The sequence below is a fragment of the Chryseobacterium sp. YR221 genome (assembly GCF_900176315.1).
Classification (GTDB): domain Bacteria; phylum Bacteroidota; class Bacteroidia; order Flavobacteriales; family Weeksellaceae; genus Chryseobacterium; species Chryseobacterium rhizosphaerae.
On the sequence record NZ_FWXM01000003.1, the window covers coordinates 346,029 to 403,699 of the forward strand.

Annotated in this window: 40 protein-coding genes (2 of these 40 cut by a window edge); 13 read left to right on the plus strand and 27 right to left on the minus strand. The window is 37.1% G+C overall.

What is annotated here, in order from left to right:
- Positions 1-621 carry the 5' end (the start) of a 30S ribosomal protein S1 gene (gene rpsA, locus B8967_RS10745; RefSeq protein WP_047485638.1) on the minus strand. Its footprint begins 1,167 nt before the window's first position, so 621 of the gene's 1,788 nt are visible here — the first part of the coding sequence; its start codon is at positions 619-621; its stop codon lies off the left edge, out of view.
- A gap of 358 nt (positions 622-979) precedes the next feature.
- Here rpsA and B8967_RS10750 point away from each other — a divergent pair, with 358 nt between their 5' ends.
- Positions 980-2,287: a DEAD/DEAH box helicase gene (locus tag B8967_RS10750; RefSeq protein ID WP_084086095.1), complete on the plus strand. Its 1,308-nt coding sequence runs from the start codon at positions 980-982 to the stop codon at positions 2,285-2,287.
- Between the two features lie 122 nt (positions 2,288-2,409).
- On the opposite strand, the gene B8967_RS10755 is transcribed toward B8967_RS10750, so the two are convergent.
- Positions 2,410-3,303 carry an SMP-30/gluconolactonase/LRE family protein gene (locus B8967_RS10755; RefSeq protein WP_084086096.1) on the minus strand — a complete coding sequence of 298 codons (894 nt, stop codon included), beginning with the start codon at positions 3,301-3,303 and terminating at the stop codon, positions 2,410-2,412.
- 256 nt (positions 3,304-3,559) lie between these two features.
- On the opposite strand from B8967_RS10755, the gene ccoG reads away from it, so the two are divergent.
- Positions 3,560-5,002 carry a cytochrome c oxidase accessory protein CcoG gene (ccoG, locus tag B8967_RS10760; RefSeq protein WP_052188495.1) on the plus strand — a complete coding sequence of 481 codons (1,443 nt, stop codon included), beginning with the start codon at positions 3,560-3,562 and terminating at the stop codon, positions 5,000-5,002.
- A gap of 69 nt (positions 5,003-5,071) precedes the next feature.
- Here the strand turns inward: ccoG and B8967_RS10765 are convergent, their stop codons facing one another.
- From B8967_RS10765 to B8967_RS10775, 3 genes are all read right to left on the minus strand, one after another.
- Complete coding sequence (locus tag B8967_RS10765) at positions 5,072-5,953, minus strand: AraC family transcriptional regulator (RefSeq protein ID WP_084086097.1); 882 nt, start codon at positions 5,951-5,953, stop codon at positions 5,072-5,074.
- A 129-nt stretch (positions 5,954-6,082) separates the two neighbouring features.
- Positions 6,083-8,755, minus strand: coding sequence for a reprolysin-like metallopeptidase (locus B8967_RS10770; protein ID WP_084086098.1), 2,673 nt, complete (start codon positions 8,753-8,755; stop codon positions 6,083-6,085).
- Between the two features lie 291 nt (positions 8,756-9,046).
- Complete coding sequence (locus B8967_RS10775; RefSeq protein WP_084086099.1) at positions 9,047-9,835, minus strand: hypothetical protein; 789 nt, start codon at positions 9,833-9,835, stop codon at positions 9,047-9,049.
- Between the two features lie 423 nt (positions 9,836-10,258).
- Between B8967_RS10775 and B8967_RS10780 the strand changes: the two genes are divergently transcribed.
- Together B8967_RS10780 and B8967_RS10785 are read left to right on the plus strand one after the other, a co-directional pair.
- A complete protein-coding gene (locus B8967_RS10780) occupies positions 10,259-10,603 on the plus strand; it encodes a MerR family transcriptional regulator (RefSeq protein WP_047485652.1) in 345 nt (114 codons plus the stop codon).
- Positions 10,604-10,791: 188 nt separating this feature from the next.
- The gene (locus B8967_RS10785; RefSeq protein ID WP_084086100.1) at positions 10,792-12,060 is read left to right on the plus strand and encodes a helix-hairpin-helix domain-containing protein; all 1,269 of its coding nucleotides are present in this window, start codon (positions 10,792-10,794) and stop codon (positions 12,058-12,060) included.
- Positions 12,061-12,185: 125 nt separating this feature from the next.
- Here the strand turns inward: B8967_RS10785 and B8967_RS10790 are convergent, their stop codons facing one another.
- From B8967_RS10790 to B8967_RS10815, 6 genes are all read right to left on the minus strand, one after another.
- A complete protein-coding gene (locus B8967_RS10790) occupies positions 12,186-13,409 on the minus strand; it encodes a YncE family protein (protein WP_123863285.1) in 1,224 nt (407 codons plus the stop codon).
- A 325-nt stretch (positions 13,410-13,734) separates the two neighbouring features.
- Entirely contained in the window at positions 13,735-14,457 is a 723-nt protein-coding gene (rluF, locus tag B8967_RS10795; protein ID WP_084086101.1) for a 23S rRNA pseudouridine(2604) synthase RluF, read from the minus strand.
- Positions 14,458-14,525: 68 nt separating this feature from the next.
- On the minus strand, positions 14,526-15,224 hold the full coding sequence (gene truB / locus B8967_RS10800; RefSeq protein ID WP_084086102.1) for a tRNA pseudouridine(55) synthase TruB: 699 nt from the start codon (positions 15,222-15,224) through the stop codon (positions 14,526-14,528).
- 43 nt (positions 15,225-15,267) lie between these two features.
- The gene (locus tag B8967_RS10805) at positions 15,268-16,086 is read right to left on the minus strand and encodes an undecaprenyl-diphosphate phosphatase (protein ID WP_047485661.1); all 819 of its coding nucleotides are present in this window, start codon (positions 16,084-16,086) and stop codon (positions 15,268-15,270) included.
- A gap of 95 nt (positions 16,087-16,181) precedes the next feature.
- Entirely contained in the window at positions 16,182-16,478 is a 297-nt protein-coding gene (locus B8967_RS10810) for a DUF3098 domain-containing protein (RefSeq protein WP_047485663.1), read from the minus strand.
- 2 nt (positions 16,479-16,480) lie between these two features.
- Positions 16,481-17,380 carry a cell division protein FtsX gene (locus B8967_RS10815; protein ID WP_084086103.1) on the minus strand — a complete coding sequence of 300 codons (900 nt, stop codon included), beginning with the start codon at positions 17,378-17,380 and terminating at the stop codon, positions 16,481-16,483.
- Between the two features lie 91 nt (positions 17,381-17,471).
- Between B8967_RS10815 and rsmA the strand changes: the two genes are divergently transcribed.
- Entirely contained in the window at positions 17,472-18,242 is a 771-nt protein-coding gene (gene rsmA / locus B8967_RS10820) for a 16S rRNA (adenine(1518)-N(6)/adenine(1519)-N(6))-dimethyltransferase RsmA (RefSeq protein WP_047485667.1), read from the plus strand.
- Positions 18,243-18,381: 139 nt separating this feature from the next.
- Here rsmA and B8967_RS10825 read toward each other — a convergent pair whose 3' ends face one another.
- The 8 genes from B8967_RS10825 to B8967_RS10860 all read right to left on the minus strand — a co-directional run bounded on the left by B8967_RS10825 (position 18,382) and on the right by B8967_RS10860 (position 31,332).
- On the minus strand, positions 18,382-20,757 hold the full coding sequence (locus B8967_RS10825) for a T9SS C-terminal target domain-containing protein (protein ID WP_047485669.1): 2,376 nt from the start codon (positions 20,755-20,757) through the stop codon (positions 18,382-18,384).
- 379 nt (positions 20,758-21,136) lie between these two features.
- Positions 21,137-24,715 (minus strand): choice-of-anchor L domain-containing protein, encoded by a 3,579-nt coding sequence (locus tag B8967_RS10830; RefSeq protein WP_084086104.1) that lies wholly within the window; start codon positions 24,713-24,715, stop codon positions 21,137-21,139.
- 170 nt (positions 24,716-24,885) lie between these two features.
- Positions 24,886-27,243: a choice-of-anchor L domain-containing protein gene (locus tag B8967_RS10835; protein WP_084086105.1), complete on the minus strand. Its 2,358-nt coding sequence runs from the start codon at positions 27,241-27,243 to the stop codon at positions 24,886-24,888.
- 260 nt (positions 27,244-27,503) lie between these two features.
- Positions 27,504-28,034, minus strand: a complete 531-nt coding sequence (locus tag B8967_RS10840; protein WP_084086106.1) for a DUF1003 domain-containing protein — start codon at positions 28,032-28,034, stop codon at positions 27,504-27,506.
- Positions 28,035-28,044: 10 nt separating this feature from the next.
- Positions 28,045-28,815, minus strand: coding sequence for a TIGR02757 family protein (locus B8967_RS10845; RefSeq protein WP_047485760.1), 771 nt, complete (start codon positions 28,813-28,815; stop codon positions 28,045-28,047).
- A 7-nt stretch (positions 28,816-28,822) separates the two neighbouring features.
- The gene (locus B8967_RS10850; RefSeq protein ID WP_084086107.1) at positions 28,823-29,737 is read right to left on the minus strand and encodes a ribonuclease Z; all 915 of its coding nucleotides are present in this window, start codon (positions 29,735-29,737) and stop codon (positions 28,823-28,825) included.
- Positions 29,738-29,885: 148 nt separating this feature from the next.
- Entirely contained in the window at positions 29,886-30,461 is a 576-nt protein-coding gene (rdgB, locus tag B8967_RS10855; protein WP_228406124.1) for an RdgB/HAM1 family non-canonical purine NTP pyrophosphatase, read from the minus strand.
- A 40-nt stretch (positions 30,462-30,501) separates the two neighbouring features.
- On the minus strand, positions 30,502-31,332 hold the full coding sequence (locus B8967_RS10860) for a CPBP family intramembrane glutamic endopeptidase (protein WP_084086108.1): 831 nt from the start codon (positions 31,330-31,332) through the stop codon (positions 30,502-30,504).
- Positions 31,333-31,620: 288 nt separating this feature from the next.
- Between B8967_RS10860 and B8967_RS10865 the strand changes: the two genes are divergently transcribed.
- Both B8967_RS10865 and B8967_RS10870 read left to right on the plus strand, forming a co-directional pair.
- Entirely contained in the window at positions 31,621-33,216 is a 1,596-nt protein-coding gene (locus tag B8967_RS10865) for a peptide chain release factor 3 (RefSeq protein ID WP_047485685.1), read from the plus strand.
- Positions 33,217-33,610: 394 nt separating this feature from the next.
- Complete coding sequence (locus tag B8967_RS10870; protein WP_084086109.1) at positions 33,611-34,555, plus strand: DUF4349 domain-containing protein; 945 nt, start codon at positions 33,611-33,613, stop codon at positions 34,553-34,555.
- A gap of 351 nt (positions 34,556-34,906) precedes the next feature.
- Here B8967_RS10870 and B8967_RS10875 read toward each other — a convergent pair whose 3' ends face one another.
- Entirely contained in the window at positions 34,907-35,272 is a 366-nt protein-coding gene (locus B8967_RS10875; RefSeq protein WP_047485689.1) for a hypothetical protein, read from the minus strand.
- 21 nt (positions 35,273-35,293) lie between these two features.
- On the minus strand, positions 35,294-36,433 hold the full coding sequence (locus B8967_RS10880) for an acyl-CoA dehydrogenase (protein WP_047485691.1): 1,140 nt from the start codon (positions 36,431-36,433) through the stop codon (positions 35,294-35,296).
- A 242-nt stretch (positions 36,434-36,675) separates the two neighbouring features.
- Here B8967_RS10880 and B8967_RS10885 point away from each other — a divergent pair, with 242 nt between their 5' ends.
- Positions 36,676-38,454, plus strand: coding sequence for an AMP-dependent synthetase/ligase (locus B8967_RS10885; RefSeq protein ID WP_084086110.1), 1,779 nt, complete (start codon positions 36,676-36,678; stop codon positions 38,452-38,454).
- 584 nt (positions 38,455-39,038) lie between these two features.
- Here the strand turns inward: B8967_RS10885 and B8967_RS10890 are convergent.
- Both B8967_RS10890 and B8967_RS10895 read right to left on the minus strand, forming a co-directional pair.
- A complete protein-coding gene (locus B8967_RS10890; protein ID WP_047494193.1) occupies positions 39,039-39,815 on the minus strand; it encodes a zinc ribbon domain-containing protein in 777 nt (258 codons plus the stop codon).
- 3 nt (positions 39,816-39,818) lie between these two features.
- Positions 39,819-40,916, minus strand: coding sequence for a Nif3-like dinuclear metal center hexameric protein (locus B8967_RS10895; protein WP_084086111.1), 1,098 nt, complete (start codon positions 40,914-40,916; stop codon positions 39,819-39,821).
- A 190-nt stretch (positions 40,917-41,106) separates the two neighbouring features.
- Here B8967_RS10895 and B8967_RS10900 point away from each other — a divergent pair, with 190 nt between their 5' ends.
- Positions 41,107-41,934, plus strand: a complete 828-nt coding sequence (locus tag B8967_RS10900; protein WP_047494200.1) for an ion transporter — start codon at positions 41,107-41,109, stop codon at positions 41,932-41,934.
- 43 nt (positions 41,935-41,977) lie between these two features.
- Complete coding sequence (locus tag B8967_RS22465; RefSeq protein ID WP_156126115.1) at positions 41,978-42,136, plus strand: hypothetical protein; 159 nt, start codon at positions 41,978-41,980, stop codon at positions 42,134-42,136.
- Positions 42,137-42,234: 98 nt separating this feature from the next.
- On the opposite strand, the gene B8967_RS10905 is transcribed toward B8967_RS22465, so the two are convergent.
- From B8967_RS10905 to dnaE, 3 genes are all read right to left on the minus strand, one after another.
- Positions 42,235-44,196, minus strand: coding sequence for a T9SS type A sorting domain-containing protein (locus tag B8967_RS10905; protein ID WP_084086112.1), 1,962 nt, complete (start codon positions 44,194-44,196; stop codon positions 42,235-42,237).
- Between the two features lie 136 nt (positions 44,197-44,332).
- Complete coding sequence (locus tag B8967_RS10910; protein ID WP_084086113.1) at positions 44,333-48,019, minus strand: fibronectin type III domain-containing protein; 3,687 nt, start codon at positions 48,017-48,019, stop codon at positions 44,333-44,335.
- Between the two features lie 332 nt (positions 48,020-48,351).
- The gene (gene dnaE / locus B8967_RS10915; protein WP_084086114.1) at positions 48,352-53,019 is read right to left on the minus strand and encodes a DNA polymerase III subunit alpha; all 4,668 of its coding nucleotides are present in this window, start codon (positions 53,017-53,019) and stop codon (positions 48,352-48,354) included.
- Between the two features lie 344 nt (positions 53,020-53,363).
- Here dnaE and B8967_RS10920 point away from each other — a divergent pair, with 344 nt between their 5' ends.
- Together B8967_RS10920 and B8967_RS10925 are read left to right on the plus strand one after the other, a co-directional pair.
- Positions 53,364-55,436 (plus strand): alpha-ketoacid dehydrogenase subunit alpha/beta, encoded by a 2,073-nt coding sequence (locus B8967_RS10920; RefSeq protein ID WP_084086115.1) that lies wholly within the window; start codon positions 53,364-53,366, stop codon positions 55,434-55,436.
- Positions 55,437-55,642: 206 nt separating this feature from the next.
- Positions 55,643-56,671, plus strand: a complete 1,029-nt coding sequence (locus tag B8967_RS10925) for a bestrophin family protein (RefSeq protein ID WP_084086116.1) — start codon at positions 55,643-55,645, stop codon at positions 56,669-56,671.
- A gap of 52 nt (positions 56,672-56,723) precedes the next feature.
- Here B8967_RS10925 and B8967_RS10930 read toward each other — a convergent pair whose 3' ends face one another.
- Positions 56,724-57,182, minus strand: a complete 459-nt coding sequence (locus B8967_RS10930) for an Lrp/AsnC family transcriptional regulator (RefSeq protein ID WP_047494219.1) — start codon at positions 57,180-57,182, stop codon at positions 56,724-56,726.
- Between the two features lie 157 nt (positions 57,183-57,339).
- On the opposite strand from B8967_RS10930, the gene B8967_RS10935 reads away from it, so the two are divergent.
- Positions 57,340-57,671, plus strand: the 5' end (the start) of a protein-coding gene (locus tag B8967_RS10935) for an aminotransferase class I/II-fold pyridoxal phosphate-dependent enzyme (RefSeq protein WP_084086117.1). 895 nt of this gene lie beyond the right edge of the window; 332 of the gene's 1,227 nt are visible here — the first part of the coding sequence; it begins with the start codon at positions 57,340-57,342; its stop codon lies off the right edge, out of view.

Genomic DNA, 57,671 nt, shown 5'->3' on the forward strand with positions numbered 1-57,671 from the left:
TGCTTCGATCAATGCTTTGTGAGATACAACTACGTTTTTGAACTCAGGGTTGATTTTCACAACTTTGAACTCCATAGTTTTACCTACGAACTGATCGTAATCTTTAATTGGCTTAACGTCAATTTGAGAACCTGGTAAGAATGCTTCGATTCCGTGAACGTCAACGATCATACCTCCTTTAGTTCTAGACTTAACAAAACCGTTAACGATTTCTCCAGTTTCGTGAAGTTCGTTTACTTTATCCCAAGCTTTAAGCGTTCTAGCTTTTCTGTGAGATAACTGTAACTGACCAGTTTTGTCTTCTCTCTTGTCAACCATTACTTCTACCTCATCACCTACACTTAGGCCTTGGTTGTAACGGAATTCGTTAAGAGAAATAACACCTTCTGATTTGAAGTTGATGTCTACGATAGCTTCTTTGTCAGTTAATCTTACTACTCTACCTACTAAAACGTCATTGTCGTTTAGGCTGTTTAGAGATCCGTTGTAGATTTCTTCTAAGTCGCTTTTTTCTTTTCTCGCATCTGCATCAAGACCTGATTCGAATGAATCCCAATCAAATTGTTCTGGTGCTACGTTTTGGTTTAAAATAACCTCTGCTGAATTTGTCTCTTTTGACATTTTCTAATAAAATTTGTATTCCTTCTTTTTTAATGGTTTGAATAAATGTGGATTTAAAAAATACGGAAGTAATTAATTTTTAATATTTTACCCTATCAAACCTCTCCCACAAAAAGTGGATGCAAAGATAAGATTTTTTTTTAAAACAAACAAGAGGTTTTCTTTTACAAGATTATCGTTTAAACAATTGATTTCCAATGGATATTTATTAAGAGAATCAAGAATCAATAGTTAAGATGACAGACCTAAGATTATAAATATTACAATAAAAGACAGAATATCTATCATTAAAACTTATAGCTCTGATCCCGAATACTGAACTTTAACATCTGCCACCTAAATTTCTTACCTTTGCACCATGGAATTAGAATCAATTTATCAAAAACTGCAGATTCAGGAAATGAATCAAATGCAGAAATCTACATACACTGCCTCTGAAAACAATACCGATATCATCCTGCTCTCTCCTACCGGTTCAGGAAAAACCCTTGCTTTTTTATTTCCGGTTCTTAGAAATCTGAAAAAAGATGTGCAGGGTGTTCAGGCTTTACTATTAGTTCCTGCAAGAGAACTGGCATTACAGATCGAACAGGTTTTCAAAGCAATGGGAACAGATTTCAAAGTTTCTGTGTGTTATGGTGGACATGATAAAAAAATTGAGGTCAATAATTTAATTGAAGCACCTGCTGTTTTAATCGGAACTCCGGGAAGGGTTGCTTACCATATAAGAAATAACAATTTCGATCCGAGAACGATTCAGACTTTAGTACTGGATGAATTTGATAAAGCCTTAGAATTAGGATTTCATGAGGATATGGAATTTATTTCCGGTTCATTAAAAGGTCTTTCACAAAGAATTCTGACTTCAGCTACAGCAATGGATGAAATTCCCAAGTTTACAGGCTTAAAGAATGAAAAGACCATTGATTTTTTAAAATTAAGTGAAGTAAAGCCGGATATCCAATTACGAAAAGTGATGACTATTTCTGAGGAAAAGCTAGATACTTTATTCAATTTAATTTGCAAGATCGGAAATAAAAGAACGTTGATCTTCTGTAATCACCGTGAAGCTGTTGACAGAATTTCTGAGCTTTTAAGAGAAAAAGGTATCGACAGGGAAACCTTCCACGGCGGCATGGAACAGGATGAAAGAGAGCGTGCTTTACTGAAATTCAGAAATGACTCTGCAAGAATTCTTATTACGACTGATCTGGCTTCCCGCGGACTTGATGTTCCTGAAGTGGAATCTATTGTACATTACCAGCTGCCTCCAAAAGAGGATGCATTTATTCACAGAAACGGACGTACCGCCAGAATGAATGCCAAAGGTTTTGCTTACCTTATCATGACTGAAGATGAGAATTTCCCATTCATCAAAAATAACACACCTGAAGAAAGTGTAGCAGGCTTTACTAAAGTTCCGGCGAAAACACCATTTCAAACCATTTATATCAGTGCCGGAAAAAAAGATAAAGTCAATAAAGTAGATGTAGTGGGTTATCTTATAAAAAAGGGGGAACTCCAAAAAGAAGACATCGGATTGATTGAGGTAAAAGATACCACATCCTATGTTGCTGTTTCCAGAAATAAAGTAGGTGCAACCCTGAAAAAACTTCAGAATGAAAAACTGAAAGGGAAAAAAGTGAAAATGGAGGTTGCTTATTAAGATTCGGTATCCTGTTATTAAGAACCGTATCTTTTTAATTAATTTTCAAACCATAAAAGTCACTGAAGTGTTTAGAAATAAATACTTCAGTGACTTTTGTGGTAAAAACAGTATGGGTAAAACTACTTTATTCCTCTCACTCTCATCGGGAAAGTATAAACAGCAGTTGAAGCAGTAATAAATAAAACATCATTATTTTTTCCTCCAAATGTTACATTGGATGTCCATTTTTCAGGAATGGAAATATGATAGATTTTCTTACCGTCCCGGTTAAAAATATGTACTCCATCTCCTGTTAAATAAAGATTTCCGTGTTTGTCCAAAGTCATTCCATCTGAACCCATTTCACAAAAAAGCTTTCTTTCTGACAGCTTTCCTTCTCCAAGAATATCATAAACATAGGTTTTTCCGGCATCAATATCTGAGAGGTATAATTTCTTTAACTTCTCACTTCCTACAATACCATTGGGCTGTGTAAAGGTTTCCAGCTTGGCTGTTTTACCTTCTTTATTTCTGTAGTAGAGACTTTTATGTGCTGTTTCCTGCTTAAAATCAGTCCAGTAATCCCTTTCATACAAAGGGTCTGTAAAATACATTCCCCCTAAAGCATCATTCCATACATCATTGGGTCCGTTCAGTCTTTTTCCTTCAAATCCTTTCAGAATAACCTCTACCTTTTTATCTTTTGATATTTTCCAGATCTCTCCGTGATCATCAGAACAGGTAATCAGATAACCGTCTTTATCAAAATGGGTTCCGTTTGCTCTTCCGGTTTTATCCAGAAACTCTATAACCTGATTACTTTTCCAGTCCCAATAGTAAATTTTATCATTAGGCTGATCTGTAAAATAAACATTTCCTTTATGATCTGCCGACGGTCCTTCCGTAAAACTAAACTTATCTGAAACCTTTTCAGGTTTTACTCCTTCATAAAACATTTTACTATAATTTACTGATTGACAATTTATCAATGCGAAAACCAAACCAATCATTCCTATTTTACAGATATTCTTCATACTTCATTTTTAAAACTGCAATTTACAATTTGAATAATAGGATTCAAAGTTATTTTATCATTTTGATCTAATATAATACTCAAATAAAAATGTCCCAATTGTCCTATTTTTGAAGTAGATCATATTAGTAGTGGGAAGATATAATTCGGAGCTTTGCAGTAGTAGGATCAATAACTTTTTTCACAAAAAAAATGTCCTGAAAACAAAATTGATTTTACGATACAATATTACCTTAATACTTTTATAGCATACGATAATGAGTGCAGAGTCCAACAATATCAAGTCTTTAGAAATCGAAAATGAAGATTTTAGAAATTCAGTAGGAACAATGGATGAAACGGGAAAAAGAAAATGGATCTTCCCGAGAAAGCCCAAAGGAAAATATACCAATTACCGGAATTACACCAGCTACGTTTTGCTTGCTTTGTTTTTTGGGTTGCCTTTTGTAAAAATCAATAACAATCCTTTTCTGCTTATTAATGTTATTGACGGGAGATTCTTCATTTTCGGACAGTCTTTTTATCTTCAGGACTTTTTTATTCTTGCTTTAGGAGCTGTAACGTCGGTTATTTTTGTCATGCTCTTCACGGTGGTTTTCGGAAGAATATTCTGTGGCTGGCTGTGTCCCCAAACTCTTTTTATGGAAATGATTTTCCGTAAAATTGAATACTGGATTGAAGGTGACCGAAATAAGCAGATGAAGCTCGACAGACAGGAGTGGGACACTGAAAAAATAAGAAAAAGGCTGACAAAATGGTCGGTATTTCTTTTCATATCGCTGGCTATTTCTCACTTTATGTTCATGTATATCGTAGGGTATGAAGAGGTTTTCCGTATTATGAGTGAAGGTCCGGCTGAAAACTCACTCAAATTTACGGCTATGATCTTTTTCACGATGACCTTTTATTTTGTTTTTGCATGGCTTCGTGAGCAGGTTTGCACACTGGTTTGTCCGTACGGAAGACTCCAGGGGGTTTTGATTGATAAGCAGACTATTAATGTATATTATGATTTTAAAAGAGGAGAAGGCCGCTCAAAATGGAGAAATAATGAAGACCGAAAAGCTGCCGGAAAGGGAGACTGTATTGATTGTAACCAATGTGTAGTGGTTTGCCCTACAGGAATTGACATCAGAAATGGCCAGCAACTTGAATGTGTCAACTGTACAGCATGTATTGATGCCTGTGATGAAGTGATGGACAAAGTAGGTATGCCTAGAGGACTGGTTCGTTATGCTACAGAAGCAGAGATTGAGAACAGGGAAAAGTTTACATTCACTTCAAGAATGAAAGCGACCACCGTTTTTCTGGCTTTACTCATTGGATTCCTTGGATTTTTAATGTACGACAGAGGATCCATGGAAGCCAAGTTCATCAAACCGGCGGGATCTACGTTCTTTATTAAAGACGGTAAAATTACCAATACTTTTATTTATACCCTTCTGAATAAGTCTAATGATAAAAAAGTATTGACAATTAAAGTCATAACGCCTGCTCATGCAGAAATCACTTATTTCGGATCTGAAAAAATCATTTTAAAAGGAGATCAAATCCTTAAAGGAAACATCAATATCACCTTCCCTGAAGAAGATATTAAGTTTTCAAAACAAAATATGGTCATTGGAGTTTTTGATGAAAAAGGAAAAATGGTAGATTCATTTGAGACTACTTTTGAAGGACCATTTAAGCTGGTGTTATAGGTTGCAGGTGACTGATGAGAGGTAGTTATGAGAAGATGGAGCGTCACCGGCAACTTTATATGATACAATTTACACCTTGTATTCCTTAATAAACTGAGTAGGGGTCATTCCGGAATTTTTCCGGAATACTCTTACAAAGTAGGAATATTCTTCATATCCCAATCTGAAAGCAACTTCAACAAGGCTTTCATCAAGATACATCAGCATTCTTTTGGCTTCCAATACTACTCTTTCTGTGATGACGTCTGTAGCTGTTTTCTGAACAACAGTCTGGGCAATTCTATTGAGGTGCTTGGGTGAAATACCTAATAAAGAAGCGTAATAAGCAATCGATTTTTCATCGGGAAAGTGTTCTTCAATTAAATTTTCGAAATCCTGATAATGCTTAAAATAGGAAAGCCCCGCCGAGGAATCCACTCTGTCAAAATCTTTTGAAAATAATCGTGTGGCATTGATAAAGATCTGAGACATCAATGAAAGCATCAATCCTTCTTTCATAATATTCTTCTCCCGGTATTCTTTTTCAAGCTCCTGGAATAAGTGTATATTTTGTTTGAGTTCCAGGGTATCCAGCTGAAGTTTTCTTGGAAAAGAGACTGATCCGAAAAATGGAAAATTTCTCAGCTTCTGATTCACATAGTGCATTTCATAAAACTCCTGGGAACAAAAGAAAATATATCCTTCAATATCTGCAGAAAGCTCCCAGCTATGAATCTGCCCGGGAGATAGAAAAAAGAGACTGCCTTCAGAAACTTCATATCTTTGAAAATCAATTTCATGAAACCCTGTTCCTCCGGTAAAAAGAACCGCTGCATAAAAATCATGCCTGTGTGGTTTTTCGATATGCCGATGCCCTACAACCAGATGATTTTTCATGGTATTAAAATAAAAGTCTGAAGCATTTCTGCCAGCTTGAAAAAGATCAATATGAAGAACTGAAATCGAATTCATCACCTGCTATTTATAAAAGAAAACGGATTGAATATTGATAAAAGTAGTATAAATAAAGATAAGCCGCAAATTTCAAATAAAAAAGGACCGGTATAACCGATCCTTCTTCTCTTTACATTCAATAGTCTTTTATTTTATGACCAGTTTGCTATTGTATGTCCCTTTTAAAGAATTGATGCTTATAACATACACTCCTTTAGGCACATTCACATTAAACTCTTTAGTTTGATCTCCTCCACTCTGATAAGCTGAAGAATAAATCAATCTTCCGCTTGAATCAAACATATTTACTTTCACTTCTCCTTTTAAGTTTCTGGACTTCACAAAGAAATGCCCATCACTAGGATTAGGATAAATTTTAATATCATCACCTAAAGAAGTCGTTAGTTCTTTGGTTCCTAAATTTTGGGTTTCCTGAGTACATACCTGAAGAGACCAGCCCGTGATGGTTCCAATAATCCCTTTGGTATTATCTGATGCATACAGTTTCCATTGTCCCTGAGCTTTATGCCCTTTGAAAACACCTAAAGATTCTTTTGATTTTACTTCTCCCTGGATAGGTGAACTACAAGTTACAGCACTTCCCGTATCACTGAATGTACCTGTGATTCCTGAACTATTGTTGCAGGCACGGTTCCAGATAAGAGCAGAAGTTCCTACCGGACTTTCAATTCCAACAGCTATATGTCTTACGTTGGCATGTGTAATGGCAGGGATCACTTTAATTTTGGTAATCGTTCCATTATTGTTGACCATTAATGGCGCTGTCACTTTAGGTGCTGAAATAGCTGATCCTCCAGGACCATCAGTAATCACAACGGGAACACCAGTATACGTATATGTTGCACAGGTTTCTCCGGTCACGGTATAATCAATTACAAAACTAGGGCTTACGGTATAATAAATATTTCCTACCGCTTCAACCATGATAAAAGCGTTTGCAGATGTAGATCCAGCGGGAATAGTAATTTCTTGTGTACCATCATTAGGTGTATTAGCTGCGACAACACTAAATGTCTGTCCGCCGTCAGTGGACAGTTTTATATTAACATTAGCTGTATTAACCGGAGCCTGATTGGTATTGGCAACATCCCATGTTACAATCATTGTATTTCCTGAAGTGGATGATTGCCCAAATGTAGGGGCTGTTATCTGGAAAGGACCTGCTCCGGCATTCACGGTTACCATCATTTCGTCTTTGCTGGTTTGTGGTGCAAGAGGATTATTACTTCTTGCAGTAAAGGTGAAATTCATACTTCTTGCTACGCTGGAAACAGATTCCCAGCGTGTTGTCAGTACTCCTGCCAATACTGTATTAAAATCAGGGAAATATCTTACCGGAGAACTTGCCGGAGAGACGGATCTGAAATTAGGTCCTGCCGGTTTGGTCGGATATGCAATAGAGTTTACATCTGTTTCTGGATCTCCGGCAGGGTCCATTTGTTCCCATGTATACGTATACGAAGAAGTATTGGCATCTGTAGTAGTTCCTTTTAGCACATAAGGAGTTGATTTTGGAATAATATAGTCTGCTCCGGCGCTGATAGTAGGAGCAGGATTTGAAAAGGGAGTTGTAGTACCACAACTTATACTGTTGATCGTATTTTTAATTTCCGTTACATTAAAAGTATGGAAATAGTCATTTGAATTATACTGGATATCATCGTCTCCTCCCATAATGCCTGTATAGGCCATAATAGTACTCCCTCCTCCCGGTTCCACTTCTGATGTACCGGATCCGTCAAGGTAGAGAGAAAATGTGTGGTTTGCTCCCATTTGATGCCCCATTTCGTGGGCAACATAATCGATATCAAATTTATCTCCTTCCGGAAAATTATGGGCTGTCCATCCTCTTCCCGCCTGAGCTCCACATAATGCATCCAGATAGGCAGCACCATTGGCATTTTTTTTATCCAACAGGTGTCCCATGTCAAAATCTGATGCATTAATTTGAGTTTTTATTCCGGGATCAGCTTCATCCGGTCCGGCACTCGGTGAATAAGGGTCTGTTGCCTTGTTTAGAAATATAATGGCCTCGTTATTGGCAATTAAATTAAAATGCAATGATAAATCCTTTTCAAAAACACTGTTAAGTCTGGTTAAAGTAGCATTCATTGCTGCCAGGATTACAGCTTTTTTCTGCACATCAGTTGCTGTAGCCGGAGTTCCTGCTGCCGTTAAGTGATATTCAGCATATTCTCCTGTACAGGATAATGCCATTCTGAATATATTAAAACCGGCAGTTCTTTTATTCGCAACACCGTTTTTTTTTTCAACAGAATTCCTCTTCATATCATCTACGGTAGAACATTCGAAAGGTTCTTTATCCTGCCCTCTTCTTGCGTTAGAATCAAATACAGCATATACTGTTCTGTCTTCCGTATAAGGTTCAATAAATTCTGATATTCCGGATCGTGTAATCATGGATGAGAATCCTACGGGAGAAAGACTGAATCTCAGATATACGGAAGGGTCTTCTATTCCTGTTCCTACATATGATTTAATATCCGGAAACTTTGCCTGTAATTCCGGAGCCATATTGGAAAATTCCCAAACCTGAAATCTTTCTAATTTTCCATTAGCGGCAGGAAGTGAAATAACAATTCCTTTTTCATTTGAAAAACGGTCAGGTGCTTTTTGTAAAGATTGTCTAAGCTGAGCAGTATCTAACAGATACAGAGCGGCAAACTCCAGTTTTTCCTGAGATTTTTTTACTTTCTGAGTTCTCAACTCAGTTCTTGTCCACTGTGAAAATCCTGAAAAAGGGATCAACAGTATAAAAATAAAGAAATAATGTTTCATTTAATTGTAATTTTTTGTGTATCACTAAATTACATAAAAAATTAATTGATTGAAGTTTTTTCACGATATTATGAATAAATCGCGTCTTAATTGAAGTAATCAAGAGGATAATTTTTAATCAATATCTATTTTTACAATAATTTTTCTGGATTTAGTGACAGAATTATTTTAGAAACAATCCTCTTTACAATGATACAGTATGGTATTCAAGGTTTCTATTTTCAAAAGATGCCTGGGTAGAGTCATAATATTCAGCTAAATATCAATGAATAATAGACGCATATTGATTCTTTATTCTCCTACCAAACGTTCAACAAATATAGTAGCCTGTCGGGGTAATGCAGCAATATTATTTCCCGCATCTGCCGGTAAATTGCCATTAAACACGATAGATATTCTATATACGTCTCCTACCGAATTCAGTGATAAAACAGTACTACCGGAGTCTCTTGTTTCCGGGTTATACTCTAAATTAAGGACAGTATATGGAGAAGTTGTATCATCAAAAGGAACTCCCTTTATTGTTCCTGAATAAAACCTCGTTCTAAACTCCCCACTTTGATCTCCTGGCTGTGTGGTATCATCACTACTCAAAAAATTAGATCTCCTTACCAGCATAGAATTGCCTGTCCAAACACTGCCTATACCTGACGTATTAAAAAATTTGAATTCCAGTTTTCCACCGACTCTCCTTTCGCAATTGATTCCAAAAATAATTCCACAAGATGAATTATTTCTATACCTGATTGATATATTTCCTATATCCACCGCTTCTGTAAGATAATTAAAGGTGCCGGGAATTTCAACTTTTTTTGCTACAAATTTTATTGTCTTAATTGTTGGCGTTTCAACATCAAATTTTGCTATAGGAACATAGTCTACATCTCCCTGGCTATTACCCACTAAAACCCGGTCATATACATTTGTACTGTCCTTTTTATCAGCAAGTGAACGTATTCTAAGATTTCCGTTCACATCCAGACTCCTGGTAGGAGTTACTGTATTAATACCAACTTTACCAATTTGCCCAAAAAAATGAGTATATGCTAATAGGCATAATAATAAAAAATTTATTTTCATAACATTATTTTTGTGTTTATTCAAAAAATTATAACAGCGTGTTTGCCTTAAAATTTTTAATTAAGATTTTTTTATAAATTTAATTAAGAATATTAATTATTAGAAAAAAAGCAGATACTACACAGGTACTTCACTATTCACAAATAACTAATAACCAACAACATACACCACATCCATAATACATAACGGATCCATCCGAATAACCCAAATGCTCCAATCCAACTATCTATATTTTTATGAATAGTGCTAAAACCTGTATTTTTTACTATTCAAACTCATAGCAACATGAATAAAGTAATCCATTTTTTCCTTTACAGCTTTATTCACATGGCCTTATATAAGGTAAAAGTCTTCCAACACTTTAAAGATATATTTGGTTACAACTTTAAAAAATTTTTATCTTTGAGGTTTAGGAGTTGTAAAATGAAAATAAATTTACCTGACAAACTGTATTATTCTATAGGAGAAGTTGCAAAAGCATTCGATGTAAACACTTCATTAATACGTTATTGGGAACAGGAATTCCCAATTATCAAACCTAAAAAGAATAGAAAAGGTAACCGCTATTTCACTCCTGAAGATATCAAGAACCTCCAGATGATCTACCATTTGGTAAAAGAAAAAGGCTATACGCTTGACGGCGCACGTGTTGCTTTGACTACCAACAGCAAAATTTCCGAAACCATTACGCTTATTGACAGGCTTGAATTTGTAAAAGCTGAACTTATCAAGCTGAAAGAATCTTTGGGAGAAAGAGATTCTGAATAATCCTTATCCTCATAAAAGTATAGCTACAGATTTTTTTCGTTGTTATACTTCTTATGAACCTTTAAATAATTCTAATTTTAAGGCTTTTATATGCATTTTAAAAGCTATTAAAAGGAATTTGTATGGTAAAATAGTTCATTTAATAGCCAGCCATTGCCTGGTCTTATTTTTATCAATAGGTTTACCTTATGATGAGAAAAAGCTATTATCGGAAACTGGCGTTTATGGTTTTGCTGTTGACCATCCTATTCGCCTACCAGAAATACACCAGCAGGGAAAAGAAATCTTTTCCCGAAGTGAAATTTATGATGGAGTCTTCTGCTCCCGTCAGTTTATCTGATTTTGATCCCAATACATTAAGTAAAGAACAGTGGCAACAGCTGGGATTCACAGAAAAACAGGTATCCACCATTCTTAAATACAAAGATATAGTGGGAGGCCAATTTGTTTCGAAAGATCAGTTGGAAAAATGCTATGCTATTTCTGAAGAGAAATTCAGTGAACTAAAATCCTTCATATTACTTCCCGAAACAAACGAAAAAAGCAACCCTCAAAATAGTAATCGTTTTGGAAAGAAAGCAATGGTTATTTCCGGAAAATTGAACCCTGATAAGCTTTCTGCCAATGATTGGGTAAAAATAGGATTCAGTGAAAAACAGGCTGAAGCTATTTTAAAATATAAAAATTATCTGGGAGGCAGCTTTATCAGCAAAGAGAAGTTTAAAGAATGTTTTATCATTTCTGCCGAAAACTATACTCAACTGGATCCCTATCTCTTATTACCGGCAAAAACTCCTGAAAACCTTAAGAATCTACATAGAAATACCGTTCTAAAATCTAAAATATCGTATCATCCCTTTGATCCCAACACCCTGGATGCAGAAGGTTGGATGACAATGGGATTTTCTGAGAAACAGGCCAATGTTATTGTTAATTATCGAAAACGGAATCTGGAAGAAGGTTTTAAAACAGCAGAAGATCTGCAAAAGTGTTTTGTAATTTCTCCCGAAAAATTTCAAGAATTAAAGCCTTATATCCAGATAAAAGAGAGGATAAAGCAACAGGAACAGACGGATTTCACAAAAACGAACCTCAACGCGATAACCTTTAAACAGCTTTTGGAATTTGGACTGGATGAAAGAAGTGCAGGATCCATCATTGGATTTAGAAAAAAGCTGGGCGGTTTCGTGAATAAGCAACAGATTCTGGATACCTACAATATTGATAAGGAACTGGTTCAGAAGCTGATTTCCATATGTCCGTTGGATACCTCTGCTGTTCCCAAATATTCTTTAGCAGAAGCTCCCGAAGACTGGCTTAAGAATCACCCGTACTTTAAATATTCAGCAGACAAAATCATCTTCTACCGCATTACCTATCCTGATGATAAAAAAATATGGAAGTTTCTGAAATTAAAGCCTGAATATGAGGAAAGAATGAAATTATACGTAAAATAACATAAGTCTGGAAAATTGAATTTCAACTACTTATGGCTTTGGAAGATCAATTAATCTCCGATAAAACTATCCCAAAAAGATCTATATTTTGGGATAATTTTTACTGTAAAACACTATTCTCAATTTTAATGATGCATATAATTGCTTGGGCCATTGGTTCCCTCAATGGATTCCGGTAATATGCCGTATCGGGTACGTAAGTTGACAGTCCCTAAGTTTTTTCCGGTATTGATATCAATTATACTAATGGTGCCGGAATTTAAGTTGGGAATATTTAGTAAATTATTCTGTACGGCTACCACTTCTTTTCCTGATTTGGTTTTGAAGAAAGCCATATGATGTGCTCCTTTATCCGCAGTAAAAGTTTTCAGCAGTTTTAGCTGAGGAAGATTGCTTAAGTCGAAGACAAGGACTTTTCCGGGATCTGCAAAACTTACATATAGTTTGTTTGTATCATCAATATACATTTCGAGCGCCCAGCCTAATCCTTGGGTACTTCCTTCAAACACTTTAGTAAAAGCATCATATTTTTTGGTTACAGTATTATATGGAGCGATCCAGATATCACCTCCAAGCATGGTGGTCGCAAGAGCATATTGTGGAAATTTTCCGCGTAGTAATAAAACCTCAACAGGACTGGACATATCTGTTGGAGAGTCTGCAACCTGATAGGTCTCCTTTAATTCATAGGTATTAAGGTCTAGTAACGTACAGGTATTCCCCATTCCGGTACTAAGATCCGGGTGAATGGTTGACGTTACCATCATTAATCCTTTTTCTTCATTAATGGAGATCCCATGGGGATACATTATAAATTGATTCGGATTGTCTTGAATGGGTGCTTTAATAGTTTTGATCAGCTTATTGTTATCAGCGTTAAAAACGCCTATGCTACCATCTTTTGGACCTCCTGCCCCTCCCATAAAGGTCATAAAATATCTTCCGTCATTGGTGAAAAACAAATTTTCACCTACTGTATTTTCACCTGTATCAATAGGTGTCGCATTAATTAATTGGGGCTGCCCCTTTTGATCTCTTTCGGTTTTTATCTGATAAAGATAGCTGCCTCCCAAAGCAGTGGTAAACATTTTTTGTTCAGTATGATTATAATAAATGTGGTGAGGCAGTACACCCACGCCCAATTCAAGCTTACTACTGATGTTTCCAAAATTGGGCGCTTCAGGATCCAGCTCTATGACAGCAAGCCCATCAGGCAATCCCTGTAAACTTCTGTAGTCAATATAAAACAAAGAATCATGGGGAAGATCCGGGCTGTGATTATCATTGTGACAATTAGTAAGTGTTATCAAAATAACAAATAAAAGAGCTACATTAAATTGTAATTTCATGATTTTCAGGTTATAGTTGTTGTTATTATAAATATAACACATTTTCAATGAAAAGTAAAATATATTACACCACTAAGTGAAAAACAATTAAATAACCTGAGATTCCGGAATAAAAAATAATCTTATAACTTACAACCTTATAGGTTTAGAAATCTATAAGACTTAACCAAGCTACTCTTTGAAAATCATTAAACAACAAGAGTTCACCTATAAACTCAGGTGTTTTTGTATACAATAAAATATATGTATGCTACAAAACTTTGTAAGTAATGTAGGAAAAAGATCAAAAAAAGAAATTGGAACTGCTAAGATAGACGTATAGATCTTAGTCGATCGTTTTATTAGAATCTATCAATAAAGTGTTTAGAGTATTAAGTTCTTCATCAGTCAAATCTCTCCATTTTCCGATAGGGAGATCCAGTTTAATGTTCATGATACGGATCCTTTTCAGCTTTTTCACCTCATAACCGAGATATTCACACATTCTTCGGATCTGTCTGTTCAGCCCTTGTGTAAGAACAATCCTAAAGTTCATATCATCAATTTTCTCCACTTCACATTTTTTGGTCACTGTATCTAAAATAGGGACCCCATTTCTCATTTTCTCCAGAAACCTTGGGTTGATAGGCTTATCTACCCGAACAATGTATTCTTTTTCGTGGTTGTTTCTCGCTCTGAGGATTTTATTGACGATATCACCATCGCTGGTTAAAAGAATAAGCCCTTCACTGGGTTTATCCAATCTTCCGATAGGGAAAATCCTTTTAGGATAATTGATATAATCTACAATATTATTTTTTTCACGTTTGGTGTCTGTCGTGCAGACAATGCCTACCGGCTTGTTGAAAGCAATATATACCGGCTTATCCTCCTGTTCTCTGATAGGCTTTCCATCTACTTCTACTACATCTTCATCTGAAACCTTCGTTCCCAGTTCAGGAATTTTACCATTGATGGTTATTCTTCCTTCTTCCAAAAGTTTATCCGCGGCTCTTCTCGAACAGAACCCAACTTCTGATAAATATTTATTAATACGTGTTTTTTCCATTAATCTATCCCGTAACCGTTATCATTTTTATTGCCCACTGAAATAAGTATACCTTATCTATTCTTTCTTTACATTCCTTCAAATCGAAAGTCGTTGTTCAAAAACTGATCTGTAGCATCTTCAATTTTATAATCACCGATCTTAGTACGTCTCAACTGAGTCAGGTAGGCTCCTACTCCAAGCTCCTGTCCTATATCATGAGCCAGGCTTCTGATATAGGTGCCTTTTGAACAACCTACCATAAAACTAACCAAAGGAAACTCAATCTTGATATCTTTGATGTAATGAATGGTTGTTTTTCTGGATTTCATTTCAACTTCCTCTCCTGCTCTGGCAAGATTATAAGCTCTTTGACCATCAATCTTTATGGCAGAATAAACGGGTGGCTTCTGCTCAATTTCTCCTACAAATTTTTCCAGTGCTTCTTTTACCAGTTCTTCTGATACAGCTGAAATATCCTGCTGAAGAATCTCCGGCTTTTCGGTATCATAAGATTCTGTCTGTACCCCAATTTTAATTTCTGTCCAGTATTCTTTTGGGGCATCCTGGATTTCGGGAATATTCTTTGTGAATTTCCCACAGCATACGATAAGAAGTCCTGTTGCTCTGGGATCTAATGTTCCGGCATGCCCAATTTTAAATTTCTTGGGAAGGTCAAACTCACGTTTAAGTTTATATTTCATTTTATTGACAGCCTGGAAAGACGTCCAGTCCAAGGGTTTGTCTAATAAAAAGGTATATCCTGATTTCAGTTCTTCAGCAGTCATGAATGGTAGCGACTAAGCAATTAATAATGAATGAATGTTTTGTTTATTTAAAGAAATAAAAATAAATCAACAAGGCTACACCTACAAAAATACGGTACCAACCCCAAGGTTTGAAACCATATTTGTTCAGCACTCCAATGAATGCCTTAATTGCAATAAGAGCTACAATAAATGCCACTACATTCCCTACAATAAAGATCATGATGTGATCCTGTGAAGCCATAATCATTTCGTATCCTTTCTGTGGATTTCCGGTTTCTTTTCCCCATGTTTTCACAAACACAGAATATACTGTTACTGCCAGCATCGTAGGAACCGCAAGGAAGAAAGAAAATTCAGCCGCTGCTTTTCTTGTAAGCCCCTGAGCCATTCCTCCAATAATAGAAGCTGCACTACGGCTTGTTCCCGGCATCATCGCAAGACATTGCCAGAATCCAATGGTCACTGCATTTCTTATGGTAATTCCTTTTTCATCATCAATTTTAGGATTCTTAAACCATTTATCCGCAAACAGTAAGATAACACCTCCCAGCACCAATACTGAAGAGATAGCAATCTGATTCCCAAGAATGGCCTCAATTTTATCATCAAATAAATACCCTAAAACCAATGCAGGGACTACGGCAAAACCCAGCTTAAAGTAAAACTGAATATTTTTTAAATCAAAAAACTTTTTCCAGTAAGCCACTACTACAGATAAAATAGCTCCAAACTGAATAGATACCTGAAACATCTTCAAAAATTCATCTTCAGGAAGCCCCATCAGGTTTGCAGTGAATCCCATGTGTGCGGTAGAAGAAATAGGAAGATATTCCGTAAGCCCTTCTACAATAGCAATAATAATTGCGTTAATTAAATCCATATTCTTTCAAAAAATTAAAAGATTAAGAGATTCTGAAGCTTAGAATACGTGATTCTAAATTCCTAAATCTCTTAATCTCTAAATATAAATTATTTCTATTTTCTTTTTAAAATAGCATATACTTCTATTGCAAAACCAATGACAACAAACAAAGGTGCTATCCTGATCCTTCTAATAGAAAAAATGCCATCGTTCCATGAGTTGGGGTCAAGTTTACCGTCTACTGTATTAGCATCCGGGCCCATCATCAGTAGAAAACCACCTACGATAAATGCAAGACCTATCAACATCCATTTGAAGTTCTGCTGTCCGAAATAAAAGGAGTTTTCCTGTGGTGCTTCCACTTCTCGGCCGAACTCCGTAGCGGAAAATTTATTTGTTTTTTTGCTCATTGTTAAGAGTAATATAAGTCGTCAACGTTTGATCTTAAGAATCTCCAGGTTGCAATAATGGTACTTAGGACGGTAATAAAAATTCCTACTCCGAATACCAGTAGCACAAGCCATACATACTGTTGATTATCCTGTACAAATGCTGATCCAATCTGGTTGGTAAAGTAATACCAAACTCCAAATAAAGCTAAAAGACCAATCAGAGCACCAATAGCTCCCAAGACAATAGCCTCAATAATGAATGGCTTAAGAATAAATCTTCTTTTGGCCCCCACCAGCTGCATAGTCTTAATGATAAATCTCTTGGAAAATATTTTCAGACGGATAGAATTGTTGATCAATACAACAGCTAACACCAGGAACAGAACTGAAAATCCTAAGATCCACTTTAAGATTCTGCTCAGGTTATTGTAAACATCCACCATCAATGTACTATCATTTTTAACATCTACAATACCAGGCACAGATTTGATTGCCTTAATGGCTTCATCAATTTTTGCAGGATCTACATATTCAGGTTTTAACGCAATTTCGATAGATGAAGGGAAAATGTTTTCTTCAAACAATGCGTCACTATCGATACCCATACTTTTCTTGGCTTCTTTTGCAGCCATACTTCTTGAGATATAGGTAGCTTTCTTTACAGGAGCTAAGGTCTGTACCTTTTTTAAAGTTTCTTCCTCCAGTTTCGCAATCTTTACAGAATCTTTAGCGTCATAGTTTTCATCAAAATAGGCATTCACTACCAATTGTTCTTTGATATAGTCAGAATACTTCTGGGCATTAATCAGAATAAGCCCCATTAAGCCTAACAAAAATAACACTAAGGCAATACTTATCACTACTGTAATATTGCTGGACCGAAGCCTTTTCTTATTAAAATCATCTACAGATTTAGCCATTAATATTAAAATTTTTGGCTAAAATAGAAAAAATCTTCCGAAATTTGGGACGAAAAAGAGAAAATCACTGTTAATAAAATCATAAAAAACTTTGAGTGTAAAAGCAAAAAAACATCTTGGTCAGCACTTTCTGACAGATGAAAACATCGCAAGAAAAATAGTAGAAGGTCTTAGTTTTGAGAACTATACCAACATTATGGAAGTAGGTCCCGGAATGGGAGTTCTTACCAAGTATCTTCTAGAAAAAGATCAAAATATTTATCTCGCAGAAATAGACACGGAATCTATTGAATACCTGAAAAAGAACTATTCCAGTATTACAGAAAATACTTTTGTAGGAGATTTTCTGAAACAGGACTTCAATTTTATCAAAGATGAGCAGATTGCTATCATTGGAAATTTCCCTTATAATATTTCTTCACAGATATTATTCAAGATCGTAGATTATTATGGACTGGTCCCTGAAATGGTAGGGATGTTCCAAAAAGAAGTTGCCGAAAGAACAGCGGCTGTACCCAGAACTAAAGATTACGGTATTCTTTCCGTTCTGATTCAGGCCTATTATGATGTAACGTATCTGTTTACAGTTCATGAAAATGTTTTCAACCCACCACCGAAAGTAAAATCCGGGGTAATCAGGCTTACGAGAAATCCGAAGGAAGGTTTAAGCGGTAATGAGATCTTATTTAAACAGATTGTAAAAGCAGGATTCAACCAGAGGAGGAAAAAGCTTTCGAATGCATTAAAAGTTTTGAATATACCTGAAGCATTGAAAACCCACGAATTCTTAGACAAAAGAGCGGAAGAGCTTAGTGTCTCAGACTTTATAAGCTTCACCAAGCTTTGGAAAGAAAATCAATAGCATATACTCACTGTTTTATATTCCATTAATTTTTTAGTTCAGGTATAAAACAACAAAGTCTGTCTAAATCTATTTTGATTACAGTAAAAAAGCCTTTCAGATGTACTGAAAGGCTTTTTTGTTGTTTATCTTTTATTTTTTATTCCCTGTTTTTCAGCATAATCCATCCTGATGAATTCATCTGAGCTTTTGACTTAGGGTATTCAAAATTAAACTTATACCAATAGGTAGCGGTTGGAAGTCTCTTTCCTACAACAGTTCCATCCCATACAGGGTTTTCTTTTGAGAACCTGAATACTTCCACACCATATCTGTCATAAATAGAACCTGTAAAGTTTTTAAATTCTCCAAGCGCTTTAAGATCCAGTACATCATTGATCCCATCCTGATTCGGAGTAATAATATTATTGATCTTTAAGGTAAAGAAATCTAAAGTACCCACACAATGAGTTCCTACTCTTCTTACCAGAATAGTATAGGTAGTATTATCTAAAAGCCCGGTAAAGGTATTAGATTCCTGCCATGTAATTCCGTTATCTATAGAATATTCCAGCTTGCTTGGTGTATTGTTCATTGGAGGATTTTCTGCTGTTACCACCATGGTTTTTTTGGCCCCATCATAGTTGATTGCTGTAACATAAGGCGTAGCAGCTCCCATCACTTTAACAGAGAATACCTTTTTACAGATTCCGTTATCAATTTCTACAGTATAAATCCCCCACTGGTCTACTTCAATCTTCCGTGTCGTAGCACCTGTGCTCCAAAGGTATTTATAATTAGGGCCTGCTCCTGCATCCAGGGTCACTTTGTCACCCACACACATTTCAACATCATGTAAAGGAGTCGTAATTTCCGGAGTAACCTCTATTCTTATGGTGGCAGGATTCAGTGATCTACATCCTTTTGGCCCTATTGCATATACTGTAAAAACAGTAGTCTGGTGCAACGTAACCGTCTGTGTACTTCCGGTACCCGGGAAATTATCCCAGAAATAAGTTGTTCCTCCTTCAGCAGAAAGCGTCACAGATTCTCCCGGACATATTTTTATCTTGGATGATTTTAATTTTGCCGTAGGGGTTACTTCTTTTAGCAATTTCAATTCTATCATTTTACTACAGAAACCTCCGTTTGAAACCACTACATATAAAATCTGACCATCTGTACCATTATAATTCAATATATTCTGGATATTATTGCCGTTTTGGGCAATAGCATCTGCCTGATCAACATAAAATTTGAATACAGCACCCGGTGTTGGACTGATTGAAGGCATGATGGTACTTAAATCAAAGGTGGTAATATCCGGGGTAGTACAAAGGAGCAATGTTGCATCCTGAGCCTGTGGGGTAGTTCCACCGTGAATTTGAATAGATGCCTTTCCGGGACATGGATTTCCTGGAACACTTACCTCAATAGTATAACTTCCCGGTTGTGTGGCAGTAATGGTATTGCTGGTCGCATTAGGAATTGCTACTCCATTCAGATACCACTGATATAGTAAATTAGGATCACTTACAGAAGCTGTAATCACCTGTGGTACATTATCGCAGACATTGATATCAGAAGGCAATGTAGCCCCACTTGGATCCAACAGCTCTACTCCAATATTAAAAGAACCTCCTTCAAGGAATACAGCAGAATCATATGAGTGGTCAGCTCCATAAGGCCCGTAATCGGCAATTACCATTTTAAAGTGATATTCCTGCCCTGGGGTTACCGTAGCGGTAGCTGTAAGGGGAATTGTTCTTCCATTAAAGTTTGTTTCAATATGGGCTGTGTTATATCCTGCAAAATACTGTTCATTGACAGCAGCACAACCTCCTCCACCGGGAATTGCCGGACGAATATTGGTAATACTTACAGGACCTGCTCCATTGGGAAGGACAGCCATATTGGTATAAGGACCTCCGGATGTAGGTCTAAGCAATATAGCAAAAGCATCCGCATAGTTACATGGAAAAGTAGAAGTATATTCCTGAGATGCCAGAATATAATTAAACTTTATTTGAGAAGTAGTAGGTACGAAATCAAATTCCAAAAGTACAGCATCAGTTAATGTTCCTGTTGCACCCGTAGCCTGAGCTAAGTCGGAATCAGTACCACCTCCATTGGTATCACTAAGATAATCCTGGAAGTTATTCCCTGCTTTATTGGCATATCCTGTAGAAAGAATAATACCATCTTTAAACGGGAAATTGGTCGTGGCTTTGTTAAAATATCCCCATGATCTGTTGGCATCTCCTACAGCATGATTAGGGGTAATCTTTACGTTGGTCACATTGGGAGTTACACAAGTATTGGTTCCTGATGAAATCAGGACATCTTTCACCAGTTTTTCTATGGTATAGCTGGTTTCAGTATAACTTGGAGCATTTACATCAATAAAAACACCCGCCCTTCTGGATTGTTCAGTTCTTACACTTTTAATGATCTTTCTGGGTTCGTGTATTTGTGAGTATAAAAAATTGGAAACAATTAAAAAAAATAAATAAAACGGTAGATATCTTCTTCTCATAATACTTTGTTTCAACAAATTTAATTTTTTTTTAAATATACCACATACATATTTATTTTTTTTTATAAAAAAACTACAAAAACACCTATAAAAGCTTATCACAAGCTATTTCAAACAATACCTATTATTTCAGAATAAAATAACCCAACAGCTATTAACTCTCTTTAAAGACACTAGCATATGAAATCAAAAATTAATTCCCTGAAAAATAAGATTGTTCCCAGACTCTGCCTTATTATTTTTTTCATGAATTCTTGTAGACCTATTATCCCGATAATGATTTCAGAAACATTCAGTTTGATTCCAATATCTATTGTAAAAACAAACAAAATCTTCCATTTCCGGAAGATTTTGTTATGTCGTCTATTTTATAATCGTATTAATTTCTATTTTTCAGTAAGATCCAACCTGAACGCTGCTCCAGCTTTTTACTGGCCGGATTTTCCCATTGTACCCTATACCAATACGTACCGGTAGGAAGATTTAACCCTTTCATAGAACCTACCCACACCGCATTATCTTTTGTTGCTTTAAATACCTCAGCTCCATACCTGTCAAAGATAGAGGCTGCAAAGTCTTTATAACCACTGATTCCTGTAAAGTCTATTGTATCATTGAAGCCATCCATATTAGGAGTAATGGCATTACTGATAACCAGTGTAAAATAATCCAATGAGGTACCACATTTTGCACCTACTACACGCACCATTAAGTGGTAGTTCGTATTATTTAAAGTACCATAAAATATATTAGAAGATTGCCACGTTGCCCCTCCGTCTATAGAGTACTCTAAAATACCTCCTGTCGGATTACTCGCCGTAAGGGTAAGAACATGATTTTCATAAGTTATATTCGTAAACTGAGGTAAATCAGGATTAATCAGCTGAGCTGAAAAGACTTTGGAACATGTCCCGTTACTTATGGTAACACTATACGTTCCAGGAAGATTAACAGAGATGGTCTGAGTAGTTGCACCTGTACTCCACAGATAAGTATAATTAGTTCCTGCCCCGGCATCTAAAATACCGCTATCTCCAGCACAAACATACACATCTTTTAAGGTAGACTTAATAGCAGGTACTACTTCTATTTTTACGGTAGCAGGGTTTACTGAGCTACATCCATTTCCTCCCAGCGCATAAACAGAATACTCAGTAGTACCTACTGGAGGAGTAACTACCTGGGTATTTCCATTTCCGGGAAGACCTACCCAATTATAAGTAATTCCTCCCGTAGCTGTTAATGTAACAGATTCGCCTTCACAGATTTTTGACTTTGAAGCTGATATTCCCGCAATAGGAGGACCCACCTCAACGGTAACTGTAGCAGGAGTTGCAGAAACACATCCATTAGCTCCTACTGCATAAACCGTGTATACGGTTGTTGTTCCCGGAGAAACTACTTGCGTACTTCCGTTTCCGGGAAGACCTGTCCAGTTATACGTAGCACCACCGGTAGCCGTCAGTGTTACAGATTCTCCCAAACATATACGGGGTTGAGAGGAAGTAAGGCCTGCGGTTGGCAATGTGGTGTCCTGAGATACTGTCACATTTGAAGTGTACGTACAGCTTAAATTTCCAGGCTGAGATACGTTCGTAACAGTTAATGTATAGGTACCGCCTGCACTTACTACAGGGGTAAGAGTATTAGCTCCCGATACTATAGTTCCTCCTGCTGTTGTCCATGCTATGGTAGAGCCTGGAGGTACTACTGAAGCCGAAGCATTTAAAGTAACCTGAGGAGTTGTACAGGTAACCGTTTGTGGCTGTGCTATAGTAAGAGTTGTCACTGCCGTTCTTAATAATTGCAGGGAAACTACATAGCTACATCCTCCGTTACTTACCAAAACGTATATCGTTTGATTTCCCGGTGGTGAATATGCCGTTGGAGTTGCAATAAAATTAGCATTCCCCGCATTGGCATCAGCCTGATTGACATAATAAACAAACGTAACTCCCGCCGCCGTGGTAATCTGAGTCTGTGCTTGTGTAAGATCATAGGTTAATCCGGGTTCATAACATTTATGGAGTGTTGCATTTTGTGCTGTAAACGGCTGAGAGACCACTATGGTTATGGTTGCAGGATTCTGAGATACACAACCATTCGCTCCTACCGCCGTTACCGAATATGTGGTAGTGGTGGTAGGTGATACTGTTTGTGTATTTCCTGTTCCGGGAAGACCTACCCAGTTATAGGTAGCACCTCCGGAGGCAGTCAATACTACAGAATCTCCGTTACAGATATTCAGTTTAGTTGCTGTAAGCCCTGTTGCCGGCGGAGCACTGTCTCCTGTCACGGTAACTGTAGCCGTAGCCGTACAAATAACATTTCCAGGCTGAAAGGTATTAGATATTGTTAAAGTATAAGTACCTGCTGCATTGACAACAGGAGTCAGTGTATTACCTCCGGAAACAATATTACCTCCCGTTGTAGTCCAGTTAAATGTTGCTCCTGCAGGATAAACAGATGCAGATGCATCCAGTGTGGTCTGTGAGTTAACACAGGTTAATACCACCGGAGGAGCGATAGTCCCTGTCATCTGCGGTGCTTTTATCAACTGCAGCTGAGCCACTTTGGAACAGAAACCGTTTTTAACCAGAACATAAACTGTTTGACCTCCAGCACTTGGATAGGTTGTAGGATTAGGAATTGTATTTGCATTTCCTGCATTGGCATCAGCCAGAGTAGTATAATATTGGAAAGTAGCGCCCGGAGTCGTACTTATTGATGTTTGTGCAGACGGTAAATTAAAAATAGCATTTCCAGCAGTGTAACAAGCTGTTAAACTGGCATTCTGCACTGTAGGAGATGTCCCTCCTACTACAGTAATACTGGCTTCTCCCGGACATGTATTTCCCTGGATATAAACCTTCACAGAATATACTCCAGGTTGAGTAGCTGTATAACTGGCTCCGGTAGCTCCTGCAATAGCATTAGGACCTAGAAACCATTGATACGTAACATTAGCTCCCTGAACAGAGGCCGTAAAAGTCTGTGGAGAATTATCACACATATTCACAGAGGCAGGAAGCTGTACTCCTGCAGGATCCAGGATCTTTACTCCAATATCAAATGATCCTGCTTCCAGAAAAACAGCGGTATCAAAGTTACGGTCCTGAAAATCGGCAAGCACCATTTTAAAATGATAAGTCTGCCCCGGAACAACAGTTGCTTTTGCCGTTAAAGGAATGGTACGTCCGTTAAAATTAGTTTCGATCTGAGCAGTATTCGTTCCACCATAATAAGCTTCGTTGATAGGCCCGCAATTGGGATAAGCAGGGTGGATATTTTTTACACTTACCGGTCCTGCACCAGCTGGAAGCACAGCCAGATTGGTATAAGTAGGATCACCCACTTTTTTTAATAAAAGGGCAAATCCATCGGTAATGGTACAGGGAAAATTTTGTTGATATTCTTTGGATGCAAATAAATACCTGAATGAAATTTCGGTGGAGGAAGCCACAAAATCAAATTCTATAGAGGTAGCATCAAACAATTGATTATTAGGAATATTCAATACAGTAGCCAGATCATTATCTCCACCCGAAGGCAGTGCATCACTCAGTGTTGACTGAAAATCATTTCCTGCCTTGTTTGCATACCCTGTTGAAAGAATAATCCCTTTACTAAAAGGAAAATTGGTAGTTGCTTTATTAAAATATCCCCAGCTTCGTTCCGAATTCCCCGGAGCCAGATTAGGAGATACCGTTACATTATTTACGGTAGAGGTAGTACATCCGCCTCCGGATATCAAAACATCCTTCACCAGCTGTGTAATATTATAGCCTGATTCAGGATAGTTTGGTGTATTTACGTTAATAAAAGCTCCCGCTCTCATTGAAGCAGAGCTTCGTTTTACGGCCATCTCTGTTCTATCTCTGTTTTGAGAAGAGACAAAGGTTCCCATAAAAATAAAAAATAACGCAAAAAATAAACTTCCTTTCCTCCTATTTAACATTTTATATTATTTTAAACAAAAATACTATTTTTTTTGATTTAAATTCAGTTTAATGCAATTTACATTATTACTAACGCAAGTTTATTTATTATAGGATATCAACTTTATTTATTTCAAAATAATAAAAAAAAGACTGACAAAATAGTCAGTCTTTCAATGATAATTCAAAATTACTCTATATTTTTAAGCAATATCCAGCCTGTTTTTACAGTAGGCTGTTTACTGGCGGGATCTTCGTAGGTTATCTGATACCAATAAGTACCTGTAGATAATTTTTTACCCTGGAAATAACCATCCCAGTAAGGTCTTATTTTTTCAGCTTTATAGACTTCTCTTCCATAGCGGTCAAAAACAAAACCACTAAATCCATTATAACTGCTCACTCCTCTGAAGTCGATCACATCATTTATATTATCTCCGTTGGGAGTAATTACATTTTTCATAACAAAGGTGAAGTATTCCAGGAATCCTACACAACTTGTATATTTAACTCTCACCCGAATAGAAATCAGCTTATTCTTTGGTACATTTCCAAATACATTGGAAGACTGCCAGCTTACTCCGTTATCTATTGAATATTCCAGAGTTCCATTACTCGGATTGCTTGCAGTAAGGATTAAAGTACCGTTCTCATTAAAATCCACTTTTGTTATTGCTGGAATTACTGCACGGATCACCTGAGTCTTAAATACTTTAGAACATACTCCATTACTGATTGTCACTGTATATTCACCCGGCGTATCCACGGTAATAGCCTGAGTTGTTTCTCCTGTACTCCATTCGTAGGTATAAGAAGGTCCGGAACCCGCATCTAAAAGGATCCGATCTCCCTGACAGATATGTCCTCCTTTCAGTGATGAAACAATAGCAGGTACCACCTCTACGGTCACCGTAGCCGCTTGCAGAGATTTACATCCCTGAGCTCCTATCGCATACACTGTATAAGTGGTGGTTTGAGTAGGGCTTACTGTTCTGATCGCTCCTGCTCCGGAATTATCATTCCATTGATAGGTTACCCCGCCTTCCGCTGTAAGCAGTAAAGATTCTCCTACACAGATTTTTAACCGTGAAGCTTTAAGCGAAGCAACAGGAGTCTCTTCTTTTCTTAAAGTAAGGGTGGCTATTTTACTACAGAATGCTCCGTTGGAAACATTTACATATAAAATCTGGCCATCCGTTCCGTTATAATTTGTAAGATTTGTAATGAAGCTATTATTCTGAGCCTGAGCATCAGCCTGAGTGGTATAAAAACGGAATACAGCTCCCGGTGTAGTACTGATCATAGGTTTGGCATTTTCCAAATTGAAAGTACTCAGCGTAGGTGTTGAACAGAGTTTCATTTCTGCATTCTGTACCGTTGGGCTGGTTCCTCCTATAATAGTAATAGTAGCTTCTCCCGGACACTGATTTCCAGGAATCATTACTTTTACAAGATAAACACCCGGCTGGGTTGCAGTATAAATCGCATTGGTTGCTCCGGGAATTAAAACCCCATCTTTATACCATTGGAAAGTCATTCCGGGAATGGTAGCCACCTGTGCTTTAAGCTGTTGTGGCGTATTATCACACATATTAATGGTACCAGGTAAGGCAGTTCCTGTACCATCTACAATTTTAATTCCAATATCAAAAGACCCTCCTTCTAAAAAAACCGCCGAATCATACCCCGGATCCCTGGCATCTGCCAGTACCATTTTAAAATGATAGGTCTGTCCTGGAATTACATCCGCAACAGCTGTTAAAGGAGTGGTTCTACCGTTATAGTTAATGCCCACATGCGGAGTATTCATGGCTCCAAAGTATGTGGCATTGATAGGACCGCAAGAGAACCCATTTCCAGCAGGAACAATATTTGTTACGCTTACAGGTCCTGCTCCACCGGGTAATACCGCAAGATTTGTATAGGTAGGATCACCCACTTTTTTCAATAAAAGGGCAAAGGCATCTGTATAGTCAGTACACGGATAATTGGAAGCATATTCTTCAGAAGCAAATATATAATTAAACTTTACCTGAGTAGAGTTTGGAACAAAATCAAATTCAAGTGCCACAGCATCCTGTAAGTTATAAGGTGGATTAATAGCTGCTACAAGATCAGGATCACTTCCTGAGCCTGGGGATGATCCAAGGTGGCTATTGAAAGTATTCCCTCCTTCTTTTGCATAACCTGTAGTCAGTACAATACCATCAGTAAAAGGAAAATTTGCAGTCCCTTTATTGAAATACCCCCAGAATCTGTTTACATTATCCAACCCCTGATTGGGTGAAACAGTAACGTTGGATACATTAGCTGTAGTACAGTTGGTCCCCCCGTTGATCAGGATATTCTTCACCAATAATTCGGGAGTATAATTGGAGGCTGCATAAGGAGGTACATTTATATCTACAAATGTTCCCGCCCGTAAGCTTTCTGCAGAAGGCTTCACTTTTAAAGGTTTTCTTCTAGGTGATGTCTGAGAGAAAACAGAAATAGAAGTCAATAAAAATACTAAAAGAAAAAAATAGTTTTTAGATCTATAATGTAACATTTTAATTTTATTTGCCCAAATGTAATAAAAAAAATAGATACCAAATTCACTCTTTCAAAGCTTTCTTCTAATTTCAATATTAGAATTTACAACAAATGCTTTTTATTTTTAAATTTTTCATAAATCCCTGGCGATAATTTTAATCAGGAAAAATAGCTATTCATCAAAAAAAACAGATCAATGTTTACTGATCTGTTTTTATGTATTATGACAATATAAAATATTATGCCTTATTTTAAGACACCTGAGGTATCAGAAAATCAGTTCTTTTTCAACTGATCAATTTCGCCCTGCAATTGGTTAATAATATCCTTTAAAGCTTTTATTTCATTTTTATTGGAATTCACATTGCTTTTCAATATGACATTTTTTGCTCTTTCATTATGATCTTCATCTTCTTCATCCTCAGCGATCTCCTCAATATCTTCACTGATCTCTTCCAGATCCTCCTGAATATCTTCAATATCTTCATTGATCTCCTCAATATCCTCACTGATCTCTTCAATATCTTCCTGGATATCTTCAATATCTTCCTGAATGTCTTCAATTTTCTCGTGATTTTTATTGACAGACATCTGAATAAATATAGCCAGATAAATTGCCTCTAAAGAAAGTACTGTGGTAAGAATAAGAAGCATTTTATCAAATTCCACAATATTCAGAATAGGAAGCAGAAACGAAGTAATAAAAAGCAGGGTGTGTACTATCAAAGATGGGATAGAGCCTATCCACGATGTGATATTATCTGCTATTTTTTCAAGAACTTCTGCTTTTTCATTATATTTTTTCATCCATTTTTTTTTACAAGAGTTCTTTAGTTACTCCAAGTCCAAACAGTGCAAAATCATATTTTGCGGGATCATTTTCATCAAACTTTCTGATGGCTATATCGAGTTCTTCGACGGTTTTCCAGTCGTTTTGGGTTCTTGAAATCAAACCTAATTTCCTCGAAATATTACCGGTATGAACATCCAGTGGAATTGAAAGATATTTATGATCTATCTTTTCCCAAATTCCAAAATCTACTCCCCGTTTATCCTTGCGGACCATCCATCGTAAGAACATTATGATCCTTTTTGCAGATGAATTTTTACCGGGAGAGCTGATATGCTTATGACTTCTGTGCTTTTCTGTTTCCAGAAAGTTATTTCTAAACCTTTCAATAGCGTGCAGAAAATTCGTTTCTGATTCCCGTACTTCAAACAAGCTTTCCAGGCTTTCATTTTCTTTATAAATCCTATTGAACTGCCTGATAAAGTAAGCAAAATCCTGACCATTAAATGTCCTGTGAATGCTTTTATCCTGAATATCTTCCAAATCCTTCTGTGAATAATTCATCACAAAATCATAAGGAGAATTCCCCATAATGCTGAGCATTTTCTCAGCTGAACTGATAATTGACTTTCTGTTTCCCCAGGAAATTGTCGCCGCCAAAAACCCTGCAATCTCAATATCCTGTTGCAAAGAAAAACGGTGCGGAATCTGTATCGGGTCATTTTCAATAAAGTCTGGAGTATTATACCGGTCAGCCTTTTCGTCCAGGAAACTTTTTAATTCTTCAAACTTCAACATATTCAATTTAAATTTTTACACTCTCCAACGCTTTAGGTAAAAACGTATTGGGGAAAATATTTCTTGCCTCATCAGTAAATACCGTTAGATCTCCATATCTATTGGAAAAGTGTCCTAATATCAGTTTCCCGACCTGAGCTTTCTGGGCAATAGTTGCCGCCTCTAAAGCCGTGGAGTGGCCTGTATAATCTGCCATTTCCTTCAAATCATGCAGGAACGTGGATTCATGATATAAAACAGTGACGTTTTTAATAATCGGAAGCACACTTTCCAGGTAACGGGTATCGCTGCAAAAAGCATAAGATACTCCCGGTGCCGGTTCAAGAGTTAAGATCTCATTTTTAAGGACGTAACCATCACTTAACACGAAATCTTTTCCTGCTTTAATATGATGATAATCACAGGTTTCAATTTCACTGTATTTGGCAATTTCTTTCATATTAAGATGCCTGTCCTTTGGTTTTTCCTTAAAAAGATAACCATTACAATAAATCCTGTGATCTAAGGGAATAGTATAGACCTCTACCCTATTATCTTCATAAATTTTTTCTGAATAGTTTTTATCCAATTCATGGTACACCACTTCAAAACCACGGTGTGTTTCTGTAATATCAAAAATAGTATCCAGCATCTTCTTGATCCCCTTCGGCCCATATACATGGAGCGGATTATCCCTTCCTAAAAGGCGGAAGGACGCAATAAGTCCCGGAAGCCCGAAACAGTGATCCCCATGAAGATGAGAAATAAAAATATGGTTGATTTTTGAAAATCTTGCTTTGGCCTTTCTCAGCTGTACCTGTGTCCCTTCACCACAATCAATCAGAAAAAGTCTTTCTTCCATGTCCAGCAGCTGAGCAGTGGGTGAAGTATTGATAGTCGGTATTGCTGAATTAAAGCCTAATATCGTTAAATAAGTACTCAAATCAATAATTTATTATAACAAATGTACAACAGAAAATCTAAAACGTAAATTTTACCTTACAATTTAAATAGGAAAAGCATAAGACCCCGGACTTTTCTCTTCCATCAGAGAAGGTGAATACCCGGATCATAAGGCTGGCCTTGATATCCTAATCTGTCACTTTTAAAAAATCCATAAACAGGTCTAATGCCTGTCTGCGGTGGCTGATTTTATTTTTATCCTCAGGAGTCATTTCTGCAAAAGTCCTGTCGTGCCCTTGCGGAACAAAAATAGGATCATACCCAAATCCTTTGAATCCTTTATTTTCTGTCAGTAGATTTCCATGAACTCTTCCTTCAAAATACTGAGCTCCATTCTCATCATAATAACACAAAACAGTAACAAAATAAGCTTTCCTATTCTCTATCCCTGTCATTTCAGCTAAAACTTTTTCAATATTTTTGGCAAAATCATGATCTCCTGCATACCGAGCAGAGAATATTCCCGGTCTCCCGTCTAAAGATTCTACAGCCAAACCGCTGTCGTCACCCAAGCTTGGAATTCCTGTTTTTTCAAAGCAGTATTTTGCTTTAATCAAAGCATTGGCATGAAAAGAGTCTCCGTCTTCCACAATTTCCTCATGAATATTGTAGTCCGTAAGGCTTTTCACTATACAATCATTTCCTAAAATCTGCTGAATTTCTTCTTTTTTATGTTCATTGTGTGTTGCGACTAATAATTCCATTTCTTTATTCATTTTCCAATTTTATTTTTAGCTGTATATATTAAATTTCAGAGTAATGGACTTTATATTTTTTCATAAACAGATAGTAGAATAATGAAAAAAGGACAAGTCCGGTGGCCAGGATAAGCCACTCTGAAACATTAAAAACTTTTGCAAAGCTTTCATCTTTACCATAAAGAACCAGCAATGAGAGGCTCAGGTTATTGAATGCATGCAAGAGTATAGGCAGCAGTAAAGTTTTCGTTTTATGATACACCAATCCCAATATACATCCCAGCATCACTGCACTGATAAACTGCCATGGATTTCCATGAACAACTCCAAAGATAATGGAAGCATATACAATAGCTTTCCATGGTTTAATTCCTTTATTGACCAGTCCTTTCTGAATAATTCCTCTGAATATAATTTCCTCAAAAATAGGAGCCAAAATCACAGTCATAATAATCATCACTACCGGGTCGTCTGTCAACTGGCTCATAAGTTGAATAAAATATTCATAAAAGTCTCCAAAAACAGGACCTGTGGTTGGGATTAAAGAGGTAATAAACTCTGCAATAAACATCATCCCGGCCATCATTGGAAAAATCAGAAGGTAGGTATAGAAATTAACCGAAGAAAGGTTGAAGTTGAGTTTCTTATTGGTGGTACGCCTTACAATGAAAAAATCAAAAAAGGCAATGGCCGTTAAAAATCCTACAGAATTAGCCACCATTAAAAACCAGTCTTTTAGTTCAAGGTTTTCTTTGAAAGTCACTTTCCAAAAAGTACTGAATAAAGAAACAGCCATTGTTCCTACAAACAGTCCAACGACCAAAGTCAGCCCTCCTAGCCACGTGAAAGTAAACTTTGGATATTTGCTATTTTCCATTCTTTTCTCTGTAAAATTTTATGGAAACAAAGATAATTTTTTTGAATGCCACAGGCAACTAAAAAAGGAAATTCTTATTTTCACCGCGGTAGTTATCCTAATACAAAAATGAGGGTTGAATCTCTATTTCTCTGTATTTATTTTCCATTTAATATAAAACATGAAATCCCGCATCTCCCCCATCGTGAAACACTCAAAAGCTGGAACCTGAACCTCCCAACCAACATTCTTGTATTTTATTTGAAAACCTCGTAAAAAATCACGATTTTTGCAACTTCAAAATACAATATGTCAGACTTAATCAAAGAAATACAAAAAAGAAAGACTTTTGGGATCATTTCCCACCCGGATGCCGGAAAAACGACTCTTACGGAGAAATTACTTCTTTTCGGGGGAGCCATCCAGGAAGCGGGTGCGGTAAAATCCAATAAAATAAAAAAAGGAGCTACCTCCGACTTTATGGAAATTGAAAGACAGAGAGGGATCTCTGTAGCGACTTCCGTATTGGCTTTTGAATATAAAGATCATAAAATCAACATTCTCGATACTCCGGGTCACAAAGACTTTGCTGAAGATACTTACAGAACGTTAACTGCTGTAGATTCTGTAATCGTTGTCATTGACGTCGCAAAAGGGGTTGAGGAACAGACAGAAAAGCTGGTGAAAGTTTGTAGAATGAGAAACATTCCGATGCTTGTTTTCATCAATAAACTTGACCGTGAAGGTAAAGATGCTTTTGATCTGCTGGATGAAGTGGAACAAAAACTTGGATTAAGAGTAGTTCCTCTTTCTCTTCCTATTGGTATGGGAAGTGACTTCCAGGGTATTTATAATATCTGGGAAAACAATATTCAGTTATTCCTGGAAGAGAAAAAACAAAAAGTAGGAGAATCCATCACTTTCGATAATATCAACGATCCTTCTATTGATGAGGCAATTGGTCCAAAAGCGGCCCAGTCATTAAGAGAAGAATTAGAACTTATCCAATCTGTATATCCTGAATTCAGCCGTGAAGAATATATGAACGGTGATCTTCAGCCGGTATTCTTCGGTTCTGCTTTAAATAACTTTGGGGTACGTGAGCTTCTGAATGCATTTATTGAAATTGCTCCAATGCCACAGCCTAAGGAAAGTGACCTTCGTATAGTGAAACCTGAGGAAAGCAATTTTACAGGATTTGTTTTCAAGATCCACGCTAATATGGATCCTAAACACAGAGACAGACTGGCATTCGTCAAGATTGTTTCGGGAACATTTAAAAGAAATGAAAACTATTTACTGGTAAGAGAGGGTAAAAAGATGAAGTTCTCGTCTCCCAACGCTTTCTTTGCTGATAAAAAAGAAGTCGTGGAGGAAAGTTTCCCTGGTGATATCGTAGGTCTTCACGATACAGGAAATTTCAGAATTGGTGATACCCTGACCGGTGGGGAAAAACTTAGCTTCAAAGGAGTTCCTAGTTTCTCTCCGGAACATTTCCGTTATATCAATAATAATGATCCGCTTAAAGCCAAGCAGTTGGCAAAAGGTATTGATCAGTTGATGGATGAAGGTGTTGCACAGCTATTCACCCTGGAAATGAACAATAGAAAAATTATCGGAACAGTGGGAGCGCTTCAATATGAAGTAATCCAGTACCGTCTGGAGCACGAATATGGTGCTAAATGTACCTACGAACCCCTATCTATGCACAAAGCATGTTGGGTAGAGGCTGATGAAAAATCAGAAGAGTTTAAAGAATTTGCAAGATTAAAACAAAGATTCCTTGCCAGAGATAAATACAACCAGCTTGTATTTTTAGCAGACTCCTCATTTACGATTCATATGACACAGGAAAAATTCCCGAATGTGAAACTGCACTTCATCAGTGAGTTTAAAGATCATTAATAAGCAAAATTGCTAAAACATACATCCGCAGAGGTTTTCTCTGCGGATTTTTTTATTCATACTTTTCCCTTAAGATTTAAGAAGAACTAAAAAAGGTCTTACTTTAAGACAAGATTATTTCCCTTATTTATTTTCATAAAAAGTCTGCATAATCTCTTCAGTCTTCAGGTGAATAAAGATATACTAAGCTATAAAGCCTGACATATTCAAATATATCCTGGTAAAATCCCATCAAAAGCAATATGGGATCTGCAAAACGGCTTTGTAAATCTCTTGTAAAACAAATACAAAACACTGATACTATAACAGTTATCATTTTACCAGTATAATACATTCTATTTACAAGTGTTTCGGGTGCTCCCCTCCTAATTTTACTTCATCAAAAATTAATGTTATGAAAAAGTTCATCTTACTAGTGGCTATATCAAGCACCTTCATTATGTGTAAAAAAGGAGAAGCTGCACAATCTCAACTTGAAAAAACAATACAGACGGCAGACAGTGCTTCCAGTGTTGCTGCGGAAGCTGTAGACAATGCCAGCCATACCATCAGCAAAACTCTTGATTCTGCCAATATCAAAATAAAAGATTTTGAAAACACCAAAAACGAGATCCAGCAGAAAATAGAAAACACATCAAAAGTTGTGGATTCTTTATCTGATAAAATTGCCTCTACAAAACTGGAGTCTAAGGTGGAGAAAAAGGATTCTACAGCAAAGAAGTCTGAAAAAATAATCGTGAATGTTCCTGCTCCCAAGGTGATCAAAGAAACCAAAGTCATTTATAAAGACAACCCTAAAAATGACAGTTACGAACTGAACACACCTAAAAACAGAATGGTAAAATCCGGTCAGATCTCTATCAAAGCAGACAATGCGGAAACTGTGAAAGAAATCATCAAGGAGGAAGCCCTTAAAAATAACGGTTATATCAAAAGTGAAGATCTTTCTTATATAGAATCTGCGGACCGCAGACGTGAGGACCAAAAAGTATACACCATGGATATCAAAGTTCCTATTCAGAATTTTGATGGCTTAATGGATGCTTTAAACAATAGTATTGGTGATATTGAGAGCAAAAATATTCAGGTTTCAGGAACTAATTATATGGATAATGCTATTTGCAGCATTTCAGTAAGTCTTACAGACAAAACAGAAGCTGAAAAAGCGCCTAAAAATTTCGGAGAAAAATCGCTGGCAGCCATTTCTTCAGGCTGGGATGTGATCACCTCTATTTTCCTGTTTATCCTTCCGTTGTGGCCTCTGTTCCTGATCGGCGGTATTGGATATTATTTTTACAAAAAAAGAAATAGAAACCTTCCTAATAACGATTCTCACTAGAATTTAAAATCCATCCTCGTGATGGATTTTTTTTGCCGAAAAATGAATTTAAATAATCCGAATTGTGTCAATTTCTATTCTTCTTTACTTATTAAGTCTGGCTAAATGGTAGTATCATTTTAGAAAGCTGACCGAAGCCCCCCCTATTGATATGTAACAACCACATTATACATTATACATTATACATTATACATTATACATTATACATTATACATTACTCATAAAATAGCCCCGATAGCAACGGTTACCCCGCAGCAAGTATCAGCCGGAGAGCTGGCGCGAGGAGTATGAGTGGATAGCGGGAAACAGCTTCTAAAAAATAAAAAGGCCTCCAAATTGGAAGCCTTTCTGTTATTTCATATTCACTACTTTATCTACGACAAACTTTGTGTTTCCTCTCCAGGGAAGTGCCCCATTGTATTCTTTGTAATGGAGGTCAAAGGTTTTACCACTATTGGTTTCCAGCTGTTTGAAAACTTCAGGGTCATCCACAGAAAATTCAAACTCATAGCTTGTAATACCTCCCGCTTTACCTTTTCCAAATCCTTCCTGAATCAGTTTACCTTCATACGTTTTGAAGACATAGCCTTTTTTCATGGCATAATTCAGGTATCCGGATTTCACACCTTCTCCAAAAACGAAGAAGTACTTATACCATACAAATACTCCTAACAATAGCAGTACGACACCGAGGGTGATCCACAAAGATTTTTTCATAGAATGTGTGTTTTAAAATAGTTATTTTGCGATACTTCTTGAGATCACGATTTTCTGGATTTCAGAAGTTCCCTCATAGATCTGAGTGATTTTTGCATCTCTCATTAATCTTTCTACGTGGTATTCTTTTACGTATCCATATCCACCGTGGATCTGTACTGCTTCAATGGTAGTATCCATCGCTACCTGAGAAGCATATAATTTTGCCATAGCTCCGCTTTCAGAGATATCTTTTCCTTCATCTTTCTCACATGCTGCCTTGAAGCATAGCATTCTTGCTGCTGTAATCTGAGTAGCCATATCAGCTAATTTGAAAGCAATTGCCTGGTGGTTGATGATTTCGGTTTTGAAAGCTTTTCTTGTTTTAGCATATTTCAAAGCTAATTCATAAGCTCCCGAAGCAATACCTAATGCCTGAGAAGCAATACCGATTCTTCCCCCATTCAACACTGCCATAGCAAAGTTGAACCCGAATCCGTCTTCACCGATTCTGTTTTCTTTCGGTACTTTTACATTGTTAAAGATCAAAGAGTGAGTATCACTTCCTCTGATTCCTAATTTGTCTTCTTTTAATCCGATTTCAAAACCTTCCCATCCTCTTTCTACGATGAAAGCATTGATTCCTTTATGTTTTTTCTCAGGATCTGTTTGAGCAATTACGATATAATAAGAAGCTGTTCCACCGTTTGTGATCCAGTTTTTAATACCATTTAAAAGATAATAATCTCCTTTATCTTCTGCTGTTGTTTTCTGAGAAGTTGCATCAGAACCTGCTTCAGGCTCAGATAATGCAAATGCTCCGATTACCTTTCCACTTGCCAGAGGAGTAAGGTATTTTACTTTTTGTTCTTCAGAAGCAAACTTTTCAAGACCGGCACACACCAATGAATTGTTTACAGACATTACAACGGCAGCAGAAGCATCAATTTTTGCAATTTCTTCCATTGCCAAAACGTAAGAAACGCTATCCATACCTGCCCCTCCGTACTGTGGATCAACCATCATTCCTAAAAGACCCATCTCACCCATTTTCTTAACCTGTTCTGCAGGGAATTTCTGGTCACGGTCTCTTTCAATAACTCCAGGTAATAATTCATTTTGTGCAAAATCTCTTGCTGCCTGCTGAATCATCAACTGTTCTTCTGATAAATTAAAGTTCATAAAAAAAATAATTAGATAGCCGTAAATTTACACTTTTTAAGCAAATCTGGAAATATAAATTAGAAGTTAGAATAGAGTGATTAGAAGTTAGTTAAAAAAAGTATATTTCAGTGGGGCCTATCATTAGAAAAACGCCTTCAATAATCAATATATTATGGTAAACATTCAATTATTTCATTCAAACTTCTAAAATTAAAAAAAATGCTTATATTTAGATTTCTTTATAAATTACTTAAAAAATCATGACGATAAAGAGATTATTCGATATTCCTCACTACGCTTTGGAAAAATATCCTAAAACGGATATGTTTGTCACTAAATACCATGGTGAATGGAAAAAAACTTCTACACAAGAGTTTATTAATGAGGGAAATAAGATATCCAGGGGATTACTGAAGCTGGGAATAAAACCAGGAGATAAGATTGCATTGATCACTACCAATTCCCGTACGGAGTGGGCTATCATGGATTTCGGAATGTCTCAGATCGGTGTTGTTTCGGTACCGGTTTATCCTAGCATTTCTCCTGAAGATTATGAATTTATCTTCAATAATGCAGAAATACAGTATTGTTTTGTTTCTGACAAAGAACTGTTCAATAAAGTAATGAAAGTAAAACACAATATTCCCAGTCTACAGGGAATCTTTACTTTCGACAATATAAGCGGTGCTGCCAACTGGAAAGAAATTCTGGATCTTGGTAAGGATGAATCTACACAAATTGAAGTGGAAGATCTGTCCAATGCCATCAATACGGAAGACCTGGCAACGATTATCTACACTTCCGGTACTACCGGCAGACCTAAAGGAGTGATGCTGACCCATAATAACATTGTTTCCAATGTTCTGGGATCTATTCCAAGAATTCCCAAGAAAAGAAGCCTGGACTACAAGGAAACAAGAGCGTTAAGCTTCCTTCCTATCTGTCATATTTTTGAAAGAATGCTCTTTTACCTTTACCAATATAACGGATTCTCACTTTATTTCGCCGAAAGTATCGACAAAATGGGAGAAAATGTAAAAGAAGTGAAACCTCATTATATGACGGTGGTTCCAAGACTGGTAGAAAAGGTATATGATAAGATTTACAATACCGGTTCTTCCGCAGGAGGATTGAAATCAAAAATATTCTTCTGGGCATTGAATTTAATTACTAAAAAGAAGGAAATTTCAAAACCGTCCGGAATACAGGAAATCATCGCAGACAAACTGGTATTTTCTAAATGGAGAGAAGGTTTAGGCGGTGAAATTATCACTTTAGTTTCCGGATCTGCAGCTTTGTCTACAAGATTAAACCTCATGTTCCAAAATGCAGGAATTCCTATTTTAGAAGGATATGGCTTAACGGAAACATCTCCTGTAATTTCTGTGAACAGCTTTGAAAAAATGAAAGTGGGAACCGTAGGAGTGCCATTAGATAATTTAAAGGTAAAAATCCAGGAAGATGGTGAAATCACAGTAAAAGGACCTTCTATATTCAAAGCCTATTTCAAAAATGAAGAAATGACCAAAGAGGCCTTTACTGAAGATGGATTTTTCAAGACCGGAGATATCGGGCATATTGACAGTGATGGATTTTTACAGATTACAGACCGTAAAAAAGAAATGTTCAAAACTTCCGGTGGAAAATATATTGCACCTCAAACTATTGAAAATTTGGCGAAAGCATCTAAATTCATTGAACAGATCATGGTTGTGGGTGATGGTGAAAAAATGCCGTGTGCATTGGTACAGCCTGATTTTGAATTTGCAAAAAGCTGGGCCATGCGAAATAATTTAAATATCGGCTCTACCCCTGAAGAAATTGCTAAAAGCACAGAATTAAAACAAAGAATAGAAAAAGAAATTGAGGGTATTAATGAGCACCTTGGAAACTGGGAGAAGATCAAAAAGATTGAACTGACCCCTGAAGTATGGAGTATTGAAAGCGGATTGCTTACCCCAACCTTAAAGCTAAAAAGAAAGGCCGTAAAAGAGAAATTTATCGCCCTGTACAATAAGATGTATGATCATCATGAATAAAAACATTAACCGCTTCTTTGGAGCGGTTTTTTTATGCTTAAAAAAGAGCATGATGTTTAATGTTTAGGCTAAAGCCATTGGAATATGGATCTTAAAGTAAAACGGGCTAAAGCCCGTTTCTATTGAATATTTCCGATTATCAGATATTCCAAACCACTCAACGCCCTGTTTGTCATTCCGAAGGAATCTAAACCAGCACTTTCATAAACAGCGACGAAGTTTTATCTAAAAAGCATTAGTGCTATTTGTGAAAACATTGGTGCCATTAGTGTTTAACAACCACCATATATTTTTAAAATAAAACAGACCAGGACCATTCCTATTGAATACTTCCCCCTTCTAGCCTCTCCGATTATCAGATATTCCTAACTACTCAACGCCCTGTTTGTCATTCCGAAGGAATCTAAACCAGCACTTTCATAAACAGCGACGAAGTTTTATCTAAAAAGCATTAGTGCTATTTGTGAAAACATTTGCGCCATTAGTGTTTACACCCATCTCCCAAAACAACACCTATTTCAAAAAGACTATAAAAAAAGCTGTCTCATTTCTGAAACAGCTTTTGTATTATTTAAAATCAATAATTAGAATTTAATTACAGACTTCATTTTTTCGTTTTCTTCCATTACCAACTCATCATCTACAAGAATTTTTCCAGAGTGTTCGTCAATAATAATTTTCTTTCTCTGAGCAATTTCCATTTGCTTTTGAGGAGGAATAGTGAAGAAAGATCCTTTTGGAGCGCCTCTTTCTAATCCTACTACTGCAAGACCGTTGATAGAGTTTGTTCTGATTCTGTTGTAAGAAGCCAATAATCTTTCATCAATTTTACCTGCGAATTCTTTAGATTGCTCTAACAGATATTCTTCTTCCTTTTGAGTTTCAGACACAAGATCGTTTAATTCTTCTTTCTTGAATTTCAAGTGGTTTTTTAAATCATCGATCTTTGCGTTCAATTCGCTTAAAGTTTCGTTTTTGTGAGCAATTTTAACCCCGAATTCTTTAATTCTCTTATCAGCAAGCTGAATTTCCAGATCCTGGAATTCCATTTCTTTTCCTAATGCTTCAAACTCTTTGTTGTTTCTTACATTATCCTGCTGAGATTTATATTTCTCAATTAAAGCCTTTGCATGGTTAATAACTTCATGCTTGGTTTTAATCTGATCATCCTGTTCTTTGATGTCTGCATGAAATTTTTCAGCTCTTTTCTCAAGACCTTCAATCTCGATTTCAAGATCTTCAACTTCAATTGGCAATTCTCCTCTAGTATTTCGGATTTCATCCAATCTTGAATCAATGATCTGTAAATCGTATAAAGCTCTTAATTTTTCTTCAACTGAAATATCGTTGGTTTTTGCCATATGTTAAATGAAATAATTTACTGGGTTTGTTTTTTCAATAGATTTTGAAATTGCAAATGTACTAAATTTTTGTGATAAAATTTCAAATAATTGTTGACTTACAAATTGTTCTGATTCATAATGACCTATATCACAGATCAGCATTTTGGACTCCGCTAAAAAATAATCGTGATATTTAATATCTCCGGTGAGGTAAACATCACATTTTTTGGAAATTGCAGCTCTGATTCCACTGGCTCCGGATCCTCCGAGAACCCCTACTTTTTTTATTTTTTTATGATTAAAAGCAGAATGTTTTATCACTTCAAGACTGAATTTTTCTTTTACAAACTGCAGAAAATCCTTTTCATCCATTTCATCCTCCAGCTCACCATACATTCCCAATCCGGCATGTTGGTTTTTATTATCCAGAGTATAAACCTGATAAGCCACTTCTTCGTATGGATGTGCGGTCTTCATTGCACCAACGATCTGCCCCTGCTTATAAGATTCAAAAATTACGGAAATCATATCCTCATCAGCATTTTCACGAATATTTTTCTCTCCGGAGAATGGATTGGAACCTTCTACCGGCTTAAATGTTCCATTTCCATTGACAGTAAAACTGCATTCATCGTAAAAACCTATATTGCCCGCTCCTGCTGAAAACATAGCCTCTCTTACTTTTTCAGAATAGTCTTTAGGTACAAAAACCGTCAGCTGCTTCAAATTATTTTCTTTAGGCTGAAGAATTTTCATGTTCTTTAATCCCAGCTGGCTGCATATTCCGTGGTTGACCCCAAAGAAATCATTATCAAATGCCGTATGAATAGCATAAATCGCAATCTTATTTTCAATAGCCTTTAAAACAGCTCTTTCAACATAGTTTTTCCCTGTTAGGGATTTTAGCCCGGAAAATATGATCGGATGAAAACAAACAATCAGATTACAGTTTTTCAGAATTGCCTCTTCTACTACATTTTCCAATGCATCATGGCATACCAGAATTCCGCTTACATCACGATCGGGAACACCACACAGCAATCCCACGTTATCAAAATCCTCTGCCTGTCTGATACTTATTTCCTCTTCAATCTTTGAAATTACAGCTCTTAGCTTCATTAGTCTATTTTTACAGTTACAGCGAAGATATTAATTTTACAAGGATTCCGAAAAAATTTCTACGTCAATAAAAAACTATTGATATATCATAATGGCATAGGGTAATATTGGGAATTTCCTTTTAACAGATCTATCTTTACGCTATACTTCATGAAAATGATTATCTTCACTGTGAAATAACCCAATTTAAATGGAAAGAGAACACAATCTTGTTCCGGAAGATACACTCTGGAAAAGATATCTTTACAGGATCATCTACCGCTCCGACACTAAGCTCGGAAAACTTTTCGATATCATATTATTATCCTTAATTCTTGTCAGTACTGCTATCATTATGATGGAAAGTGTACCTCAGCTGGACAAAAGATTTCATTATACATTTCTAATTCTGGAGTGGATTATCTCTATTTTCTTTTCCATTGAATATTCCATGCGGATTGCCGTGGTAAAAAATAAGAAACATTATATTTTCAGTTTTTTTGGAGTTATTGATTTTTTTGCACTGGTTCCATTTTACTTAAGCTTTTTCTTTCCGGTAACGAAGTATTTCCTGATTTTCAGAATGCTGAGAATGCTCAGAGTTTTTAGGGTTTTCAATCTTATGGACTTCATGAATGACGGTTCCGTGATTGTCAGGGCCTTAAAAAACAGTTCCAGAAAGATTTACATTTTCCTTTTATTCTTAATTATTTTTTCGGTAATCGTTGGTTCCCTGATGTTTATGGTGGAAGGAGGAAGACCGGGATTTGAAACTATTCCACAATCTATTTACTGGGCTGTGGTTACTGTAACTACCGTAGGATATGGAGATGTCTCTCCTATTACGCCTTTAGGGAAGTTTTTTGCGGTTGTTCTGATGCTGGCCGGTTACTCTATCATTGCTGTTCCTACCGGAATTGTAACCGCAGAAATGCGGAATAAAAGACAGAACCTGGAAAAGGTATGTGAACAGTGTGGTAACGAAGATATTGATGATGATGCCAGATACTGCAAACAATGTGGCAAGAAATTAGCTTAATATTTAGTATTCATTTAATTTATCAACCAAATACCACAAAATCATGGAACCACAAAAGAAAAACAAGCCCAATAGCTTAGTCATTATCCTTTTTGCATTAGTTGTACTAATGATTATCATCTACTTTATTCTTGTCATGTTCTTTCCAACAGTTTTTGAGATGATGAATACTGGAGATATACAACCCGTACCCAATAAATAATGAGTAATAACTTATAAATACACGATATCGACATAAAAAAGGAAGAGTGAAATATTTCACTCTTCCTTTTTTATAGTAAGAAATTAAAGCCTATTGTTTTATTTTTTAATCGCTTTAATGGTTTGCTTGGATCCGTCTTTCATATTCAGAGTTACTAAATAAATTCCTGATTTCAGATCTCCTAACTGAAGAACAGAAGCCGGTTGATCAATACTTTTCATTAATCTTCCTGAAATATCAGAAATGGAAATTGATTTTACCTGATCAATCTTTGAAATATTCAGTACTTCCGTAAATGGATTCGGATATGCCTGAACCGTATTTTTAGCTTTAGAAGTTTCTGAAGTTGCCAGATTTTCTTTGTTAATAGAGATGGTAAATGTTCCTTCCAAATCATCAGACCATGTACTGTAATTCCCTACATTCACATAATAGACCGTTCCGGCAACCGTTGGGATAGAAATTGTTTCTGTTTCTCCGGATCCATTCCCATCTATAGTGTCCACACAGGTTAAGCTGCCACATGCGCCGCTAAATACACCGATTTGAGAGTCAAAATAACTATCTGCAGGAGTGGTTACAGTGATATCGAAAGTACTTCCATCTCCTGTGAAAGTAAACCATGTCCCGTCATTCATCCCATTAGTACACATTTCAAGGTAGGCCCCATTATTAGTAGCCCCTGCAGCATCAGACTGTGTATAGGTATATGGGAATGCAGCAGCAGTTAAAGCACCTGAACATTCATCATTCGCCGGTGGTGGAGGTATAGTTCCCACACATAAATTAAAGCTCTGAGCTTCTCCAGCTCCGCCATAGCTGTATACTCTTATATAATAGGTATTTCCTGCTGTAAGACCGGTAAGAATTTCCATTCCACCATATCCGCACAAGGTACTTACAAGATTTGCACAATCTCCGCTAAAAACCTGGTAATAAGCCTCATCATTAAAATCACTTCCAATAGAAACCACATTGCTGAGCGTAACTACATGACTGGTGCCTGTTGCGGTAAATTTAAACCAAACATCATCATCTGCATCGCCGTAGCACGGATCAGTCAATAATCCTGAGTCACTAGCACCCAGGGTATATCCTGATGCTACACTGCCACAGTTCATATCCGGATTTACTGTAAGTACTACAGCATCAGTACAGTCATCATTAGCCGGAGCAGCCGGAGCAGTTCTGAATTTAATGACAGAGCATCCTACAGATTCGCCTCCAGCACCTACTGCTGTTACTTTAAGATAATAATCGGTATCAATAGCCAGTGGAGAGGTAGGTGTAAAATTATTGGTCGTTACAGACTGCTGATTAACAATATCAGTTCCTCCAGGTGTTGTTCCTATAGAAATCTTATACCCCGTAGCTCCCTGAGGGGCATTCCACGTAATATCCGGTGACACCGGTATAAATGTTGAATTATTTCCCGGATATCCAACCATAGGACAAGCAGGAATAGGATTAATCGTAAGCCCCATAAGACTCACCACAGATCTATATTCCAACAAATCACCTGTTGGAGGGCTTGCTGGGTCAGGATTTGTAGAATCACTGCTGTAAGAAAGGGTACGGTCTGTTACCGAACCATATTTAAATACAGAGAATATGTCATCATCATCATAGTCTTGGGAATTTTCTTCTGCTGCAATGACTAAATTCTGCGTGTTGTTATAGGGAAATGGGGTAGCAAAAGTTATTTCTATTACTCCATTAGCATTCGTAACAGTTCCCGCATATACCTGTGTCAGCTGGGCTACAGGGATCCAGTCATCATCAGATGTAAAATTTGTTTTGGCTGTATGTCCCAGATAAACAACCCAGTCAGATGAATTATCAATAGACGCTGAAGCATCCAGATAAAATTTAACGCCGGTGATATTTCCCGCCGCATTAGCATTAATTTCCTGTTTGGTAAAGATCTGCTGAATATACGAATATCCATAATAAGGATTGATCGGGGCGTTCCCGGTTTCAGTGCTCCCTTCTCCAAGGTTGATTTGAGCATTTAGTACCATGCTTATTGTAAACAGGCATAAAAGTAATATTTTCTTCATATTTCTTTAATTTAGTGTTAACTTGATTACCAAATTAATAATAATTTTAACACAACGTTTAAAAAAATTAAAAAAATATTAAAAAAAGCAGCAACTCTAGAGTTGCTGCTTTGTAATTATTAAAAATTAATGAATTTTACTTTTTTATGACTTTAAAGATCTGTTTAGATCCGTCTTTCATATATAATACAGTCAGATACATTCCGTGGTTTAAATCTCCCAATTGAAGTACAGAAGAAGGAGACTCTACAGTCTTCACTACCCTTCCTGCCAAATCAATGATTGAAACAGATTTCACCTGAGATACATCCGAAATGTTAATAACATCAGTAAACGGATTAGGATATACTTTAAGTCCTTCTTTTACCTTAGTCTCAGAAGTGGCTAACTGTGCAGCTGTCACTTTAAAATTATCTATAAAGAAGTCATAGTCTTCAGCATCATCTGTGGTACCCGAAGAACCGTAAAATGCAAAGATTGTATTAGGATTGGTATATCCTGTAAGATCCAAAGAATAAGTATTTAATGCATTGGAAGGCCCATTGGCTACTGTCCATGTATTCAACACTGTCCATGTAGTTCCACCATCTGTGGAAACGACAAACTGCATTGTATCATCACTTCCCATAGCAGATGAAATAGTATCAGCAAAATCTGTCACTGCGTAGTCAAATTCAACTTTATACCCTCCAGCAGAAAGGTCGAATGCTGCAGTCTTAAGCCATCCAATTCTGTTAGCGCTGTAAATATTCATTTTGGCAGCCCCAGTAGTTCCGGAATTAAGGAATCCGTCAGCAATCCACAATGCAGTAGATCCTGTAGATCCTGTAGAAGGCGATCCTCCGGATGCTTGTGACCAACACATTCCCGGGAATGTTGAAAAATCATTGGTATAAGCCGGAACAATAGCAAGGCAAGCCGTAGTAAATGTTACCGCACCTACCCATGCTCCTTTATCTGTACCATTACAGTTAGATCTTACCCAAACATAATATGTTGAACTCGCTGCAAGACCTGATAAAGTTCTATTGGTAGCTGTGATATTAGTTATCGTTGCCGGAGTTGCTACAGTAGGAGTTGCATTGGATGTAGAATAATAAATTTCATATCCACTGCCCGGAGCAGTTGCAGGAGCAGTCCATGAAACATCAGCACTTTGAGCAAGAACAGCAGATGCCACTAATGCTGCAGGATCTGCACATGCAGGAGTCAGTTCGTAGTTTACATCATCGATAAGAACACTATTGGCAGGGCTTCCTGTGTGTCTGAAAGCAAGTGTTGTAGTTCCTGCCGGAGCAGTAATACTATTCACTATAAAATTATCTGCAACAGTGGTACTGGTCGTTGTAAAAATCCCAAGACTTACAAAAGAAGATGCCGCCGTAGGGTCTGTTAAATATCCCACTTCAACTTTCCCTCCTAAAGTAGAGTTTGACCTCGCTTTGAATCTCAATCTATAAAGACCTGTATCTAAAGTGCTTACCGGTCTCATTTTCACTATTGCAATATTACTGGTACTAGAAGAATAGATATAGAGAACATTTGGAGTACTTCCTATTGAACCGGCCTGAGTATTAGCACTTCCCGTCGTTCCTACTTTTCCCCAGCATGCAGGCCAGTTTCCTGCTGTCACACCATCAAAATTTTCAGAGAAAGAGGTTACAGTACCACAAACGGTCGAAAAATTTCTTTCTGTACAGTTCGTTGAACTTTGTGTAGCTGTATAAGCACCTACCGAATAATAATAGGTTGTTGAATTATTAAGAACGGTAGGTAAGGTATAGGTCGTTACATTTCCTACATCTACATTATTCATAACATCCGTTCCTCCGGGAGTAGTTCCTATTCTCAATTTGTATCCATTCACCCCTGTTACAGCCGACCAGGTAAAGGTAGGTGATAACGAAACGTCAGCAGCAGCAGATGCCGGTGCAGAAACCGTAGGGCAAATTGACAAAGTAGTGAAGTTTCTTTCCGTACAACCCGTAGAAGTTTGGGTAGCATTATAAGAATTGATTGTATAGTAATATTTTGTATTGTAAGCCAACTCATTTGGTAATGTATACGTAGTAACATTTCCTACATCAAAAGCACTTAAAACATCCGTTCCACCTGCAGTCGTTCCGATAGATAATTTATAACCGGTAGCGTCAACATTGGCAGTCCACGTAAAAGTAGGCTTCAAAGCCACTCCGGTTGCTGATGAAGTTGGAGCAGATACCGAAGGACAGAATGTTTTGGTCGTAAATGTAGCCCCATATACCCAGATACTCTGATCAGCTCCACAATTCGATCTTACCCACACATAATAAGTACTGGATGGTGTAAGTCCTGTAACCGTTTGAGTTGTCCCCGTAGCGCCGGTAAAAGTTGGTGTAGAAGCAGCAGTAGGTGCTGTTCCTGATGTACTGTAGTAAATATCATAAGTAGGTGCGGCAGTAGTAACCGTCCAGTTGACAGGAACGGTGGTAGCCGTTGTCGTTCCGGTAGTAACCGTCGCAGGCATCAGACAGTTCATAGCATTCACTTTAACATTGTCTATGAATATATCATCACTTCCAAAATCTCCCGTTGCAAGGAATCTTATCACTGCAGTAGAGCTATTGGAGCCTAAAACAACATTTTTACTGGACCATGTAGCAGAAGTTCCAAAAGCAGTACCTACCGTTGTAAAGGTAGCCCCGCCATCGGTTGAAAGCTGTATTTTAAGATTATCTGTACCGGATACATTCACATAATCAAAAGAAAGAACTCTCTCTCCTGTTCCGGAAGATAAATCAATATACAGGTCCATATATCCATAAAGACCTGCAGAAACATGGTAAGAATGGAATCTTGCCGCAGGAGCCGTTGCCGGAGAAGAAATAGGTGTGGCCGTAGACTCAGAGACATCTGTCCATCCCGATACACTTGTAAAACCAGCATTAGCAGCTGTCAACTCGGTAGATCTCCATGAATTATCTCCTCTGGAAGGCCATGACCTCCAGTTTGAAACATTAGGCAGATCTCCTACAGAATTTCCATTACCCCAGGCAGAAAAAGTTTCAGTATAAGGCATGGAAGCATAAGACGGAGCTCCAATCCAGTTTCCCGGAGTATATTTAAAACTAAGACCAGAAGCCGGAACCGTATTTCCGTTAGTGGTTCCTAAAGTACAGGATGTAGTTGTAGATCCTGCCCCTGCAGTGGTGCTTGTCCAGTCCGTCCCTACTCTGTTATTCAAATCAGAGCTTTCTCCTCCTTTTAACCCTACCTGTCCACTTAAGGTCGCTGTACCGGAAGCGCAGTCACCATACATAATCTCTACGGTATTAGCGGTTGTATCCAATACGATCTGGAAATTTAACTTTTGAGCAGCAGAACCGCTATTACTCTGAAGGTCTGTAAACTGAATCACAAACTTAGAACCGATTGTTTCGTAAGCAATCTCCGAAGTAGTAGTATTGGCAGCTCTTAAATTAGCTGTAAATCCTGCTACCGCGCCTTCAAAAGCTGAGTTAGTTGTCAAAACACTCGTATTACCGGCTGAGGGAGCAATTCCAAAGGTAATATACCCATTGTTGCTGATGTAAATACTGGTGTAGATCTTACCATTGTATTTAAATGGAGCCGGCAAGGTAATAGCTGCAGAAGCAGCATCGGTATTCAAAGCAGTCCCGGACTGCCAGACAGTTTTACCTGCGGATAACGGAGTGTAGGTACCCAGACTCTGAACAAATCCATAACCATTATTGGTATTTGGATTCGCAGTTTGTGGAGGACCTACCTGTGCAGATACGCTATAAAAAAAAGCAGCCATGCACGTGAGTAGAAGTTTCTTCATATATAGTAAATAAAATTAGAGGGTAAATGTAAATAAATATTCAATAAAAAATCATAAATTAATTTAAATCAATGTTTAAAAATCAATAAATATCAATTATTTTTAATTAAAATTAAACAATTATTTAGTTTTAACGTTTTTTCATCAATCAATTATAAATTATAAAAAACTGATTGTCAAATACTTACATATACGCATAATAAATCCATACCATAATCAAGCTTCTATTTAACATAAAATAATTTTTGATAAAAAATCACTAAATTCACCAAAACCCAATAAAAAAAGCGGCTAAAAAGCCGCTTTTACAGATATTTATTTACCATTTTCTTTTAATTGAGATAAAATTCATACTTATTAAGCAGTTGAATTTCTTTGATAAGATCCCCATTGAGGTCTACAGAATGTTTCATAGACTGGACTTCTATATGAGAATCATCATCAATATTCTTAATAAAGAATTTTAGCTTCTGATTTCCCTTATTCCTTTCGAGAACTGTTCTGAAAAAATCAAGATCTTCAGGTCTTACGTCCATTACGTCCATCACCAGAGATATGCTTTTCGCAAATCTTTCAAATGCTTCCTGAAGCTCAATCACATCATTCACATTCACGAAAACCCGGCCATCTTTTACCTGGGCAAATTTGATCTTAAAAATCACAAACCTCTGAACTTCAAGCTTTTCTTTCAACCTCATGTAATCCCTGTCTCCAAGCCTGAAAGAATAAGATCCGGAATAATCTTCAAGCGTTACAAAAGCTACTTTCTCACCACTTCTGAAACCGTCCTGAACTCTATATTCCGTAATTAAACCTGCTACGGTGTATTCTTTCCCACCGCCTCCGTTTTCTCTCTCTTTCTGCAGTGTTTTCCAGTCCTTCTTTTTCTCTTCAAACAATTCTTCCTGTTTATTTGCGAAAGCCTGCTCTTTGTAAGCATCTACCTCATCAAGATTGAGAAATGAAAAAGTCCCTTTTGGCTCTGCTTTTTTGGTTACCTCTTCTATAACTTCCTCTTCTCCTGCAACTACGTCATCAGATACAATTTCAGTAAGGTCAACCGTTTCATCCTGTGAATCCTGTTCTAAAACAGGTGTTTCATCAGTCCCGGTCTTTTCTCCTTCCTCTTTTTCCAGCACCGACTTCTTGGAAAGCTGCCCCTGCATAAACTGGAACTGGTACTTGAATTCATCCAATGGATGTGCAGAAAGATAGAATCCAATGATCTCTTTCTCCTTATTTAAGGTGTGCATATTGGGCCATTCCGGACAAGGAAGTAACTTCGGCTGTTCAATCTGGACCTCTTCTGCAAAATCAGCAAACAGGGAATGTTCCATCTCATTTTTACTCTCCTGAAAACTTTGTCCGTATCTGATCAATCTTTCCAGATTGGTTCTTCCAGCCATATCGATATCAAAATACTGACCTCGGTGGAAGGAGTCCAGTTCATCAAAAGCTCCAGCCAGCACTAAACTTTCTGCAACTCTTTTATTCATCTGAGAAGGCAATATCCTTTCAAAGAAATCATATATATTTTTAAACCTACCGTTTTCTCTTTCTCTGGTAATTCCCTCACTAGGCCCTTCACCAATTCCTTTAATAGCTCCAAGTCCAAAACGGATCTGTCCTTTTTCGTTAACTGAGAATTTATACTGCGATTCATTAACATCCGGACCTAAAACATCAACGCCCATACTTTTACAATCCTCCATAAACATAGTGATCGAATCCGTATTGTTAATGTTATTACTCATTACACTCGCCATATATTCGGCTGGGTAATTGGCTTTCAGGAAAGCTGTCTGATACGCAATAAATGCATAACAGGTAGAGTGAGATTTGTTGAAGGCATATTCTGCAAAGGCTTTCCAGTCATTCCATATCTTTTCCAGCCTCTCCTCATTCAGGTTATTCTTTCGGCCTCCTTCAATGAATTTAGGATACATTTTGTTAAGAACATCAATCTGCTTTTTACCCATCGCCTTTCTCAATGTATCAGCTTCACCTTTGGTAAAGTTGGCCAATTTTTGAGACAGAAGCATTACCTGCTCCTGATAAACCGTAATCCCGTAGGTTTCTTTCAGATACTCTTCCGTTTCCGGTAAATCATAAACGATTTCCTCAATTCCGTGCTTTCTGTTAATAAAGTTTGGAATATACTTAATAGGCCCCGGACGGTACAATGCATTCATGGCAATAAGATCGGCAAAAACCGTTGGCTTAAGCTCCCTCATGTATTTTTGCATCCCGGGACTTTCATACTGGAAAATCCCGACCGTTCTTCCTTCTTTAAACAGCTGATAGGTTCGGGTATCATCCAGGGGAATTTCATCAGGATCAATATCAATCCCGTGTCTTTCCTTTACAAGCTTCAAAGCATCCTTAATGATCGTCAGTGTTCTAAGTCCCAGGAAGTCCATTTTCAAAAGACCTGCACTTTCTGCCACAGAGTTATCAAACTGTGACACCAAAATATCAGCATCTTTCGCTGCAATGGTTACCGGAACAAGGTTACTTACATCCTCCGGTGTAATAATTACTCCGCAGGCATGAATACCGGTATTCCTGATACAGCCCTCCATTTTCTTGGCACTTGCCAGTACTCCATGCCGGGCATCATCAGGACTGTTAAGAACATACCTCATCTCATCAACAAGCATCTGTTCTTCCGGTTTTAGTTTTTCATATTTTGCTAATGCTTTTGCAATATTCATCCCTGGTGTAGAAGGAATAAGCTTCGCAATATTATTGGTATCAGGAATCGGAACATCCAAAACCCTTCCGGCATCTTTAATAGCAGATTTTCCACCAAGAACGGAATAAGTAATGATCTGAGCGACCTGATTTTGTCCATATTTATCAATTACCCACTTAATAATCCTGTCCCTTCCTTCATCATCAAAGTCAATATCAATATCGGGCATGGAAATCCTCTCAGGATTCAGGAATCTCTCAAAAAGGAGGTCATATTTTACAGGATCTACATTGGTAATTCCGATACAGTAGGCAACCGCTGATCCGGCAGCAGATCCCCTTCCGGGGCCTACCCAAACTCCCATTTTACGGGCTTCATTACAGAAATCCTGAACAATAAGGAAGTATCCCGGATAACCCGTATTGGCAATTACTTCCAGCTCAAAGTCAAGACGTTCTTTTATCTCCTCTGTGATTCCTGTATCCACATACCTCTTTTTAGCCCCTTCATAAGTAAGGTGAGTAAGATATGCCATCTCCCCTCTTTTTCCTCCGTCTACATCATCTTCAGCATGATTAAACTCTTCAGGAATATCAAATTTCGGAAGAAGTACATCTCTTTTGAGGGTATAAGGTTTAAATTTTGCAAAGAATTCCTCATAGGCTTCAAATGCATCCGGATAAGCGAGAAAGGCCTCTTTTATTTCATCAGAATTTTTGATGTAATACTCTCCTGTTGCCAATCCTCTTCTTTTTCCAAATCCCTTACCCACAGGGGTTGTAAGCTTTTCACCATCTTTAATACAGCTTACGATATCCTGAATATTGGAATCATCTTTATTGGTATAAAAAGTTTGGTTTTGAGCTAAAATCTTAACATTATATTTGTCTGCCAGGTACAGCAGAACTTCATTCAGGTGTTCCTCCTCAGGAAGCTGATGATTTTGAAGCTGAACATAAAAATCATCTTCAAAAGTCTCTTTCCACCATTTAAAAAGCTCTTCCCCTTTTTGTTCCCCGGTATTTAGAATGGCATCAGGTATATCTCCAAGAATTCCTGATGTCAGCGCAATAATACCTTCCTTATACTGAGCAATCAGTTCTCGGCTTATCCTGGGAACCCCAAAATAGAACCCTTTCAGGAATCCTATACTGGAAAGCTTGGCCAGGTTTTTATACCCATTAAAGTCTTTTGCCAGAAGAACAACCTGGGTTCTTCTATCGGGATCATCTTTGGTAAATTGTTTCTGTTCGTAACGCTCTGAGATATAAAACTCACATCCCACCACAGGAATCAGTGGTTCTGAAACAGGTTCTTCCTCGTTAAATTCCTCACCTTTTTCTTCCGCTTCCTGTTTTTTAGCCAGATATTCTTTATGCTTTTTTGCTCTGTCTCCATTAGTACCTTCCACAGCGGAAACAAACTTGAAAGCTCCCATCATATTTCCCAAATCAACCATTCCAACGGCAGGAAAATTTTCATCAGAGGCTTTTTTAATCAGGTCATTGATACTTGAAGTGGCAGTCAAAGTAGAAAACACGCTATGGTTATCAAAATTGAAATATTTACCCAGATCAATTTCGTCTATACTTCCAAAATCCTGCTGCTTTTTCTTATTATTAAAGTCAGCAACCTGTCTTCGGATAACAATTCCAAAAGGTTTGATAGGATCAGGATAAAGACTTTTGAAATAAGCCAGCTGGTCTTCTGATATTTTCAGTATTTCAGCCGGAACCACACCAATCCTCATCATTTCGAAGAATACCTGAGCTGTGGCATTTACGTCAGCAGCAGCATTATGCGCTTCATCGAATTTATTTCCGTAAAGTTTTTCGTATAATTCTTCAAGTTTCGGAGATTTGTATCTACCTCCACGGCCTCCGCCAAGCTTACAGAAGTCTGTTCCCAGGATCATGGTATCAGCCCTCGGTTTTTCCTGTAAGTTATCTTCTAAATTTTTTCTATAAAATTCTGCTCCTACAATATTGTAGTCAAATTCAACATTATGCCCGGAAACTACCCTTACCCTTTCAAGAACTTTTGAAAACTCTTCGAGAATCTCCTGAAGATCACGACCTTCTTCATTGGCAATTTTTGTAGTAATCCCGTGAATTCTGGCAGCATTAAAGGGGATATCATAACCTTCCGGCTTTATGATATAATCCTGATTTTCAATTAATTTCCCATCATCATCATGAACCTGCCAAGCAATCTGAACCATTCTTGGCCAGTTATCTGAGTCTGAAAGCGGAGCATTAAAATTCTTTGGTAAACCGGTTGTTTCTGTGTCAAAAATTAAGTACATATAATTTTCTAACTTTTTTAAAAAAGAGAATGTAAAGTTACTTCATTTTTTTCTAATATTACTTTAAAGTAAACATATAAACAATCAATAATTGTTAATGAAAACAGGAAAATAAAATGGTTTATGTTTTCATTTTAAAATAAATTTCCATTAATAAATCAAAATCAGCAATTTTAATTCGTAGTATTTAAAATTCAGTCCGGGCTGTAATTTTTCTGTTGAAGAAAAAAAACAAGCATGATATTCCAGGAAAAGAGATTAAAGAATAGTCAGTAAATTTATAATTTCATTGCAAAATACTAACAGTTGTTAGTATTTTGTTTTTTTATGTATATTTGCTTCCTATGGAAAATACACTTCACGAAAAAGTTTCTCAGGATATACTACTTAAAGCGTATAATCATATGATGCTGGCTAAAGCAATGGCCGATATTTACGAAGAAAACAGAAATGTCTGTAAATATGTACACAGTACCTCAAGAGGTCATGAAGCCATTCAGCTAGCAACTGCCTATCAATTAAAAAAAGAAGACTGGATTTCCCCTTATTATAGAGATGAAAGTATTCTTTTGGGAATAGGTTTTGAACCCTACCAGCTAATGCTTCAATTATTGGCTAAAGCTGAGGATCCTTTTTCAGGAGGCAGATCTTATTATTCTCATCCATCAAGCAGGGATGAGAATAAACCTAAGATCATCCATCAAAGTTCTGCTACCGGTATGCAGACTATTCCTACAACCGGTGTAGCTCAGGGAATAAAATATATTCAGGACTTCAATCTTCAGCATTTTGAAAATAATCCTGTGGTAGTTTGTAGCCTTGGTGATAATTCGGTAACAGAAGGTGAAGTAAGTGAAGCATTACAATTTGCGGCATTACATCAGCTTCCCATCATATTTCTGGTTCAGGATAACGAATGGGGAATTTCTGTGACCAAGGAGGAAGCAAGAACCTGTGACGCGTATGACTTTGTAGCTGGATTTACGGGATTAAGCAGAATGAGAGTGGACGGAACTGATTTCATAGAGAGTTTCGAAGCGATGAAAAAGGCCGTGGATTTTGTAAGAACAGAAAGAAAGCCATTGGTTGTTTGCGCAAAAACGGTACTGATAGGTCACCATACTTCTGGTGTAAGAAGAGAGTTTTACAGAAACGAAGAAGATTTAACAAAACATAGAGCTAAAGATCCGGGAGAAATCCTTAGAAAACAATTACTGGAAGCAGGTATTGATGAGGATCATTTAAAACAAATTACAAAAAAAGCTCGTCTTGAAGCTGAAGAGGCTTTTGAAAGAGCTAAAAATGCGGAAGATCCAAAGCCGGAAACCGTAATGCAGCACATCTTCGCTCCTACTCCTATTACTGAAGAAGCGGGAACCCGTGAACCAGCCAATGGAGAAAAAATCGTAATGGTAGATGCTGCCATCCATGCTATACAGGAACTTATGTGGAAGCATCCTGAAGCGTTGCTTTACGGACAGGATGTAGGAGAAAGAATTGGTGGCGTTTTCCGTGAAACGGTGACTTTAGGAAAAAAATTTGGTAGTAAAAGAGTTTTCAATACCGCTATTCAGGAAGCTTACATCATTGGATCTACAGCAGGAATGAGTGCTGTAGGATTAAAACCTATCGTAGAAGTTCAGTTTGCTGATTATATATATCCGGGGATTAACCAACTGATCACCGAAATTTCCAAATCAAACTACCTAAGCGGAGGGAAATTCCCTGTCAGCAATATTATCCGTGTTCCTATTGGAGCATATGGAGGTGGTGGACCTTATCACAGTGGCAGTGTTGAAAGCATCCTGGCTAATATTAAGGGAATTAAAATAGCCTACCCAAGCAATGCCGCAGACTTCAAAGGACTGTTAAAAGCAGCCTATTATGATCCTAACCCTGTAATAATGCTGGAACACAAAGGATTATACTGGAGTAAAGTTCCGGGAACTGAAGATGCCAAAACAATAGAACCTGCTGAAGATTACATCCTACCGTTTGGAAAAGGAAAAGTAATTATTGAAGCAGATCAAAATGAAACTGAAAAAGGCAGAACTTTACTAGTTGTTACCTATGGAATGGGAGTTTACTGGGCTAAAGAAGCTGTTAAAAACTTCAACGGCAGAGTGGAAGTTATTGATTTAAGAACTTTAATCCCACTGGATGAAGAACTTGTTTTTGAAAGAGTAAAAGCTCACGGAAAATGTATTGTTCTGACAGAAGAACAGCTTAACAATTCCTTCGCAGAAGCTTTCGCGCACCGTATTTCAAAAAACTGTTTCAAATATCTGGATGCGCCGGTAGAAACGATGGGATCTTTGGATGTCCCTGCCGTTCCTATCAATCTGGTTCTGGAAAAGGAAATGCTACCCAATGCGGAGAAGCTCTCCAAAAAGATCGAAGAAATGCTGCAATATTAAGCTTATCTAAAATAACAGCCTCTAATTTTATTTAGAGGTTTTTTTTATGTTTTTTTTCATTACTTTTAATAAAGATTATCCATCTAAATCCCAGACCATTGTAACCAAGAAAAACTAAAAAATCATTACTGACAGACACTTTACAATAAAACTCTATTGCAGTTTGGTATTCATTTTGTCTGCACACCAAAAACACATTCTTCTTTATGATCACTACAAAATACGTTAACTATAAACAGGTTCTTAATCTATCAGGCACTCCACTCATCTTAATTTCTATCTGGTGCACACTGATTACAGTTCTATTCTATTTCTTCAATTGGCAATGGATGACTATTCCTTGGGTTCCGGTTGCAGTAATCGGTACCGCAGAGGCTTTTTTAGTTGGATTTAAAAACAACCAGGCCTACGACAGACTTTGGGAGGCCAGAAAGATATGGGGTGGAATCGTGAATTCCAGCCGGTCATTTGCTTCAATGATACAGGCCTTTGGTACTAAAAACGAAGAAATAGGGGTCTTTGATCTGGAAGACCGAAAAAAAAGAATCATTTACCGCCATATTGCATGGTTATATACTTTCCGTGAACAGCTTTTAATCCCTACAGAATGGGAACACATTAGTGCTGAAAATAAATTCGGAAGAATTAATTTAAGGAGAAACAGACTAATCAAAGCAGGATTTCCGGATTATGGGAGAGCTCCCATTTTCCTCCATAAATATCTTTCCGAAGAAGAATACGATCTTAAGAGTAAATATAAAAACTTTGCTACCTATCTGGTTTCTCAGCAAGCCAAGGATATTAATGAGCTTAAAAACATGAATGCCATCACAGACTTCAATCAGGTACAACTACAAACCTGTTTGAATGAATTCTATGGTTTCCAGGGGCAAGCGGAAAGAATCAAGAAATTCCCATCCCCAAGACAGTTTGCCAGTACCGCATTTGTCTTCAACATTCTGTTTATCATGCTACTCCCTCTTGGGTTAGTGAATGAATTTGCCAAACTGGGAGACTGGGGCATCTGGACTTCCATCCCTTTCTGTATCACCATTGGCTGGATTTATATTATTATGGAACTGGTAGGAGACTATTCTGAAAACCCTTTTGCCGGACTTATGTTTGATGTCCCTATGCTTTCCATCTGCAGAACTATAGAAATAGACCTGCTTCAAATGACCGGTGAAACTGATCTGCCAGATCCTATCGCATCTAAAAATGGAGTCCTGGTATAATTACAAATAGTGGTTAATCATAAGATGAAACAGACAATTAATATACTGCCTTTTACAGAATAATAGCTGTTGTATTTTTTACTTCAGAAATCATAAACGAGCTGTGCGTACTTGCTATGTGCTGAAGCGTCGTCAGTTTTGTCAGCATAAAACTACGGTAGTCTTCTATGTCTCTCACTCCTATCTTAAGGATATAGTCGTAGTCTCCACTTACATGAAAACATTCTGTAACTTCTTCAAGATTCATCACTTCTTTCTCAAACTGCAATACAAATTCTTTTTTGTGCTGTATTAACTTTACATGGCACAGCACAATAAAATTCCGGTGGATCTTATTCCTGTCCAGTAAAGCTACATATTTGGAAATAACACCTGCATTTTCCAGCTTTTTCACACGCTCATAAACAGCTGTTACAGATAATCCAAGCTTGCCAGACAGTTCTTTGGTAGTTTGTTTACAGTCTTCCTGTAAAAACAGGAGCAGTTTTTTGTCAGTTTCGTCAAGTTCCATAGATAAATTTTTGGTCAAAATTTAATATCTCCGAAGATACTAAATATATTTTCTAAATAAACAAACAATCGCAGTTTTATATTCTATAAATTCAAATTTATGTTGTAATAATTATGAAAATGATGCAATTTGGTTCCATAAAATAAAAACAACGCTTATGGAAAATTTCAATGCAGCCAATGAAATACAGGATCTTCAGTATTTTGGTGAATTCGGGGGAGTGAATCCTTCTATTTCAGACAGCTCTACTTATACTTTCCTTTCCGCAAAAACAATGTTTGATACTTTTGAAGGAAATGCGGAAGGATGTTATCTGTACTCAAGACATTCCTCTCCAATGAATCTTTATCTGGCTCAGGCACTTGCCAAATTGGAAAATACAGAATCCGCCAATGTAACAGCTTCCGGAATGGGTGCTATTACTTCTGTTCTGATGCAGGTATGCAAAGGTGGAGATCATATTATTTCCAGCAGAACAATTTATGGTGG

Coding starts and splice junctions, on each gene's coding strand:
- B8967_RS10750 (WP_084086095.1), top strand. CDS start 980: ATGGAATTAGAATCAATTTATCAAAAACTGCAGATTCAGGAAATGAAT.
- B8967_RS10755 (WP_084086096.1), bottom strand. CDS start 3,303: ATGAAGAATATCTGTAAAATAGGAATGATTGGTTTGGTTTTCGCATTG.
- ccoG (WP_052188495.1), top strand. CDS start 3,560: ATGAGTGCAGAGTCCAACAATATCAAGTCTTTAGAAATCGAAAATGAA.
- B8967_RS10765 (WP_084086097.1), bottom strand. CDS start 5,953: ATGAATTCGATTTCAGTTCTTCATATTGATCTTTTTCAAGCTGGCAGA.
- B8967_RS10770 (WP_084086098.1), bottom strand. CDS start 8,755: ATGAAACATTATTTCTTTATTTTTATACTGTTGATCCCTTTTTCAGGA.
- B8967_RS10775 (WP_084086099.1), bottom strand. CDS start 9,835: ATGAAAATAAATTTTTTATTATTATGCCTATTAGCATATACTCATTTT.
- B8967_RS10780 (WP_047485652.1), top strand. CDS start 10,259: ATGAAAATAAATTTACCTGACAAACTGTATTATTCTATAGGAGAAGTT.
- B8967_RS10785 (WP_084086100.1), top strand. CDS start 10,792: ATGATGAGAAAAAGCTATTATCGGAAACTGGCGTTTATGGTTTTGCTG.
- B8967_RS10790 (WP_123863285.1), bottom strand. CDS start 13,409: ATGAAATTACAATTTAATGTAGCTCTTTTATTTGTTATTTTGATAACA.
- rluF (WP_084086101.1), bottom strand. CDS start 14,457: ATGGAAAAAACACGTATTAATAAATATTTATCAGAAGTTGGGTTCTGT.
- truB (WP_084086102.1), bottom strand. CDS start 15,224: ATGACTGCTGAAGAACTGAAATCAGGATATACCTTTTTATTAGACAAA.
- B8967_RS10805 (WP_047485661.1), bottom strand. CDS start 16,086: ATGGATTTAATTAACGCAATTATTATTGCTATTGTAGAAGGGCTTACG.
- B8967_RS10810 (WP_047485663.1), bottom strand. CDS start 16,478: ATGAGCAAAAAAACAAATAAATTTTCCGCTACGGAGTTCGGCCGAGAA.
- B8967_RS10815 (WP_084086103.1), bottom strand. CDS start 17,380: ATGGCTAAATCTGTAGATGATTTTAATAAGAAAAGGCTTCGGTCCAGC.
- B8967_RS10825 (WP_047485669.1), bottom strand. CDS start 20,757: ATGAGAAGAAGATATCTACCGTTTTATTTATTTTTTTTAATTGTTTCC.
- B8967_RS10830 (WP_084086104.1), bottom strand. CDS start 24,715: ATGTTAAATAGGAGGAAAGGAAGTTTATTTTTTGCGTTATTTTTTATT.
- B8967_RS10835 (WP_084086105.1), bottom strand. CDS start 27,243: ATGTTACATTATAGATCTAAAAACTATTTTTTTCTTTTAGTATTTTTA.
- B8967_RS10840 (WP_084086106.1), bottom strand. CDS start 28,034: ATGAAAAAATATAATGAAAAAGCAGAAGTTCTTGAAAAAATAGCAGAT.
- B8967_RS10845 (WP_047485760.1), bottom strand. CDS start 28,815: ATGTTGAAGTTTGAAGAATTAAAAAGTTTCCTGGACGAAAAGGCTGAC.
- rdgB (WP_228406124.1), bottom strand. CDS start 30,461: ATGGAATTATTAGTCGCAACACACAATGAACATAAAAAAGAAGAAATT.
- B8967_RS10860 (WP_084086108.1), bottom strand. CDS start 31,332: ATGGAAAATAGCAAATATCCAAAGTTTACTTTCACGTGGCTAGGAGGG.
- B8967_RS10865 (WP_047485685.1), top strand. CDS start 31,621: ATGTCAGACTTAATCAAAGAAATACAAAAAAGAAAGACTTTTGGGATC.
- B8967_RS10870 (WP_084086109.1), top strand. CDS start 33,611: ATGAAAAAGTTCATCTTACTAGTGGCTATATCAAGCACCTTCATTATG.
- B8967_RS10875 (WP_047485689.1), bottom strand. CDS start 35,272: ATGAAAAAATCTTTGTGGATCACCCTCGGTGTCGTACTGCTATTGTTA.
- B8967_RS10880 (WP_047485691.1), bottom strand. CDS start 36,433: ATGAACTTTAATTTATCAGAAGAACAGTTGATGATTCAGCAGGCAGCA.
- B8967_RS10885 (WP_084086110.1), top strand. CDS start 36,676: ATGACGATAAAGAGATTATTCGATATTCCTCACTACGCTTTGGAAAAA.
- B8967_RS10890 (WP_047494193.1), bottom strand. CDS start 39,815: ATGGCAAAAACCAACGATATTTCAGTTGAAGAAAAATTAAGAGCTTTA.
- B8967_RS10895 (WP_084086111.1), bottom strand. CDS start 40,916: ATGAAGCTAAGAGCTGTAATTTCAAAGATTGAAGAGGAAATAAGTATC.
- B8967_RS10900 (WP_047494200.1), top strand. CDS start 41,107: ATGGAAAGAGAACACAATCTTGTTCCGGAAGATACACTCTGGAAAAGA.
- B8967_RS22465 (WP_156126115.1), top strand. CDS start 41,978: ATGGAACCACAAAAGAAAAACAAGCCCAATAGCTTAGTCATTATCCTT.
- B8967_RS10905 (WP_084086112.1), bottom strand. CDS start 44,196: ATGAAGAAAATATTACTTTTATGCCTGTTTACAATAAGCATGGTACTA.
- B8967_RS10910 (WP_084086113.1), bottom strand. CDS start 48,019: ATGAAGAAACTTCTACTCACGTGCATGGCTGCTTTTTTTTATAGCGTA.
- dnaE (WP_084086114.1), bottom strand. CDS start 53,019: ATGTACTTAATTTTTGACACAGAAACAACCGGTTTACCAAAGAATTTT.
- B8967_RS10920 (WP_084086115.1), top strand. CDS start 53,364: ATGGAAAATACACTTCACGAAAAAGTTTCTCAGGATATACTACTTAAA.
- B8967_RS10925 (WP_084086116.1), top strand. CDS start 55,643: ATGATCACTACAAAATACGTTAACTATAAACAGGTTCTTAATCTATCA.
- B8967_RS10930 (WP_047494219.1), bottom strand. CDS start 57,182: ATGGAACTTGACGAAACTGACAAAAAACTGCTCCTGTTTTTACAGGAA.